This is a genomic window from Agrobacterium sp. 22117 (assembly GCF_052045735.1).
Taxonomy (GTDB): Bacteria; Pseudomonadota; Alphaproteobacteria; order Rhizobiales; family Rhizobiaceae; genus Agrobacterium; species Agrobacterium cavarae.
Window position 1 is genome coordinate 111,609 of record NZ_JBQEPP010000002.1, and the last position, 56,118, is coordinate 167,726.

The 56,118-nt window shown below is 59.9% G+C and carries 56 protein-coding genes (2 of these 56 running past the window's edge); 30 read left to right on the forward strand and 26 right to left on the reverse strand.

Going from position 1 to position 56,118, the window contains the following annotated elements; translation table 11 throughout:
- Positions 1–2,670: the 3' portion of a sarcosine oxidase subunit alpha gene (locus ACTJKV_RS04890; RefSeq protein ID WP_274103016.1), read on the forward strand. Its footprint begins 291 nt before the window's first position; 2,670 of the gene's 2,961 nt are visible here — the last part of the coding sequence; the start codon falls outside the window, past its left edge; it ends in the stop codon at positions 2,668–2,670.
- Positions 2,663–3,211 carry a sarcosine oxidase subunit gamma gene (locus tag ACTJKV_RS04895; RefSeq protein WP_111849398.1) on the forward strand — a complete coding sequence of 183 codons (549 nt, stop codon included), beginning with the start codon at positions 2,663–2,665 and terminating at the stop codon, positions 3,209–3,211. Before ACTJKV_RS04890 ends, ACTJKV_RS04895 begins: the two co-directional genes overlap by 8 nt.
- A 124-nt stretch (positions 3,212–3,335) precedes the next feature.
- On the opposite strand, the gene ACTJKV_RS04900 is transcribed toward ACTJKV_RS04895, so the two are convergent.
- Together ACTJKV_RS04900 and ACTJKV_RS04905 are read right to left on the reverse strand one after the other, a co-directional pair.
- Positions 3,336–3,968 (reverse strand): LysE family translocator, encoded by a 633-nt coding sequence (locus ACTJKV_RS04900; protein WP_111849400.1) that lies wholly within the window; start codon positions 3,966–3,968, stop codon positions 3,336–3,338.
- Between the two features lie 76 nt (positions 3,969–4,044).
- The gene (locus ACTJKV_RS04905) at positions 4,045–5,415 is read right to left on the reverse strand and encodes an APC family permease (RefSeq protein ID WP_274103017.1); all 1,371 of its coding nucleotides are present in this window, start codon (positions 5,413–5,415) and stop codon (positions 4,045–4,047) included.
- A gap of 309 nt (positions 5,416–5,724) precedes the next feature.
- On the opposite strand from ACTJKV_RS04905, the gene ACTJKV_RS04910 reads away from it, so the two are divergent.
- Both ACTJKV_RS04910 and ACTJKV_RS04915 read left to right on the forward strand, forming a co-directional pair.
- Positions 5,725–5,928 (forward strand): hypothetical protein, encoded by a 204-nt coding sequence (locus tag ACTJKV_RS04910; protein ID WP_062427972.1) that lies wholly within the window; start codon positions 5,725–5,727, stop codon positions 5,926–5,928.
- Positions 5,929–5,931: 3 nt separating this feature from the next.
- A complete protein-coding gene (locus tag ACTJKV_RS04915) occupies positions 5,932–6,651 on the forward strand; it encodes a nucleotidyl transferase AbiEii/AbiGii toxin family protein (protein ID WP_274103018.1) in 720 nt (239 codons plus the stop codon).
- A 45-nt stretch (positions 6,652–6,696) separates the two neighbouring features.
- Here the strand turns inward: ACTJKV_RS04915 and ACTJKV_RS04920 are convergent, their stop codons facing one another.
- The 12 genes from ACTJKV_RS04920 to ACTJKV_RS04975 form a co-directional block, all read right to left on the reverse strand.
- Positions 6,697–7,734, reverse strand: coding sequence for a DUF2332 domain-containing protein (locus ACTJKV_RS04920; protein ID WP_274103019.1), 1,038 nt, complete (start codon positions 7,732–7,734; stop codon positions 6,697–6,699).
- Between the two features lie 113 nt (positions 7,735–7,847).
- Positions 7,848–8,333: a MaoC family dehydratase gene (locus ACTJKV_RS04925; protein ID WP_062598907.1), complete on the reverse strand. Its 486-nt coding sequence runs from the start codon at positions 8,331–8,333 to the stop codon at positions 7,848–7,850.
- A gap of 229 nt (positions 8,334–8,562) precedes the next feature.
- Positions 8,563–10,533, reverse strand: coding sequence for a glycogen debranching protein GlgX (gene glgX / locus ACTJKV_RS04930; RefSeq protein WP_274103021.1), 1,971 nt, complete (start codon positions 10,531–10,533; stop codon positions 8,563–8,565).
- Between the two features lie 317 nt (positions 10,534–10,850).
- Positions 10,851–12,482: an alpha-D-glucose phosphate-specific phosphoglucomutase gene (locus ACTJKV_RS04935; protein ID WP_111849406.1), complete on the reverse strand. Its 1,632-nt coding sequence runs from the start codon at positions 12,480–12,482 to the stop codon at positions 10,851–10,853.
- Complete coding sequence (gene glgA / locus ACTJKV_RS04940; protein WP_274103022.1) at positions 12,483–13,925, reverse strand: glycogen synthase GlgA; 1,443 nt, start codon at positions 13,923–13,925, stop codon at positions 12,483–12,485. It lies immediately after the preceding gene.
- Positions 13,926–13,930: 5 nt separating this feature from the next.
- Positions 13,931–15,193: a glucose-1-phosphate adenylyltransferase gene (glgC, locus tag ACTJKV_RS04945; RefSeq protein ID WP_062427843.1), complete on the reverse strand. Its 1,263-nt coding sequence runs from the start codon at positions 15,191–15,193 to the stop codon at positions 13,931–13,933.
- A gap of 120 nt (positions 15,194–15,313) precedes the next feature.
- Complete coding sequence (glgB, locus tag ACTJKV_RS04950) at positions 15,314–17,521, reverse strand: 1,4-alpha-glucan branching protein GlgB (RefSeq protein ID WP_113180873.1); 2,208 nt, start codon at positions 17,519–17,521, stop codon at positions 15,314–15,316.
- Positions 17,521–19,983, reverse strand: coding sequence for a glycogen/starch/alpha-glucan phosphorylase (locus ACTJKV_RS04955; RefSeq protein ID WP_111849410.1), 2,463 nt, complete (start codon positions 19,981–19,983; stop codon positions 17,521–17,523). The genes glgB and ACTJKV_RS04955 overlap by 1 nt, the downstream gene beginning before the upstream one ends.
- Before the next feature lie 325 nt (positions 19,984–20,308).
- Positions 20,309–21,556 carry a vWA domain-containing protein gene (locus ACTJKV_RS04960; RefSeq protein WP_440598507.1) on the reverse strand — a complete coding sequence of 416 codons (1,248 nt, stop codon included), beginning with the start codon at positions 21,554–21,556 and terminating at the stop codon, positions 20,309–20,311.
- A gap of 210 nt (positions 21,557–21,766) precedes the next feature.
- Positions 21,767–22,645 (reverse strand): transglutaminase family protein, encoded by an 879-nt coding sequence (locus ACTJKV_RS04965; RefSeq protein WP_113227501.1) that lies wholly within the window; start codon positions 22,643–22,645, stop codon positions 21,767–21,769.
- 3 nt (positions 22,646–22,648) lie between these two features.
- A complete protein-coding gene (locus ACTJKV_RS04970; RefSeq protein ID WP_440598508.1) occupies positions 22,649–25,069 on the reverse strand; it encodes a circularly permuted type 2 ATP-grasp protein in 2,421 nt (806 codons plus the stop codon).
- A gap of 1 nt (position 25,070) precedes the next feature.
- The gene (locus ACTJKV_RS04975; RefSeq protein WP_440598509.1) at positions 25,071–28,421 is read right to left on the reverse strand and encodes a DUF2126 domain-containing protein; all 3,351 of its coding nucleotides are present in this window, start codon (positions 28,419–28,421) and stop codon (positions 25,071–25,073) included.
- Between the two features lie 290 nt (positions 28,422–28,711).
- Between ACTJKV_RS04975 and ACTJKV_RS04980 the strand changes: the two genes are divergently transcribed.
- Positions 28,712–30,457, forward strand: a complete 1,746-nt coding sequence (locus ACTJKV_RS04980; protein ID WP_440598510.1) for an ABC transporter ATP-binding protein/permease — start codon at positions 28,712–28,714, stop codon at positions 30,455–30,457.
- Here ACTJKV_RS04980 and ACTJKV_RS04985 read toward each other — a convergent pair.
- Complete coding sequence (locus ACTJKV_RS04985; RefSeq protein ID WP_274103027.1) at positions 30,435–30,641, reverse strand: hypothetical protein; 207 nt, start codon at positions 30,639–30,641, stop codon at positions 30,435–30,437. The genes ACTJKV_RS04980 and ACTJKV_RS04985 overlap by 23 nt on opposite strands.
- Before the next feature lie 280 nt (positions 30,642–30,921).
- On the opposite strand from ACTJKV_RS04985, the gene ACTJKV_RS04990 reads away from it, so the two are divergent.
- Positions 30,922–31,305, forward strand: a complete 384-nt coding sequence (locus tag ACTJKV_RS04990) for an acyl-CoA thioesterase (protein ID WP_062427977.1) — start codon at positions 30,922–30,924, stop codon at positions 31,303–31,305.
- 314 nt (positions 31,306–31,619) lie between these two features.
- On the opposite strand, the gene ACTJKV_RS04995 is transcribed toward ACTJKV_RS04990, so the two are convergent.
- The 4 genes from ACTJKV_RS04995 to ACTJKV_RS05010 all read right to left on the reverse strand — a co-directional run bounded on the left by ACTJKV_RS04995 (position 31,620) and on the right by ACTJKV_RS05010 (position 33,735).
- Positions 31,620–32,288: an outer membrane protein gene (locus ACTJKV_RS04995; RefSeq protein ID WP_062439540.1), complete on the reverse strand. Its 669-nt coding sequence runs from the start codon at positions 32,286–32,288 to the stop codon at positions 31,620–31,622.
- 26 nt (positions 32,289–32,314) lie between these two features.
- Positions 32,315–32,527, reverse strand: coding sequence for a hypothetical protein (locus tag ACTJKV_RS05000; RefSeq protein WP_274103028.1), 213 nt, complete (start codon positions 32,525–32,527; stop codon positions 32,315–32,317).
- 12 nt (positions 32,528–32,539) lie between these two features.
- On the reverse strand, positions 32,540–32,908 hold the full coding sequence (locus ACTJKV_RS05005) for a hypothetical protein (RefSeq protein ID WP_274103029.1): 369 nt from the start codon (positions 32,906–32,908) through the stop codon (positions 32,540–32,542).
- Positions 32,909–33,135: 227 nt separating this feature from the next.
- A complete protein-coding gene (locus tag ACTJKV_RS05010; RefSeq protein ID WP_062427854.1) occupies positions 33,136–33,735 on the reverse strand; it encodes an XRE family transcriptional regulator in 600 nt (199 codons plus the stop codon).
- A 419-nt stretch (positions 33,736–34,154) separates the two neighbouring features.
- On the opposite strand from ACTJKV_RS05010, the gene ACTJKV_RS05015 reads away from it, so the two are divergent.
- The 9 genes from ACTJKV_RS05015 (at position 34,155) to ACTJKV_RS05055 (ending at position 37,448) form a co-directional block, all read left to right on the forward strand.
- A complete protein-coding gene (locus ACTJKV_RS05015) occupies positions 34,155–34,334 on the forward strand; it encodes a hypothetical protein (protein WP_112358602.1) in 180 nt (59 codons plus the stop codon).
- On the forward strand, positions 34,327–34,557 hold the full coding sequence (locus ACTJKV_RS05020) for a hypothetical protein (protein WP_274103030.1): 231 nt from the start codon (positions 34,327–34,329) through the stop codon (positions 34,555–34,557). Before ACTJKV_RS05015 ends, ACTJKV_RS05020 begins: the two co-directional genes overlap by 8 nt.
- Complete coding sequence (locus tag ACTJKV_RS05025) at positions 34,554–34,688, forward strand: hypothetical protein (RefSeq protein ID WP_274103031.1); 135 nt, start codon at positions 34,554–34,556, stop codon at positions 34,686–34,688. The genes ACTJKV_RS05020 and ACTJKV_RS05025 overlap by 4 nt, the downstream gene beginning before the upstream one ends.
- Before the next feature lie 357 nt (positions 34,689–35,045).
- Positions 35,046–35,252 (forward strand): hypothetical protein, encoded by a 207-nt coding sequence (locus ACTJKV_RS05030; RefSeq protein ID WP_113227624.1) that lies wholly within the window; start codon positions 35,046–35,048, stop codon positions 35,250–35,252.
- Positions 35,245–35,736, forward strand: coding sequence for a DUF1376 domain-containing protein (locus tag ACTJKV_RS05035; protein WP_274103032.1), 492 nt, complete (start codon positions 35,245–35,247; stop codon positions 35,734–35,736). The genes ACTJKV_RS05030 and ACTJKV_RS05035 overlap by 8 nt, the downstream gene beginning before the upstream one ends.
- Entirely contained in the window at positions 35,729–36,367 is a 639-nt protein-coding gene (locus ACTJKV_RS05040; protein WP_274103033.1) for a hypothetical protein, read from the forward strand. The genes ACTJKV_RS05035 and ACTJKV_RS05040 overlap by 8 nt, the downstream gene beginning before the upstream one ends.
- A complete protein-coding gene (locus ACTJKV_RS05045; protein ID WP_274103034.1) occupies positions 36,364–36,708 on the forward strand; it encodes a hypothetical protein in 345 nt (114 codons plus the stop codon). The genes ACTJKV_RS05040 and ACTJKV_RS05045 overlap by 4 nt, the downstream gene beginning before the upstream one ends.
- Positions 36,705–36,866 (forward strand): hypothetical protein, encoded by a 162-nt coding sequence (locus ACTJKV_RS05050; RefSeq protein ID WP_162723148.1) that lies wholly within the window; start codon positions 36,705–36,707, stop codon positions 36,864–36,866. Before ACTJKV_RS05045 ends, ACTJKV_RS05050 begins: the two co-directional genes overlap by 4 nt.
- 21 nt (positions 36,867–36,887) lie before the next feature.
- Positions 36,888–37,448, forward strand: a complete 561-nt coding sequence (locus tag ACTJKV_RS05055) for a hypothetical protein (protein ID WP_274103035.1) — start codon at positions 36,888–36,890, stop codon at positions 37,446–37,448.
- 204 nt (positions 37,449–37,652) lie between these two features.
- On the opposite strand, the gene ACTJKV_RS05060 is transcribed toward ACTJKV_RS05055, so the two are convergent.
- A complete protein-coding gene (locus tag ACTJKV_RS05060) occupies positions 37,653–38,099 on the reverse strand; it encodes a hypothetical protein (RefSeq protein WP_112358596.1) in 447 nt (148 codons plus the stop codon).
- A 136-nt stretch (positions 38,100–38,235) separates the two neighbouring features.
- Here ACTJKV_RS05060 and ACTJKV_RS05065 point away from each other — a divergent pair, with 136 nt between their 5' ends.
- The 14 genes from ACTJKV_RS05065 to ACTJKV_RS05130 all read left to right on the forward strand — a co-directional run bounded on the left by ACTJKV_RS05065 (position 38,236) and on the right by ACTJKV_RS05130 (position 51,604).
- Positions 38,236–39,450 carry a hypothetical protein gene (locus tag ACTJKV_RS05065; protein ID WP_440598511.1) on the forward strand — a complete coding sequence of 405 codons (1,215 nt, stop codon included), beginning with the start codon at positions 38,236–38,238 and terminating at the stop codon, positions 39,448–39,450.
- A 119-nt stretch (positions 39,451–39,569) separates the two neighbouring features.
- The gene (locus tag ACTJKV_RS05070) at positions 39,570–40,115 is read left to right on the forward strand and encodes a terminase small subunit (RefSeq protein WP_274103037.1); all 546 of its coding nucleotides are present in this window, start codon (positions 39,570–39,572) and stop codon (positions 40,113–40,115) included.
- A gap of 489 nt (positions 40,116–40,604) precedes the next feature.
- On the forward strand, positions 40,605–42,116 hold the full coding sequence (locus ACTJKV_RS05075) for a terminase (protein ID WP_274103038.1): 1,512 nt from the start codon (positions 40,605–40,607) through the stop codon (positions 42,114–42,116).
- Positions 42,117–42,447: 331 nt separating this feature from the next.
- Positions 42,448–42,663, forward strand: coding sequence for a hypothetical protein (locus ACTJKV_RS05080; protein WP_062439573.1), 216 nt, complete (start codon positions 42,448–42,450; stop codon positions 42,661–42,663).
- 1 nt (position 42,664) lies between these two features.
- On the forward strand, positions 42,665–44,380 hold the full coding sequence (locus tag ACTJKV_RS05085) for a portal protein (RefSeq protein ID WP_440598512.1): 1,716 nt from the start codon (positions 42,665–42,667) through the stop codon (positions 44,378–44,380).
- Positions 44,377–44,673: a hypothetical protein gene (locus ACTJKV_RS05090; RefSeq protein ID WP_062439578.1), complete on the forward strand. Its 297-nt coding sequence runs from the start codon at positions 44,377–44,379 to the stop codon at positions 44,671–44,673. Before ACTJKV_RS05085 ends, ACTJKV_RS05090 begins: the two co-directional genes overlap by 4 nt.
- Positions 44,651–45,361, forward strand: a complete 711-nt coding sequence (locus ACTJKV_RS05095) for a hypothetical protein (protein ID WP_274103040.1) — start codon at positions 44,651–44,653, stop codon at positions 45,359–45,361. The genes ACTJKV_RS05090 and ACTJKV_RS05095 overlap by 23 nt, the downstream gene beginning before the upstream one ends.
- 3 nt (positions 45,362–45,364) lie before the next feature.
- Positions 45,365–46,360, forward strand: coding sequence for a major capsid protein (locus tag ACTJKV_RS05100; RefSeq protein ID WP_440598513.1), 996 nt, complete (start codon positions 45,365–45,367; stop codon positions 46,358–46,360).
- Between the two features lie 26 nt (positions 46,361–46,386).
- Positions 46,387–46,830, forward strand: a complete 444-nt coding sequence (locus tag ACTJKV_RS05105) for a Bbp16 family capsid cement protein (protein WP_440598514.1) — start codon at positions 46,387–46,389, stop codon at positions 46,828–46,830.
- Positions 46,823–47,272, forward strand: a complete 450-nt coding sequence (locus ACTJKV_RS05110) for a hypothetical protein (protein ID WP_274103042.1) — start codon at positions 46,823–46,825, stop codon at positions 47,270–47,272. Before ACTJKV_RS05105 ends, ACTJKV_RS05110 begins: the two co-directional genes overlap by 8 nt.
- Before the next feature lie 153 nt (positions 47,273–47,425).
- Entirely contained in the window at positions 47,426–48,007 is a 582-nt protein-coding gene (locus ACTJKV_RS05115; RefSeq protein WP_274103043.1) for a hypothetical protein, read from the forward strand.
- Between the two features lie 4 nt (positions 48,008–48,011).
- A complete protein-coding gene (locus ACTJKV_RS05120) occupies positions 48,012–50,627 on the forward strand; it encodes a ubiquitin-activating E1 FCCH domain-containing protein (RefSeq protein WP_274103045.1) in 2,616 nt (871 codons plus the stop codon).
- Entirely contained in the window at positions 50,624–51,082 is a 459-nt protein-coding gene (locus ACTJKV_RS05125; RefSeq protein WP_274103046.1) for a hypothetical protein, read from the forward strand. Before ACTJKV_RS05120 ends, ACTJKV_RS05125 begins: the two co-directional genes overlap by 4 nt.
- Positions 51,083–51,085: 3 nt before the next feature.
- Positions 51,086–51,604, forward strand: coding sequence for a virion core protein, T7 gp14 family (locus ACTJKV_RS05130; protein ID WP_274103047.1), 519 nt, complete (start codon positions 51,086–51,088; stop codon positions 51,602–51,604).
- Between the two features lie 44 nt (positions 51,605–51,648).
- Here ACTJKV_RS05130 and ACTJKV_RS05135 read toward each other — a convergent pair whose 3' ends face one another.
- The 6 genes from ACTJKV_RS05135 to ACTJKV_RS05160 form a co-directional block, all read right to left on the reverse strand.
- Complete coding sequence (locus tag ACTJKV_RS05135; RefSeq protein WP_274103049.1) at positions 51,649–52,194, reverse strand: hypothetical protein; 546 nt, start codon at positions 52,192–52,194, stop codon at positions 51,649–51,651.
- A gap of 119 nt (positions 52,195–52,313) precedes the next feature.
- The gene (locus tag ACTJKV_RS05140; protein WP_274103051.1) at positions 52,314–52,919 is read right to left on the reverse strand and encodes a hypothetical protein; all 606 of its coding nucleotides are present in this window, start codon (positions 52,917–52,919) and stop codon (positions 52,314–52,316) included.
- A gap of 269 nt (positions 52,920–53,188) precedes the next feature.
- On the reverse strand, positions 53,189–53,830 hold the full coding sequence (locus ACTJKV_RS05145) for a hypothetical protein (protein WP_440598515.1): 642 nt from the start codon (positions 53,828–53,830) through the stop codon (positions 53,189–53,191).
- 93 nt (positions 53,831–53,923) lie between these two features.
- The gene (locus ACTJKV_RS05150; RefSeq protein ID WP_274103054.1) at positions 53,924–54,730 is read right to left on the reverse strand and encodes a hypothetical protein; all 807 of its coding nucleotides are present in this window, start codon (positions 54,728–54,730) and stop codon (positions 53,924–53,926) included.
- Between the two features lie 5 nt (positions 54,731–54,735).
- Complete coding sequence (locus ACTJKV_RS05155) at positions 54,736–55,467, reverse strand: hypothetical protein (RefSeq protein ID WP_274103055.1); 732 nt, start codon at positions 55,465–55,467, stop codon at positions 54,736–54,738.
- Positions 55,468–55,635: 168 nt separating this feature from the next.
- Complete coding sequence (locus tag ACTJKV_RS05160) at positions 55,636–55,983, reverse strand: hypothetical protein (RefSeq protein WP_274103057.1); 348 nt, start codon at positions 55,981–55,983, stop codon at positions 55,636–55,638.
- A 99-nt stretch (positions 55,984–56,082) separates the two neighbouring features.
- Between ACTJKV_RS05160 and ACTJKV_RS05165 the strand changes: the two genes are divergently transcribed.
- On the forward strand, positions 56,083–56,118 hold the start of the coding sequence (locus ACTJKV_RS05165; protein ID WP_274103058.1) for a hypothetical protein. 1,968 nt of this gene lie beyond the right edge of the window; 36 of the gene's 2,004 nt are visible here — the first part of the coding sequence; it begins with the start codon at positions 56,083–56,085; its stop codon lies beyond the right edge, outside the window.

Below are 56,118 nucleotides of genomic sequence, written 5' to 3' on the forward strand. Positions count from 1 at the left end.
GTCTCGTCGCAGAACCGCTATCCGTCGCTGTCCTTCGATGTCGGCGCGATCAACGATTTCTTCTCGCCCTTCTTTGCGGCGGGCTTCTACTACAAGACCTTCATGTGGCCGAAGGCGGCATGGCACAAGCTCTATGAGCCGATCATCCGCCGCGCCGCGGGTCTCGGCAGCGCGCCGAAACAGGGCGATACCGACCAATATGCCAGCCGTTATGCCCATTGCGACGTGCTGGTGGCCGGTGGCGGTGCTGCCGGTCTGACGGCGGCGCTTTCTGCGGCCAAGACGGGTGCCAAGGTCATGCTGGTCGACGAGAACCCGACGGTTGGCGGTGCGCTGCGCTTTGAAAGCGGCACCGTGATCGACGGCAAGAACGGCTATGACTGGGCGCAGTCGGTTTTGGCCGAGCTGAAGGCGATGCCGAATGTGGAGGTGCTGACCCGCACCACCGTCTTCGGTTACTACAACCACAACTTCATCGGCCTGGCCGAGCGCGTGACCGACCACCTGGCAAGCCCGGCGCTGCATGAGCCGCGCGAGCGCCTGTGGCAGGTGCGCGCCAAGAAGGTGGTGATGGCGACCGGCGCCATCGAGCGCCACATGGTATTCGCCAATAACGACCGCCCCGGCATCATGCTGGCGTCCGCTGCCCGCACCTATCTCAACCAGTATGGCGTGGCTGTCGGCCACAATGTTGGTGTCTACACCGCCCAGGACAGCGCCTATGAGGCGGCCTTCGACCTGAAGCGCGCCGGTGTCAAGATCGCGGCGATCGTCGATTGCCGTCCTAATCCGAGCGCAAAGCTTCTGGACGAGGCGCGCGCGCTTGGTATCGAGGTTCTGGCTGGCCACAGCGTCTTCGATACGGCGGGCCGCCTTCGCGTCACCTCCATGACGGTTGGCCGCAATGGCGGTTCGGGCAAGCGCAAGATCGCTGTCGATGCGCTGATCGTCTCGGCCGGCTGGACGCCATCGGTCCATCTCTTCTCGCAGTCTCGCGGCAAACTGAAATATGACGCGCCGAACCAGCGCTTCCTGCCCGACGTGCACGTGCAGGACTGCGTTTCGATCGGCGCCTGCAACGGTACCGACGATCTCTCCGCGCTGCTTTCCGAAGCGGCTGCGGCTGGGGGCGGCGAAGTTGCCGTTTCCGGCAGCAATGCCAACACCTGGACGGGCGGCATGATCGGCGCTGCCGAAGGTGCGGGTGCAGACCAAAGCGTCAAGGCCTTCATCGACTTCCAGCACGATGTCTGCGCCAAGGATATCCGCCTTGCGGTACGCGAAGGCATGCACTCCATCGAGCACATCAAGCGCTTCACCACCAACGGCATGGCGTCCGACCAGGGCAAGATGTCCAACATGCATGGTCTTGCCATTGCATCGGAAGCGCTGGGCCGCGATCTGCCGAAGGTCGGTCTCACCACCTTCCGCGCACCTTACACGCCGGTGACCTTCGGTACGCTGGTCGGCCATTCGCGTGGCAAGCTGTTCGATCCGGCCCGCAAGACGCCGATGCATGCCTTGGAAGAAGCAGAAGGTGCGGCCTTCGAGGATGTCGGTAACTGGAAGCGCGCCTGGTACTATCCGCGTGCGGGCGAAGACATGCATGAGGCAGTCAACCGCGAGTGCAAGACGGTGCGCGAAAGCGTTGGCGTCTTCGATGCCTCCACGCTCGGCAAGATCGAGGTTGTCGGCCCGGATGCGGCGAAGTTCCTCAACCTGCTCTACACCAATGCCTGGGATACGCTGAAGCCCGGTCGCTGCCGCTACGGCATCATGACCCGCGAAGACGGTTTCGTCTATGATGACGGTGTTGTCGGTCGCATGGCGGAAGACCGCTTCCACGTGACGACGACGACGGGCGGCGCGCCACGCGTGCTGCACCACATGGAAGACTATCTGCAGACGGAATTCCCGCATCTCAACGTCTGGCTGACCTCCGCCACCGAACAATGGGCGGTGATCGCGGTGCAGGGACCGAAGGCGCGCGAGGTGATTGCGCCGCTGGTGGAAGGTATCGATCTTTCGCCCGAAGCGTTCCCGCATATGGCGGTGGCGGAAGGCAAGATCTGCGGCGTGCCGACGCGTCTTTTCCGCGTGTCGTTTACCGGCGAACTCGGCTTCGAAGTCAACGTACCTGCCGATTTCGGCCCGGCCGTTTGGCAGGCCATTGCCGAGCGGGCGAAAGCCGTCGGCGGCTGCCTTTATGGCACCGAGACAATGCACGTGCTGCGCGCCGAAAAGGGCTACATCATCGTCGGCCAGGATACCGATGGCACGGTGACGCCCGACGATGCGGGCCTTGGCTGGGCTGTCTCCAAGAAGAAGACGGACTTCGTCGGTATTCGCGGTCTGCAGCGCCCGGATCTGACCCGCAGCGGCCGCAAGCAGCTTGTCGGTCTCTTGCCGAAGAACGCGCATGAGGTGCCGGAAGAGGGCGGCCAGATCGTCGTCGATCCGAATGCACCCAAGCCGATGACAATGCTCGGTCACGTCACATCGTCCTACTGGTCCGAAAATCTCGGTCGCGCCATCGCTTTCGGTCTGGTGGCCGATGGCCGGGCGCGGATGGGTGAGACCCTCTACATTCCGCTTGCCGACAGGACGATTGCAGTCGAGGTGACGGACATGGTGTTCTTCGACAAGGAAGGAGGCCGGATCAATGGCTGATTTGGCGACAGCAAAGCGTACATTCGTTCTCGACGGCGTGCATGGCGGTTCCGCCGGTACATCCATCAAGCCTGCGGCACCGGCCTACCGGCTGGTGCTGCGCGCGCGGCCAGAGGCGGTGGAGGCCGTATCTCAGGCGCTCGAACTTGCCCTGCCGACACGCCCGAAAACCTCTGCGACCTCGGGACTGCGCTCGGCCTTGTGGATCGGCCCGGATGAGTGGCTGGTCATCGACCAGGGCGAAGCCGACCTGATGGCAGCACTTTCCAGCACGACCGGACTGTTTTCCGCAACCGACGTCTCCCACCGCAACCTCGCCATCATCGTTTCCGGCCCCGGCGCCGAAACGACGATCAATGCCGGCTGCCCGCAGGACCTCTCGCTTGCCGCCTTCCCGGTCGGCGCCTGCACCCGCACAGTCTTCGGCAAGGCGGAAGTGGTGCTGCTGCGCGTGGCCGATGACACCTTTCGCGTGGAGTGCTGGCGCTCCTTTGCGGACTATGTGTTCGGTCTGCTGGACGAGGGTTCGCGGGACGCTTGAGGCGCGCGCTTTAGTCATTCAGGCGCCCTAAGCCGTTGAAAAGATGGATCCTCGGGTCGAGCCCGAGGATGACGCAGGTTGGGTTTTGCCCCTCGTCCTGACCGGCCTCTCCGTGCCGCTCTTTCTACTGCCTTGATCCCAGCGCCAGACGGCAGGCGAGCCCGGCAAAGACCCCTGCCAGTAGATAGTGCGGCAGTTTGGGAAAGCGGCTGATGCCGGAAAGCCGCTGGCGGATGTTGCTGCCAAGAAGAATCACGGTGCCATTCACCAGAAAGCCGATGCCGTTCAGGATGGTGGCGAGGATCACCATCTGGAGGACGAGCGCATTGCCATCCGGATTGATGAACTGCGGAAAGAGCGCCAGAACGAAGAGCGCCATTTTCGGGTTGAGGATGTTGGTGGCGAGGCCTTCCAGAAAAATCCGTCTTGAGGACAGCCGTTTCAATCCGGTTGTGGGCGAAAAGCCCGCGCCCTGTGAGCGCACGGTTTTGACGGCAAGATACAAGAGATAGGCGCAACCCGCCCAGCGGACGATCTCGTAGGCGACCGGTACCGTCAGAAACAATTGCGAGAGGCCCAAGGCTGCGGCAATCGCGTGGCAATAGGTCCCGGCGGCTATTCCGGCATAGGTCAGAAAACCTGCGGACCGGCCCTGGCTGACACTGCGCGAGGCGATCAGCAGCATATCCGGACCGGGTGTAGCCGTCAGCACGAGGGCTGCGGCGGCAAAGAGCATGAGGGTGGGGAATTCCGGCATGGTATTTTCCTTTTGAAAATGAGGCCGGAATTCCGATCTATCATGGGCGACGCAGATAGCAAGCGCCGTTGTGCCGCTAAGCCGATTTCGCCTGTGCCCGCATGAAGCCCACCGTTGCTGCCCAGAGAACGACGCCGATCAGGAGCAAGACGCCCGCAATCGAATATTGCACCGGATCGCGCCCGGTCCATGGGCCGACGAGGAAGAAGCAGCTGATGGCGCCGAGCACCGGCAGGATGGTCGGTGTGCGGAAGTGCTTGTGCGCCACCTTGTCCTTGCGCAGCACCAGCACCGCGACATTGACGATGGTGAAAACGCCGAGCAGCAGGAGAGCCGTTGTACCGCCAAGCGCTGGAACACCGCCGGCAAAGGCGATGAGTCCGACGGCGATCAGCGAGGTGAAGATGATCGCCACAAAGGGCGTGCGGCGGCCGGAATGGACCTTGCCGAGGGCTGGCGGAAGCACGCCTTCGCGGCTCATGCCGTAGATCAGGCGGCTTGCCATCATCATGTTGATCAGCGCCGAATTGGCGACGGCAAACATAGTGACGACGGCGAAGATGCCGATCGGGAAGTTTGGCGCGCCGGCTTGTACCACCTTCAAGAGCGGCGTTTCGCCTTCGCCGAGTTCGGCAGCGGGCACGAGGGTGATGGCGGAAATGGCGACCAGAATATAGATGATGCCGGTGATGACGAGACCGCCGAGCAGCACTTTCGGAAAGATGCGGGCGGGCTGCTTGCATTCTTCGGCCATGTTGACCGAATCCTCAAAACCGACCATGGCGAAGAAGGCAAGTGTGGTGGCGGCCACCACCGACCAGATGACGCCGTGTTCACCCGCAGGCTGGAAGGTCCAGGCGCGCGACACATCGCCCTGACCATTGCCGATGGCCCAGAAGCCGATGCAGATGATCAACAGCAGGCCGGTCAGCTCCACCACCGTCAGCACCACATTCATCTTCACGCTTTCACCGACGCCACGGAAATTGATGAGTGCGACGGCAACGATGAAGGCAATAGCGATGCCGGTGACACCGAAGCCGCCGAAATCGAAGCCGGTGACGGTGGCGAAATTGGCGGCAAAGGCGCGCGAGGCGGTGGAGGCGGAGGTCACACCCGACGACATGACGGTGAAGGCGACGAGGAAGGTGATGAAGTGAACGCCGAAAGCCTTGTGGGTATAAAGGGCAGCGCCTGCGGCGCGCGGATATTTCGTCACCAGTTCGAGATAGCTGCAGGCGGTCAAAAGTGCCACGGCAAAAGCGATGAGGAAGGGCAGCCAGACCACGCCACCCACTTCGGCGGCGACCTGACCGGTCAGCGCGTAGATGCCGGTGCCGAGAATATCCCCGACGATGAACAGAAGAAGCAGCCCCGGCCCCATGACGCGTTTAAGCTCAGTGCTTTGCTCGCCTGCATCATCCGGTTGTGTAATGTTTTGCGCCATATAGAATTCCCCCAAATAATATCGGCTTTAACGTGAGGGCTGGATGAAGGTTCCCGCGAGAGAAGAGCAAATGGCGCCAAGTGCTTGCGCTGGAATTGGCTGGAGGAATGGCGATGGTTTCTGCTATAGAGGATACAGCTTTTGGGCGAAGGGCTGAAGCCGCGCCCGACCCGTCATGGTCGGGCTCGACTAACCACGAGCCATTGAAAGCAGGGACCCTCGTGGCCGAGCCCGAGGACGACGAGGGGAACAGGTTAGTACTTCATTGCAGCCTGGCAGCCTTGGCTGGAGCCTTCTATAGAGGATATGATGCAGATACAGGTCGGCCATTATCCGCAATTGCAGATGCTCTGCTGGAGCAGGGACGCGAACGCGTGCTTGACTGGCGAAGAAGCGTTCTCGATCTACGAGCGCAATTGGCGCTTTGTCGACACTGAGGCACTGACCACAGAAGAGAAAGCGTTGATCGACGATCTGGTTGAGCGATACGGCCCTTTGCTGATAGCATCCTGACATATGAGTACTTTCCGCCGTCCGCATCATAACGCTGTCCTGACCGTGCTGAACTCTCTCGACGGAGAGTTGCTGAAACGCGCTGAATGTTTTTTCGGCGGCGAGACCGCGATCGTCCTTAGCCTCGACGAGTATCGTGAAAGCGTCGATATCGACTTTCTCTGTTCGTCTCAGGAAGGCTACAGGATGCTCCGCGAAGCCGTGTGGAGCAGACGATTTTCGGGGCTTGCCAAATCGACTGGGAAGTCGATTGGCCGGGTTTCAACTCTGCGAGACATGCGGGCCGACCAATATGGTATTCGGACCTTTGTGCAGGTGGACGATACCCGCATCAAGTTCGAGATCGTACGCGAGGGTCGTATCGATCTTTCCGGGCAGATGGATGAGCGCTACGGCGTCCCGGTGCTGAGCAGAAGCGATATGTTCGCTGAGAAGCTTTTGGCGAATGCGGACCGCTGGCCTGATAAGGCCGTTTACAGCAGAGATATTATCGATCTGTCGATGATGATTGCTGCGTGGGGCAATGTTCCTGCTGCGGCGTGGCAGAAAGCTCGAGACGCTTACGGTGAGACGGTTACGAGCGCGTATTCCAGGGCTGTCGCGTTGATTCAGGACAGAGAATGGCTCCACACCTGTATGGACGGCATGCAGATGGACCGGCAGCTTGCGTCGCGGATATTGGGAGCGCATGCGAACCCAACGGTCGATCAGGAGCCGGATTGAGCTTCGAATAAAGGCTTGGCTTTGAGCACGCTACCTATGTGACGGTCACCGCACCCAGCCCTTCCAATCCACCCAGCGCCCGTGAAAATCCGCTCGGCCGATCTCCTGTTTTTCACCCGTGGGCCAGATTTGCAGGGTCAGTGCGGCACCGCGTGGCTGGCCATCGCCTTCCATCTGGAGGCGGGCGAGCGGGGCGTCCGGGGTGGCGCGGCTTCCGGCCTCAGTGATCAGCGCTTCGCCCTTCTGTTTGAGGCTGTCTGGAAAATACTGCCAGGCGACGGAGTGGAAGATGACATGGGTGGCGCCGGGCTTCGAGGTTTCGAGCCGTCCTGCCAGCCAGTCGATCGCGTCTGCCTTTTCCACCTGCAGGTGATTGTCGGCGGCGATGGTGAGCGCATTTTGCGTGCGCTCCAGGCGGTCCGCCTGGTCTGCCCAGATGTAGGAGAGCTGGCGCAGGCGGTCGTCGGGATTGGATGGATTCAAGGGATTGAGGTCGCAGCCGGCGCGTTCGAGGACGGTGAAGCTAAGCGGGATGGCTGGCGCTTCGCCGCGCCATTCCGGCGAGAGGAAGACGGGACTGCCCGTTCCCCATTCCGTTTCGCCAAGGCGGTAGCGATAGCGGTCGAGCTGGAGGTTGAGGCCGGCGCTTGCGCCAACCTCTGAAAGGATGAGCGGCCTGCCGGTGCGCTCGGCGACGATGAAGAGACCAGGCAGGAGGGCCGCGGAGCGGCGGACTTCGTTGGTTTGCGGCGGGAACTTCAGTCGCTCTAGGATGAAGGCCTTGTGCTCCTGAAAGGCTTGCTGGCAGGCGGTCCAGAGGTCGGTGTCATTGAGTTCGGTCAGCGGGCTGATCCGGTTTGAACGAACCAGCGCATGCAGGCACCCGGCGGTGCGCAAGGGCACGGAGTCGTCGCTGGGACCGGGCGGGCCGGGCCATGTGAGGATGGTGTGGGCAACGGTGCCTTGCGCGCTGTCCAGCTTTTCGGCAAGCAGCCGGCAGAGCCTGGCGGTGAAGGGCGAACCGAGCGCATCGCACGCTTGCGCCTGCGTCTGGAATGCTTCTCGAACGATTGCTTCCGGCATGGTGCCCTCCGTCCTCTGCCTGTTCTAAGACGTGTCGCGATCTTTTAGATACGCGTCAGACGCCTCAGGTCTTTGCGATCGTAAACCGTCGAACCGTTTGCGCCGACCATGCCTTACGCGTCCTCCGGCCTGTCCTTCGGATCGAATTGCGAGATGGTGGTCCAGCGGGCGGTGAGCGCCGGTTTGCGTTCGTCTTCGATTTCCACCGTCACGTCGTAGGTGTTGGTCAGCATCGATGCGCCGCGAAAGCGGGCTTCGGCCAGGGTGAAACGGCCGCGCACGCGCGCGCCGCTCTTGACCGGGGCGACGAAGGTGACTTTGTCGAAGCCGTAATTGATGCCCATGGTCTGTTCGCGGATTTTCGGCAGTGCGCTGTAGTTCATGGCCGACAGCAGCGAAAGCGTCAGGAAGCCATGGGCAATCGTGCCGCCGAAAGGGCTCTCGGCCTTGGCACGTTCAGGATCGGTGTGGATGAACTGGTCATCCAGCGTGGCCCCCGCAAAGGCATCGATCATTGCCTGATCGACGGTGATCCAGTCGGATACTCCCACTTCCGTGCCGACCAAACCCTTCACTTCACTAAGCGATACGTCTTTCACAGCGCGTGGTCCTTTTCATGATGGAGACTCTACCGTATCGGCCCGAAAGTCGGAATCGATTTTCGGAAAGCACGATGCGGTGAGTCTACGAGATAGAGCGTCTTTATGCGTCCAATAGGACGGCGACGCGCTATAGGGCAGGTGAATGCGTGTCATCAACGGCTACATCATCGGACGGGAAATCGGAACCGATTTCGCAAAGCCGATGCTAAAAGAATGAGGGCCTCCCCTAAAGGAGGCGGGGTGCACCCACATAAAAGACGACGGAGCGGGGTGGCAACCAGGCGGGAACGCCGAAATCGACGCCGAGCGGTTTCCAGCCTTCGCCCTTCAAGGTGAAGGGAATGGCGTTGCGGCTGCGGTTGAACAGAATGGCCAAGCGAACCGTCTTGCTGGTCTGCCTGTCCAGTGTTTTCAGCACCATGGCGAAGGTGGTGGCATCCGGGCGGTTCCAGTCCTCGTCGCGCATGGGGTCGCCCAAGGGCGAAAGCCATTCGATCTCGCCGTTGCCGGTTGAGAAGAAAGTGCTTTCGCCAAAGACTGCGAAGCGCTGGCGCAGCTTGGCCAGAAAGGCGGTGTGGTCGATCAGATCGGGGGAAAGGGCTTGCCAGTCCACCCAGGTGATCTCGTTGTCCTGGGCATAGGCGTTGTTGTTGCCGCGCTGGCTGCGCCCACCTTCATCGCCCGCCGCCAGCATCACCGTGCCGCGGGTGACGAAGAGGGTGGCGAGCAGCGCCTTGACGTCGGCGATCCGGGCAGCGTTGACCGCCGGATCGTCGGTCAGGCCCTCGATGCCATTGTTCCACGAGTGATTGTCATTGTGGCCGTCGCGGTTCTCCTCGCCATTCGCCTCATTGTGTTTGTGGGCGTGGGCGACGAGATCGAAAAGCGTGAAGCCGTCATGGGCGGCGATGAAGTTGACGCTGCGGGTTTCGGTGCGCGCGTTGCGTGAGAAGATCGGGGCAGAACCGGCAAGCGCATCGGCGAGCGCGCCGATCGTATAATCGTCGCCACGCCAGTAGCGGCGGATATCGTCACGCGCCCGGTCGTTCCATTCGAGGAACGAGGCCGGAAAATTGCCGAGTTGATAGCCGCCGGGGCCGATGTCCCAGGGTTCTGCGATCAGCACCCGGTCGGCCAAAAGCGGGTCTTCATGCATCTGGCGCAGGGTTTCGCTTTGCGGATCGAAGCCCTCCGCTGTGCGGCCGATAACGGGGGCGAGATCGAAGCGGAAGCCATCGATACCGGCATGGGCGACGAAGTGGCGGAGCGTTTCGATGACGAGATGGCGCACCTGTGGGTGATCGCAAGCAAGCGTATTGCCGGTGCCGGTGTCGTTGATCAGCGTGCCGGGATCGTCGGATGCGTGACGGTAATAGGTGAGGTTGTCGAGACCGCGCAGCGATAGCGTCGAGCCGAAGCGATCGCTCTCGCCCGTATGGTTGAAGACGAGATCGAGGATCACGCCAATGCCTGCATCATGCAGTTTGGCGACAGTGTCGCGCAGTTCGGCGATACCGCCAGGGCAGAGCCGCGGATCGAGCGCCATGAAGCCGACGGGGTTGTAACCCCAGCCATTGGTGAGATTGAGCGGCGGCAGATGCCGTTCGTCGATCCAGGCGGTGATCGGCATCAATTCCACGGCGCTGACGCCGATCTTTTTCAGATGCGCGATGATGGTGGGGTGGGCGAGCGCTGCGACCGTGCCGCGAATGGCTTCCGGTATGTCGGGGTGCAGCATGGTGAAGGGCTTGACGGCCACTTCATAGATCAGGCCGGTGCGGGTGAAGCGGGGTGGCTCGGGCGTGATCGGCGTGTCGCTGGAGACGATCGCCTTCGGCATGACGGCGCTGGTGTCTTCGCCGAAGGTGAAGAGGGAGGGGTGGTTCTGGAAAGGGCGGTCGATCGTGGTTGCGTAGGGGTCGAGGAGGAGCTTGGCCGGGTCGAACCATTGGCCGTGGTCTGGCGCGTGAGGGCCGTGGGCGCGGTAGCCGTAGCGGGTGCCTGTGGTGGCTTGCGCAACGGTGAGGCGATGGATGCCGTCCTCGTCACGCTGCATGTGCAGGCGCGCGGTTTCGGTGTTGCCGCTGGCGTCGTAGAGGCAGAGTTCGATTTTCGTGGCGTTTTGGGAGTAGACGGAAAACTGGGTGCCTGTTGGCGTGGGGACTGCACCTTGGGGGAACGCTGGGTGGGTTGGCATGGGCTGGTCCCTTTGGTGGTTTGTGAGTTGGGGCTTGCGTCTCTTTTGGTGCGAAGGCGCGGCCCGTCTGTTCTTTAGGACCCCCCTCTGTCCTGCCGGACATCTCCCCCTCAAGGGGGGAGATCGGGTTGGGGTTGGCCGCTCGCTTTTCTTGCTACCTCCGTGAGGAGGTTTCTTCAGCACCAAGCTTGATACGAAGCGGAAGCTTGCCTCTTGCCGATCTCCCCCCTTGAGGGGGAGATGCCCGGCAGGGCAGAGGGGGGTGGCCACCCGCAAAAGGGAGGCGAGCCATGACAGCCCACCCCCCCAGCCGCAGATCAGGTAATCACCGTCGGCGCATCGCGGCCTGTGTGCTTCTTGATGCCGGCAATCGTGTCTGCCGCAGCGATGAGGTCGGCCAGCGCTTCCTGGGTTTCGATAGTGTGGCGGGCCGCATCGGCCTCGTAGCGCTCGACATAGAGGCGCAGCGTGGCGCCGGAGGTGCCGGTGCCGGAGAGGCGCAACACGATGCGCGAGCCGCCTTCGAAGAGGATGCGGATGCCCTGGTTCTTGCTGACCGACTGATCGACCGGATCGTGATAGGCAAAGTCGTCGGCCTTGGCGACCTTCAGGTTGCCGTAAGTGGTGCCGGGAAGCGTCGCCAGCTTCTCGCGCAGTATGGCGACCAGCGTGTTGGCGGCGTCGCTGTCGACTTCTTCATAGTCGTGGCGCGAGTAATAGTTGCGGCCATATTCGGCCCAGTGCTTGGTGACGATGTCCTTGACGCTTTCCTTGCGGGCGGCGACGATGTTCAGCCAGAAGAGCACGGCCCAGAGACCGTCCTTTTCGCGCACATGGTTGGAGCCGGTGCCGAAGCTTTCCTCGCCGCAGACGGTGACCTTGCCGGCATCCAGCAGGTTGCCGAAGAACTTCCAGCCGGTCGGCGTTTCATACATGCCGATGCCGAGCTTTTCCGCCACGCGGTCTGCGGCGGCACTCGTCGGCATGGAGCGGGCGATGCCGGAAATGCCAGATGCGTAGCCGGGCGCCAGCTTGGCGTTGGCGGCGATGATGGCAAGCGAATCCGACGGCGTGACGAACATGCCCTTGCCGACGACCATGTTGCGGTCGCCGTCGCCATCGGAAGCGGCGCCGAAATCGGGGCCTTCCGGGCTCATCACGTCGTCATAGAGTTCCTTGGCGTGAACGAGGTTCGGGTCTGGGTGATGGCCGCCGAAATCCGGCAGCGGTACGGAGTTGCGAACCGAGCCTGCCGGTGCGCCAAGGCGCTTCTCGATGATTTCGACCGCATAGGGGCCAGTCACCGCGCTCATGGAATCGACCACGACCTTGAAGCCGCCTGCGATCAGATCGCGGATCGCACCGAAGTCGAAGAGTTCTTCCATCAGCGTGGCGTAATCGGCCACCGGATCGATGACTTCCACCTGCATGCCGGCGACGTCGCTCGTGCCGATCCGGTCGAGATCGATATCGGCAACATCGGCGATGCGGTAGGTTTCGATCGACTTGGTGCGGGCGAAGATGGCGTCGGTGATCTTTTCGGGCGCCGGGCCGCCATTGCCGATATTGTACTTGATGCCGAAGTCTTCGTTGGGGCCACCGGGATTGTGGCTGGCGGAGAGAACGATGCCGCCGAAGGCCTTGTATTTGCGGATGACGTTGGAGGCAGCAGGCGTGGAGAGAATGCCGCCCTGGCCGACCAGAACCTTGCCGAAGCCTGCGGCTGCGGCCATCTTGATCGCCTTCTGGATGACCTCACGATTGTAGTAGCGGCCATCGCCGCCGATCACCAGCGCCTCACCGGCAAAGCCCTCGAGGCTGTCGAAGATCGACTGGATGAAGTTTTCCGCGTAGTTCTCCTGCGCGAAAACCGGCACCTTCTTGCGAAGGCCGGAGGTTCCGGGCTTCTGATCCTGAAACGGCGTGGTCTGGACGGTCTTGATCGACATTCAATGGCCTTTCGACAAAAGTTGGGTGTAGAGCGCGGCATACAGCCCTGCGCTCTTTTCCCAGGAAACATCCGATTTCATCCCCTGCTTCTGCATCTGCGTCCACAGCTTCGGGTCTCGGTAATATCGCATGGTGCGGCGGAGCGCCTGGCGCAGTCCTTCCGGGGTGACGGAGGAGAACTGGACGCCGGTGGCGACCTTGGCGGAAACAGCAGCGTGATTGGCATCGATCACGGTATCGTTCAAGCCCCCGTTGCGTGCAACGACGGGCACGCAGCCATAGCGCAGCGCATAAAGCTGGGTCAGGCCACAGGGCTCGAAGCGGGAGGGAACGATGATGGCATCGCTGCCGGCCTGCATCAGGTGCGACAGCGGCTCGTTATAGCCGACGGCAACGCCGACGCGTCCGGGATGACGGGTGGCGGCGGCCATCAGCGCGCCTTCCAGCGCAATCTCGCCGGCACCCAGCACCACCAGACGACCGCCCATCTCGACGATATCGTCGGCAACCTCGGCAATCAGGTCGATGCCCTTTTGCCAGGTGAGGCGGGAGATGACGCAGAAGAGCGGACCGTTGTCGTGATCGACCCGGAAGTGGTTGGCGACGGCGGCCTTGTTGATGGCGCGCAGCTTCAGGTTTGCAGCCGTATAGTTTTCCTGGATCAGATGGTCGATTGCCGGGTTCCAGACCTCGGCATCGATGCCGTTGACGATGCCATGCAGCGCCTGGGCGCGGGCGCGGATGACGCCCTCGAGCCCCATGCCGTAATCCGGGGTCAGGATTTCCTCGGCATAGGACGGGCTCACCGTGCTGAGCGCCGTTGCCGTCTGCAGGCCGCCCTTCAGAAAGCTGATATCGTTATAATATTCAATGCTTTCGGTGGAAAAGGCATGGGCCGGCAGGCGCAGTTCGGAAAAGATATTGGCGCCGAACTGACCCTGGAAGGCAATATTGTGGATGGTCAGCAGGCTTGGAATTTCCGGCGTCTCGGCATAGCGCATATAGACCGGGGCCATTGCGGACTGCCAGTCATGCGCATGCAGGAGATCTGGCTGCCAGCCGGCAAGCTTGCCTGCGGCGATTTCGGCAGCGGCCAGCGAAAGGGCGGCATAGCGCTTCCAGTTGTCGGCGAAATCCTTGCCGGTGGAATCGAGATAGGGGCCGGCGGGGCGGTCATAGAGCGAGGGAATGTCGAGGATCAGGAGGTCCAGACCCTCATGCTCGCCTGCCAGAATATCGGCATGTTCACCCAGAAGATCGGGAAACTCCCCGACCTTGTGGGCGTCCTTGACCGCCGATTTGACGGCGGGGTAGCCGGGGATGAGCGAGCGGGTGTGAACGCCGCAGGCTTTCAGCGCGATGGGGAGCGCGCCGGAAACATCCGCAAGCCCCCCGGTCTTGATCAGCGGATAGATTTCGGATGTGACCGAAAGAACATTCATGAGGCTCACAGGTCCAGCTTGTCGATCATCGATTGGGTTATCAGGCAGATGCCGTTGTCCGTGCGGCGGAACCGCTTGGCATCGAGGATCGGGTCCTCGCCGACGATCAGCCCTTCCGGGATGACGACGCCGTGGTCGATGACGACATTGCTGAGCTGCGCGTGGCGGCCGATCTTCACGCTTGGCAGCACGACGGCATTTTCGAGGCGCGAATAGGAGTTTGCGCGCACACCGGTAAACAGCAGGCTGCGGTTCAGCGATGCGCCGGAGATGATGCAATCGCCCGAGACGACGGAGGAGACCGCCGAGCCGCGGCGGTTTTCGTCGTCATGCACGAATTTCGCCGGCGGCGTGATCTCGGCATAGGTCCAGATCGGCCAGGACTTGTCGTAGATATCCAGATCCGGAACGATATCGGTCAAATCGATATTGGCCTGCCAGTAGGCATCGATGGTGCCGACATCGCGCCAGTATGGACCGTGCTCAAAATCGGAGCGCACGCAGGAGGAGGCGAAGCGGTGCGCGACGGCCTTACCATGTTCGACGATATAGGGGATGATGTCCTTGCCGAAGTCGCGGCTGGAATTCGGGTCGCTGGCATCGCGGCGCAGGCATTCCATCAGGAACTTGGTGTGGAAGACGTAGATGCCCATGGAGGCGAGAGCGTTTTCCTCATCGCCCGGAATGCCCGGCGGGTCGGCCGGCTTTTCGATGAAGGCGATGATCTCGTCCTTGTCGTTGACATGCATGACGCCGAAACCGGTGGCTTCCATGCGCGGCACTTCCAGGCAACCGATCGTCACGTCCGCGCCGGAATCCACATGCTGCTGCAGCATGTATTCATAGTCCATCTTGTAGATATGGTCGCCGGCGAGGATGACCATATATTCGGGGCCGTGAGACTCGATGATGTCGATATTCTGGTAGACGGCGTCTGCGGTGCCTTCGTACCATTGCGTTTCGGAAACGCGCTGGGAGGCGGGCAGAATATCGAAGCTTTCGTTACGTTCCGGGCGGAAGAAGTCCCAGCCGCGCTGCAGGTGGCGGATCAGCGAATGCGCCTTGTACTGCGTGGCGACGCCAATGCGGCGGATGCCCGAGTTCAGCGCATTGGAGAGCGCGAAATCGATAATGCGTGCCTTGCCGCCGAAATAGACCGCAGGCTTTGCGCGGCGGTCGGTGAGTTCCTTGAGGCGGCTGCCGCGCCCGCCAGCCAGCACATATGCCATTGCATCACGTGCCAGAGGCTGAATTCTCTTTTCACTCATCGGTCCTGTCCTCCCATAAAATTCCACGGTTCCCTTGGTCTCAAACGTGTGGGGAGATTTTAAGGTTTCCCATCACGTGTTCATTTTCCTCTGCCTCATGTCCCTGCGACGAGAGGCGGATTAGTTTTCCAGCTCCAGCATGATGACGGCGAGCGGCGGAAGTGTGAGCGTCGCGCCGATGCTGCCGCCGGCATCCACCGCCTGCACGCGCCCGCCATTGCCCTTGCCCGTCCCGCCATAGATCTCGGCATCGGTGTTGAGAATTTCGCGCCAGCGCCCTGCGGCGGGAAGCGGCACGTAAAAATTCTCGCGATAGACCGGCGTCAGGTTGGAGATGACCGCCACCGGCTTTTCGCCCGGCGCACGGCGCAGCCATGCCAGCACGGAATTGTCGTGATCGTCGGCCATCAGCCATTCGAAGCCTTCCGGCTCGCAGTCGCGGGCATGAAGGGCGGCCTTGGAGCGGTAGGTGAAGTTCAGATCGCGCACCAGGCGGCGCATGCCTTCATGCATGTGGTACTGCAGGAGGTTCCAGTCGAGCGAGACCTTCTCGCTCCATTCGCTCCACTGCGCAAATTCCTGACCCATGAACAGCAGCTTCTTGCCCGGATAGCCCCACATGAAGGCGTAATAGGCGCGAAGATTGGCGAATTTCTGCCAGTCGTCGCCCGGCATCTTGGCAATCATCGAACCTTTGCCATGCACCACTTCGTCATGCGAGATCGGCAGCACGAAATTCTCGCTGAAGGCGTAGAGCAGACCGAAGGTCAGTTCCTGATGGTGGAACTTGCGATGCACGGGTTCGCGGGCAAAATAGCTCAGCGTGTCGTGCATGAAGCCCATGTTCCACTTGAAGCCGAAGCCGAGACCGCCCTCATGCACGGGCTGGGAGACCTTGGGCCAGGAGGTGGATTCTTCCGCAATGGTCATGACGCCCGGATGGTTGCCATAGATCAGCGTGTTCATCTTCTGCAGGAAGCGAACCGATTCCAGGTTCTCGCGCCCGCCATATTCGTTGGGGATCCACTCGCCTTCCTTGCGGGAGTAATCGAGATAGAGCATCGAGGCGACCGCATCGACGCGCAGGCCGTCGAGGTGGAATTTTTCCGCCCAGTAGAGCGCATTGTTGATGAGGTAGGACATGACCTCGACGCGACCGAAATTGTAGATCGCGGTGTTCCAGTCTGGGTGGAAGCCCTGACGCGGATCGGCATGCTCATAAAGGGCGGTACCGTCGAACCACTTCAAGCCATGCTCGTCGGTGGGGAAATGGGCCGGCACCCAGTCGAGGATGACGCCGATGCCGACCTTGTGGGCGCCGTTGACGAAGCGGGCAAAACCCTCCGGCTCGCCAAAGCGGGCGGTCGGCGCATAAAGGCCGGTCGTCTGGTAGCCCCAGGAGGGATCATAGGGGTGTTCGGTGATGGGAAGGAATTCGATATGGGTGAAGCCCATGTCGGCGCAATAGGGGATGAGCTGGGCGGCCATCTCGTCCCAGGTCAGCATGGAGCCGTCCTGATGCTTGCGCCAGGAGGCAGCGTGGACCTCATAGACGCTGATCGGCTGGCGACGCTGATCGATGCTGGCCCAATGCTTGCGGTGCGCGTCGTCTTCCCATTGCTGGACAAGCTCCGGCGTGGTGACGGAGGCATTCTTCGGGCGAAGCTCGGCGCGGCGCGCGTAAGGGTCGGCCTTCAGCGGCAAAAGCTCGCCATGGGGGCCGATGATCTCGAACTTGTAGGCGCAGCCGGCATAGACATCCGGTGCGAAGATTTCCCAGATGCCGGTGTCCTTGCGAAAGCGCATCACATGGCGGCGGCCATCCCAATTGTTGAAATCGCCGACGACGGAGACACGGCGCGCATTCGGCGCCCAGACCGCGAAATGGAAACCCTCGACGCCTTCAAGCTTCAGGGGATGTGCGCCCATCTTGTCGAAGAGACGTAAGTGCGATCCTTCGCGCACCAGATAATCGTCCATCGGGCCGAGCACGGGGCCGAAACTATAGGGGTCGGTCACCGCCCATTCGGCATCGTCGCGAAGCGCGCGGTAACGCACGGGCTGGCGCTTGGTAATCGTGATCGGACCTTCGAAGAAGCCGTCGTCGTCGACGCGGGTCAACTCTCCGGCAACGTTGCCGTCCAAGGTCATGACCGTCACTTCTTCGGCGCCCGGGATAAAACAGCGGGCGACGAGAGTGCCCGGCGTCTGGTGGACGCCGAGCACTGCAAAGGGATTGGAATGCAAACCGCTCTTGATTGCCTCGATTTCGGCCGTGGGTATGGAGTTGAAAGTCTTCTCTTCAGCCGAATTGAGCGGTTTTTTCATCAGGCTCTCCAGATTTCCGTGGCGTATTGGCGGATCGTCCGGTCGGACGAGAACCAGCCCATGCGCGCGGTATTGCGAACGGTTTTTTCAAACCAGCTGGAGGGGTTGCTCCAGATGGCATCGACATCGCGCTGGGCTTGCGCATAGGCATCGAAATCGGCGGCGACCATGAACCAGTCATTGTTGTAGAGACCGTCCATCAGTCCGGTGAAGCGCGAGCGGTCGTCAGGCGAAAACACGCCGGACGCGATCGAAGAGACGGCTTGAGCAAGCTCGGCCGAATTTTCGATGATGGCGCGCGGATTGTGGCCCTCGGAGCGCGCCTTGGCCACCTCGTCTGCGGTCTTGCCGAAGATGACGATATTGTCTTCGCCGACATGCTCAAGCATCTCGACATTGGCGCCGTCGAGCGTGCCGATGGTGAGTGCTCCATTGAGCGCGAATTTCATGTTGCCGGTGCCTGACGCTTCCATGCCCGCGGTGGAAATCTGCTCCGACAGGTCAGCGGCCGGCACCATGATTTCGGCCAGCGAGACGTTGTAATTCGGAATAAATACCACTTTCAGAAGCCCACGCACTGCCGGATCGTTGTTGATGACGCGGGCGATATCATTGGCGAGCTTAATGATAAGCTTGGCGTTGTGATAACTCGGCGCGGCCTTACCGGCAAAGAACTTAACGCGTGGAACCCAATCCAGTTCCGGGTGCGAGCGAATTTGGTCGTACAAAGCGACCGCCTCGATCAGGTTCAGCAGCTGGCGCTTATATTCGTGGATGCGCTTGATCTGGATATCGAAGAGCGCGGAGGGATCGACGCGGATGCCCATGCGCTGCGCTACCGTATTGGCAAGGCGCACCTTGTTCTGCCGCTTGATCTCGGCGAACTTGTCGCGGAAGCTGGAATCTTCGGCAAAGCGGTCGAGATCGAGAAGCTTCTCGGCATCGTCCATGAAGGCATCGCCGATGGCGTCGCGGATCAGGCTCGTCAGGCCCGGATTGCACTGCATCAGCCAGCGGCGTGGGGTAATGCCGTTGGTCTTGTTGTTGATGCGGTTTGGAAACAGCATGTGCAGGTCGGAAAAGACTGTTTCCTTCATCAGCTCGGTATGCAGCGCCGACACGCCGTTGATGGAGTGCGAGCCGATAAAGGCGAGGTTACCCATGCGCACGCGGCGCTCGCCGCCTTCGTCGATCAGCGAGATCGAGCGGATCTGGCCATCCGAGAGCTTCTTTTCCTTGCGGGCGAAGATCAGCGTGTTGGCATTGATCGCGTAGATGATCTGCATGTGGCGCGGAAGAAGCCGCTCAAGCAGCGGCACCGGCCAGCTTTCCAGCGCTTCGGGAAGAAGCGTGTGGTTGGTGTAGGAGAAGGTGCCACGGGTGATCGTCCAGGCCTCTTCGAAATCCATGCCATGCACGTCGCAGAGAAGGCGCATCATTTCGGCAATGGATATGGCCGGATGGGTATCGTTGAGCTGGATGGAGACCTTGTCCGGGAGATTGGTGAAGTCCGGATATTGCTGCAGGTGACGGCGCAGGATGTCCTGCAGCGAGGCAGACGAGAAGAAGTATTCCTGGCGCAGGCGCAGTTCCTGGCCGGCAGGGTTCGCGTCGGCCGGGTAGAGAACACGGGTGAGGGACTCGGCCTTGTTGCTTTCACGCAGCGCGCCAATGTGGTCGCCGGCATTGAAGGCATCGAGCAGGATCGGATCGATTGGCTGGGCGGACCAGAGGCGCAGCGTGTTGACGCGGGTGCCGCGCCAGCCGACCACCGGCGTATCATAGGCCATGGCGATCATGCGCTCGGCCGGTTTCCACAGGAAGCGCTGCGGATCTTCATAGCCGCCAATGGTTTCCACCGTGCCGCCGAAGCCGATTTCATAGGCGCTTTCACGCCGCTCGAATTCCCAGGGGTTGCCGTGGGCAAGCCAGGTCTCGGGCAGTTCCACCTGCCAGCCATCGGCCATCTGCTGGCGGAACAGGCCGTGGACATAGCGGATGCCGTAGCCATAGGCGGCGATATCGACGGTGGCCATGGATTCCATGAAACAGGCGGCGAGACGGCCAAGACCGCCATTGCCGAGTGCGGCATCCGGCTCCAGTCCGGCGATCACGTCGAACTCGACGCCGAGCGAGGTGAGCGCCTGGCGAATTTCCTCCATCAGTTCCAGATTGGAAATGGCGTCACGCATCAGCCGGCCAATGAGGAATTCCAGCGACAGGTAATAGACCCGCTTGGAATCGTTCTGATAGGCCTTGCGGGTGGATTCCATCCACTTGTCGATGATGCGGTCGCGAACGACGAGAATGGTGGCCGTCAACCAGTCATGCGGCTTTGCGACCTTGACGTCCTTGCCGATGCGGTAGGTGAGGCGCTCGATGATTTCAGAGGCAAGCACATCCGGTTCGGAACTGCGCGGGGCGGGGCGGGGAAGGTCGTTGGTGGCAAGTTTGTTGATCATGGGTCGGTCAGCACCTTGATGGGAGGAGAGGGCCTGAGTCTATCTGTCGATCAAAGCGCGTCGCGATCCTTGGGAGCGGCTCGTCACGCTTTCAATCCTTTCATTGTTGCATGTCACGATCGAAAATCGTCTTGCTGTTCGCAGACATGCTGCACTGCTTCGATTGCAGTTTATGCATCGATAAGCGGCTGTGGCAACAGCCCTTTTTGCAAGAGAAGCGATTGCCCAGAAAGGGGCCGAGGTAGGCGTTAAAACGCTTTCTTAAAAGGCAAAGAGCGCGTAGCTTTCGCCACGCGCTTGGCAAACTTATCGAGTGAACTGGAGGTCAGTTGATCAGGCGTGTGGGGAGGCTTGCGGCCTTTCGGGCGATCTCGCCGAAGGCGGCCACGATCTCTTCCATGTTATTCGGGTCATAGTAGTTATCCGCGCTGCTAGCGCAATATTGCAGCAGCGACTTGCCCTTTGCGGGAGCCATGAATGCGACGGTGAAGATCTGGATGCCGTCTGCCTTGATCGCAGCGCAGGTGGAGCGCACTTGGTTGTCGATCGCCGTGCTCGTCATTTCGCCGTCCGTCATCAGCACGACATAGCGTTGAAATGCGTTGTTACCGTTTTTGTCGTGCTCTTTCTTCTCGTTGGAATTGCTGCTTTTCAGCGCCGTGAAGGCTGTGTTGAGCGCGACGGCCGCATTTGTACCGCCGGTCGGATATTGCGGAATGGCATTGACATAGGAGCGGGCAGAGGAGGTTCCCCAGCTCAACTGGCGCGCCGCGAAGGGCACGTCGTTATAGGCGATGGCACCAGTGCGAACCAGCTCCGATTCCGGATTGCCGTGATCTTTATAAGATGGGTCGGACTTGTTCAGCGTGTCCATCAAATAAGACACTGCCTCTTGCAACGACTGCATCTTGCTGACGTAGCAGGGCTTGTTGGATTCGGCCCTCGGCCAGGACTTTTCCGAATAGTTGGAGCAGGTATCCTTGCTCTTGTTCACCGTGTCCGTCTTGAAGGACATGGAGCCAGAGCGGTCCAGCACCAGATAGAGAGACAGGGCTGCGCCCTTGCTGAAGGAGCTTTGGGCGGTGCTGCTGACTCTCAAGGTTATGGTCTGAAAGCCCAAGAAACCCATCAGAGGGTTGAGTTCGACTTGCCGGCTGATGGTACCGGAAATTTTGAAGGCGGTTCCCTTCTTGTTGTCGGAGCGTTCCGCGATCGCGTCGACTTCAGGTTTCTTCTTCTTCGATTTGCCCTTATCTGCCCCGTTCCCTTTTCCGTTTCCACTGGCGCTTGCGTCGTCATCGTCGTCGACCCCGTAGTTCTCCAGGCGCTGCCTTACCTCGGCGGCATATTCTGCATCGGACTTCTTGCCCTCGTCGATGCGGGCATGGGTAGCTACAGCAAGCGTTGCGCTGTCGAGCACGGTCTGCATGTCGTTTCTCACCTGCATGACGCGGGTGGTTTCCATGCCGGCGCCAACGGCACCAAAGAGGAGAGGCAGACCAAGTGCAGTCAGAATTGCGAAGTTGCCGCGCTTGTCGGCAAGTAACCTTTTAAACGTCCGTCCCATCATCATTCGGCCAACACCCAGCTATCGCCTTGTTTTATAAGGGGCAGACTTACCGACGCTTTATTGATGATTTGCTAACTCAAGCACTCCAGTTTGAGCAAAGCGGCATTTTATTTGATAATAATTATTTCTGTGACGCTTTTTACTTGCGGCTGTTCTACCGCAGGCAACTTTCGATCGGTGAAGGATGGCATAGGCGGTTGAAAAGGGTGATGATCAACTGACCGGGACGACATCGACCGCTTGTGTAATCTTCTGGTTGCCATAGCTTTTCAATACGCCGATGACGGGTGCCACATCGGCATAATCACGACCATAGCCGACGACGATGTGATCGCTGCCGGCAAGGATATCGTTGGTCGGATCCAGTTCGATATAGCCGTCCGCTTCGCCGCACCAGACGCGCACCCAGGCATGCATGGCGTCTGCGCCTTCCAGCCGCTCCTTGCCAGGTGGCGGAAGGGTGCGCAGGAAACCGCTGACATAGCCGGCGGGAATGCCGAGGCTGCGCAGTGCTGCAATCATGATGTGGGAGAAATCCTGGCAGACGCCGCGCTTCAGCTTGAAGGCCTGGCCCGGTGTCGTATCCACCGTGGTGGCCTCGCCATCATATTTGAAGTCCTTGTAGATGCGCTTGCACAGCGCAAAGGCAATTTCGCGCACCGTCATGCCAGGCTTGGCCGTTTCACGCGCGTAAGACGCAATCGCCGCATCTTCGCCGATGCGGGGGCTGGCTCCTGCCAGATGGTGGGGGGCGTCCGCATCCAGCGAGTTGATGCTGGAAAGCTCCGCCTGCAGCCTATCGAGCGGTGGCGAGAGATCTGCCGTCAGCGACGGGCTCTCCACCGACACGCGGGCCTGCATGCGGATGTCGAGCTTGTCGTGGGATGCGCGCAGATAGATCGAGGTGGCGCTCTGGTGGAAGAAGTCGTCGAAGACGGTACGCTCTTCGGGCGTCGGCGAGACGGTGAGAGCAGACGCGACCAGCCTTTGCCTGCCTTGAATGGAAAGCGGCGTGACACGGATGATGTGGCGCGCGCCGGAGGCCAGCGTGTCGTAGACATAACCCATATGCAGCGAGAGATCGTAGAGCATCGACTATCCGAGATAGGTTTGTGCGAGAATATCGGAAAGCCGTTCGAGATCCTTCTCCAGCTGACGGAAGACGTCGCCGGAGAGATTTTCCGACGTCATGACCGCTAGCGTGGACTGAATGCGCATCGCCTCTCGGCAGAAGGGCGACATCTGGCCGTTGATGGAGGCGTTGGGCAACTGCTCTACCTCGGCATGGATCTCGTTCAGCTGGAAGAGGATCGAGCGCGGGTTGAGCGGGTCGAGCGCCAGAAGATCCATGACCGTCAGCGCTGCGGTATTCACATTGTAGCGGCGGCGATGGGTCATGACGCTGTCGCCGATTTCGAGCAGCATGTCATAGGAGCCGTCGGGTGCTTCCGGCCCGCCCATATGCGCAAGCAGCCGCGTCATGTGCAGGCCACGTTCGAGATAGCGCCCGATCGCCAGGAAGCGCCAGCCGGTGAAGCGATACATGTTTTCATGCACCAGACCGGCAAAGCCCGCGACCTTGCGCAACAGAATAGTCATGGCATGGGTGGCATCGTCGCCTGCATGGATCTTGCTGTGAAAGCGGCGTGCGGTCTTCGCCAGATCGTTGAGTGCCAGCCAGCCATCCGGTGAGAAGCGGTCGCGGATGTTGCTGGCGGAATAGATGGCGCTGTTGATGTTGGCGATCAGGCTGGAGGGGACGGGCTCCTCCACATCGATATCGACGGTTTCCAGATAGTCGGTGACATGGGCAAGCAGCGGCTGCTTCGGATCGGCGGATTCGGCATAGCGTGCATGCCAGGCGCGCAGAATGCGCAGCGCGCCTTCGGAGCGTTCGATATAGCGGCCGAGCCAGAAGAGATTATCGGCCGCACGGCTCGGCAGGCTGCCGGGTATGTTGCGGATGAAGTTTTCTTCCGGGGGCAGCAGCGTTGTGCGCTCCACCGGCTTGTCGCTGACGATCCAGACGTCGGCCGCGCGGCCTCCGGCCTGCATGGCAATGGCCGCGACATCGTTGCTGCGGCCGATGCGGGCGAAGCCACCCGGCATCACCTGCCAGCCATCCTGGGTGCGGGCAACGAAGACGCGGAGGCTCATGGGCCGTGGCACGAGCTTGCCATCGACGAAGGCGGGCGTGGTGGACAGCGTGACGACTTCCTGGCCGACGAGCTTGTGGCCGTCGGTTGCGAGCCAATCGCTGATCGAATCCCTGGCGGTTTCGCGCAGGCTCGAACCCAGCACCGACTGCCCGTTGTCGTCGAAGAAGGGCAGGCGCGAGTAAGCGGGGCCGATGACCATGCGCTCGATATTGCTGGCCACCTGCTGACGCTCCGTCGGCTGGCCGCACCACCATGTGGCAATCGACGGCATGGCGAGATCTTCGCCCAGGATATGGCGACAGATGGCGGGCATGAAGGCAAGCAGTGCGCGGGTTTCCAAGATGCCGCTGCCGAGCGCATTGACCATGTTGAGCGAACCGGCGCGCAGCGCCTGCACCATGCCGGGCGTGCCGATATGGGAGTTCTGGTCGAGCTCCAGCGGATCGGCATAGGATGCATCGAGACGCCGCCACAACACGCCGACGGGCTTGAGGCCTGCGACGGTGCGCACCATGACGCGGTTGTTGACGACCGTCAGGTCTTCGCCTTCCAGGAGCATGAAGCCGAGATAACGCGCGATATAGGCATGCTCGAAATAGGTTTCGCTGGCCGGACCGGGGGTCAGGACCGCGATACGCTCATCCATATGCTGGCGGTGCGATTGCAGCGTATCGCGAAACGCGCCGAAGAAGGAGGCAAGGCGATGGACATGCGCCTCCGCATAGATATCGGAAAAGGCGCGGGTGGTGGCGACACGGTTTTCGAGCGCAAAGCCCGCGCCGGAGGGTGCCTGGGCGCGATCGGCCAGAACCCACCAGTTGCCGTCCGGGCCACGGCCGATCTCGAAGGAGCAGAAGTGCAGGTAATGGCCGTTGGCGGGTTTCACCCCGACCATGGGGCGCAGAAATTCCGGATTGGAGGCAATGAGGGCTGGCGGCACGTAGCCCTGCTGCACCAGCTTGTTCTCGCCATAAATATCGGCCACCACGGCTTCGAGCAGATTGGCGCGTTGGACGAGGCCTTTGGTGACGACCTGCCATTCGGCATCGTCGATCAGAACCGGGACATGGGAGATCGGCCAGTTGCGTTCGCTGCCGCCACCGCCGACGCCTTGAGCGCTATAATCGCGATAGAAGACGCCGGCATCGCGCAGATAGCGGTCGGTACGCGAGAAGCGGTCGTGCAACTCACGCTCGTCCATGCGCGAAAGAGCATTGACGAAGGGCTGCCAGACGGGGCGGATGCGCCCGTCTATATCCAGCATTTCATCGGCAACGCCCGGCAACGCGCGATAGCCCAGCATGGATCCCATGCCGGTTTCTCCGGTCTTGCGTTCCGTTGCAGGTGCCTTCGCCACCTTATACTCCTTGCGGGCGTCGCAGATCGAGTGTCAGCGGAAATTCCGGCGACACCGCTTCCGGCCAGACGGTATATTGACCGGCCGTGTGGCCCCATGGCTCGAATCGCGCCAGGCGACGCGCTTCCGCCTCGTTTCCATTGACCGGAAAGGTGTCATAGTTGCGCCCGCCCGGATGGGCAACATGATAGATGCAGCCACCGATCGAACGGTTCGACCATGTATCATAAATATCGAATGTTAAGGGCGAGTTGACCGGCAGCACCGGGTGCAGGCCAGCTGCCGGCTGCCACGCCTTGAAGCGCACGCCCGCGACCGAAACGCCGGATTCGCCCGTTGGCTTCAAGGGCACGGCGCGGCCATTGCAGGACACGGTGTAGCGGGCCGGATTGGTGGTTTCGAGGCATACCTGAAGGCGCTCGACGGAGGAATCCACATAGCGCACCGTGCCGCCGATGGCACCCTGTTCGCCCATGACATGCCAGGGTTCCAGCGCCTGGCGCAGTTCCAGCTTCGAGCCCTCATATTCCACCTCGCCGAAGAAGGGGAAGCGGAATTCAAGCTGGGCGACGAACCACTCCGGCTTCAGGTCGAAACCGTTTTCTCTCAGATCGGCGAGAACGTCGAGGAAATCCGTCCAGATGTAATGCGGCAGCATGAAGCGGTCAGCAAGCGCCGTACCCCAGCGGACGAACTTTCCGCCGATCGGGTTCTTCCAGAAGCGGGCGATCAGCGCACGCACCAGCAATTGCTGGGCAAGCGACATGCGGGCATTCGGCGGCATTTCAAAACCGCGAAATTCCACAAGGCCAAGACGACCCGTCGGGCCATCGGGCGAAAACAGCTTGTCGATGCAGATTTCCGAGCGGTGGGTGTTGCCGGTGACATCCACCAGAAGATTGCGGAACAGACGGTCGACCAGCCACGGCAGGGGCGGCACGCCTTCGCCGGGCGCCGGAACCTGGGCCATGGCGATTTCCAGCTCGTACATGCTGTCATGGCGCGCTTCATCGATGCGCGGTGCCTGGCTGGTGGGGCCGATGAAGAGGCCGGAGAAGAGGTAGGAGAGCGAGGGGTGGCGCTGCCAGTGCAGCACGAGGCTCTTCAACAGATCGGGACGGCGCAGGAACGGGCTGTCATTGGGGTTTGCGCCACCGACGACCACATGGTTGCCGCCGCCGGTGCCGGTGTGGCGACCGTCGATCATGAACTTGTCGGCGCCAAGGCGCGATTGGCGTGCGTCTTCATAAATCGCGGTTGTGATATCGACGCACTCTTTCCAGCTTGCCGCCGGATGGATGTTAACCTCGATGACGCCGGGATCGGGTGCGACGCGAATAACGTTCATGCGCTCGTCATGCGGGGGCGCGTAGCCCTCGATATGGACGGGCAGGCCAAGATCGGTAGCGGCAGCCTCGGCGGATGCGATGAGGTCGAGATAATCCTCGATGCGTTCGACCGGCGGCATGAAGACGCAGAGCCTGCCATCGCGCGCTTCGACGGATAGTGCGGTGCGCACCGTTCCGGCGATATCGCTGATAACCTGCTCGTTGCGGCCGAGGTTTGGGGCATCGCCCGCCTGGAAAGAAGCTTCCGGCATGCTGCGTGCCGAAGGCGATGGGGCATGCGCCGAAGGCGGCAAGGCATCCGGCAGAGGGCCGCGTGGAATCGAGGGATCAGCCTCGTGAATGTAGGGGAAGGCGGACGGCGGAACGTAAGGCAGGGTTCCAAGTGGCAGGCGGTAGCCGACGGCGCTATCGCCGGGCACCAGGAAGATCTTGCCACGCCGTGTCTTCCACCGCTCGCTGACCCAGCGCTTGTGGCCGGAGCTTTGCGCATTCCACGCCTGCACGGGCAGAATATAGCCGGTCGGCTCCGTCAGGCCGCGTTCGAAGACGCGCGCCAAGCGGCTGCGCTCTTCCGGGTCCTTGAGCTTGGAGTTGGAGGGATCGACATTGTCGGGAAGGTTGGCTTCCTTGATCAGCCATTCCGCCGTGTCTTCATAGGCGGGCAGTACCAGATCGGGCTCGATGCCGAGATGGCCGGCAATCGAGGTGAGAAGACGTTCGGCATCGGTGGAGGTGACGCCGGTATCCTGACCTTCCTGAGCGACGAGATCGGGATTGCGCCAGACGGACTTGCCGTCCTTGCGCCAATAGAGCGAGAAGGTCCAGCGTGGCAGGGTTTCGCCCGGATACCACTTGCCCTGGCCATAATGCAGGAAGCCGTTGGGGGCAAAGCGCTCGCGCAGTTTGCGGATGAGGATATCCGCCTTTTGCCGCTTGGTCGGGCCGACGGCGCCGGTGTTCCATTCCTCGGATTCGAAATCGTCGATGGAGACAAAGGTCGGCTCGCCGCCCATGGTGAGGCGCACATCCTGCGCGATGAGCGCGCGATCGACCGTTTCGCCAAGCGCATTCAGCTCTTCCCAGCTTTCATCCGAAAAGGGCTTGGTGATACGCGGATGTTCGGCAACGCGCGTGACCCTCATGTCGAAGGCGAATTCGGTATTGGCCTCGCCGAAATAGCCGCCGGAAATGGGCGCTGCGTTGCGATAATGCGGGGTGGCCGACAAGGGAATATGGCTTTCGCCGGTCAGAAGCCCCGATGTCGGGTCAAAACCGACCCAGCCAGCACCTGGCAGATACACTTCAGCCCAGGCATGCAGATCGGTGAAATCCACTTCCGTACCGGACGGTCCATCGAGCGCCTTCAGATCCGGCGCGAGCTGAATGAGATAGCCGGAGACGAAGCGGGCGGCCAGTCCGAGGCGGCGCAGCACCTGCACCAGAAGCCAGCTGGTATCGCGGCAGGAGCCCTTGCCCGACAGAAGTGTTTCTTCCGGGGTCTGCACGCCGGGTTCCATGCGGATGACGTAACCGATGGCCTGCTGAAGCTTGGCATTGATGCCGACGATCATATCGACGGTCGTCTGACCGGGCGTCTTGTCGATGGTGGCCATCAGCGCATCGAAGAGCGGACCGGTCTCTTCCGGCTTGCGGTAGATCGACAGATCGTCCTTCAGCGTTTCCGGATAGTCGAAGGGCCATTTGGTGGCGCTTTCTTCGACGAAGAAATCGAAGGGGTTATAGACCGTCATATCCGCGACGAGATCGACCTCGATCTTGAACTCGGTGACCGGATCGGGAAAGACGAAGCGGGCCTGGAAGTTGCCGTAAGGGTCCTGCTGCAGATTGACGAAATGATTGGAGGGCGTGACCTTCAGCGAATGGCTGATGACCTTGGTGCGTGAATGCGGCGCCGGTTTCAACCTTATGATCTGGGGTCCGAGGCGGACTGGCCGGTCATATTTATAATGCGTCAGATGATAGATGCTCGCCTTGATCGACATGTATTACCTTATATTTCCGGCATTTGCGGATTGTTCCGCCCCCTCTATTGCCCTGACTTTGTGCAATGCACGCGCATAATGCAAGGAACATTTCGGTCCCGTCGTGCATTCGTCGCCGCGGTATTTCAAAGGGCGCGTCAGGGGTGTTCTTGAGGTCGTGTAGACAAGTACCAGCTTAGTGATATTGCTGTCATCGCTAGGGCACAGACTTGGTCTTTGTCAGTCAGCGCGATTCTGTGATTTGAGAAAGTGGTAATGAATTGAAAACGCAAGGAAATTCTCCTGAGGAGATGGCTGCCTACGCGCGATTCGATCTCAATTTCAGAGCGCAGATGCGGATGATGGGCAGTGCCTTCTGGACATCTCCGGTGCGATCCCGGCTGATCCTTCTGGCCTGCGGTCTGCTGACCATCATTCTCGTGACCGCCTATGGGCAGGTGAGGCTGAACGAATGGAACGCGCCCTTCTACAATTCGCTGGAGCGGCGCGACCTCAACGCCTTCATTCACCAGCTGGAAGTCTTCACCATCATTGCCGGGTGCCTGCTGCTTCTCAACGTCTTCCAGACATGGCTGAACCAGATGACCGCGCTGAACATGCGCGAGGGGCTGGCGAAAGACATGGTGGAGCAGTGGCTGAAGCCCGGCCGCGCCGCCAAGCTTGCAAGCTTCGGCACCATTTCCATCAACCCCGACCAGCGCCTGCATGAAGATGTGCGCAACCTTGCCGAAAGCAGCACCGCACTTGCCATTGGCCTCGTCAACGCCACCATTATTCTCGTCAGCTTCATTGGCGTGCTCTGGGGCCTTTCTGCGGGCTTTGCCATCGAGATCGGCGGCAAGATGGTGGCGATCCCGGGCTATATGGTCTGGGCGGCACTTCTTTATGCGGGATCGGCCTCGCTGCTTTCCAACATTGTCGGGTACCGGCTGGTGCCGCTGAATGCCGAGCGCTATTCCAAAGAGGCGGAGCTGCGCTTCTCTTTGATGCGGGCGAGCGAAAATCTGACGGCCATCACGCTCTCGCGCGGCGAGAAGAACGAGCGTCACCGCATTCGCCAGGATATCGATGCGGTGCTGGTCGTCATTCGCGGGCTCGCCATGGGGCTGACGCATCTGACATGGGTGTCTGCCGGTTATGGCTGGCTTGCCATCGTCGCGCCGATCCTGATTGCCGCGCCCGTCTACTTCTCCGGCAACCTGACGTTTGGCGGGCTGATGATGGCGGTGGGCGCCTTCAACCAGGTGAATGTGGCGCTGCGCTGGTACATCGACAATTTCGGCCCGATCGCCAGCTGGAAGGCGACGCTGCAACGCGTGTCGATCTTCCGCAATGCGCTGATCCAGATGGACAGCGTCGAGAGGCACGAAAACGCCATCGACCTCGAACGTTCCGCGACCGATGTCGTGCGGTTTTTATCCGTCGAAATCAGTCCTGAAGCGGGAGGCAAGGAGATGGTGCGCAGCTTCAGGCTGCGCGAAGCTCCTGTCGAGATCGCCATTGGCGACCGTGTGGTGATCGACGGAGACCAGGGCGTGAACCGACGGCTGTTCTTTGCGGCGATTGCCGGGCTCTGGCCCTGGGGGCGCGGCAAGATCACCATGCCGCCGCGCGACGAGACGCTGTTCATTGCTCAGCACGGCTACATGCCGGCGGCGCCATTGCGCGAAATTCTCTCCTATCCGCGTGCGCCGCAGAAGTTCACGGAAGAAGAATTTCTGGCCGCCATGGAAGCCTGCGGCCTTGGCCACATCATTCCGCGGATGAACGACAATATTCGCTGGGACCAGAAGTTCGATTCCGACGAGCAGGCCTGTATTCGGGTGGCCAACGCGCTTCTGTTAAAGCCGCGCTGGCTGTTCATCGACGATCTGCTGGAAGGTCTGGAGAAGCACACGATCGACCGGCTGGTGGAGGTGCTGAGCGGAATGAAGGACACCGCCGTGGTCTATATCGGCCGCTCGGATGCGGTGATGCAGGTCCTGTCACCACGTGTTCTGCATCTCGATCTGGTTACGACCGCGCAAGCTGGATAGAGTGCGTGTCTTCCATGACCACTGGCGAGCGGATTTCGAGCCGCTCTCCTTTTGTCGTCTGTGTTTCGAAACGAAGCATAAAGGGCGCCGTCACCGCAATCGAGACGATGGCCAGCAGAGCGACCACGATCAGGCGGTCGTAATGCCTCTGTTTGATGTCATTCCCACTCCAGTCATATGCCATTTTCGAGCCTCGCCCTGCATCTGGAAGTATATGAAATTAACCTAATAAATTAAGAGACTGAGCCGTTATAGTTAACGAAGCATTACCGAAGCTTGGTAATTTGTTGTATTGTGGTTTTTTGACTGTGTTTGATGCGACTTGTTGTTGATTCAAGAATCAGCTTTCTCATTTCAAGCGACATGCTGGAAATGAAGACCAGCCAAGACGAAATCGCTCTTTTCCAATCAATGGTGAATAGGCTATCGCGACACCGGGAGGTGCGCGATCAAGAGGTATGCTGATGGACAACCAACCACCCTCCGATATGGAACTGACCCTTCGCACGCTGGCCATGCCGGCTGACGCCAATCCCGCTGGTGATATTTTTGGCGGCTGGGTGATGTCGCAGATGGACCTTGCCGCCTTCGTGCGCGCCAATGACGTGGCGGGCGGCCGCACGGTCACCGTTGCCGTCAACGAGATCGTCTTCAAGAAGCCGGTGAAGATCGGCGACACGCTGTGCGTCTACACCCGCATCGAGAAGGTGGGGCGCACTTCGATCACGCTGAAGATCGAAGCCTGGACGCGCCACTATTCGCAACATTCCCGCGACAAGGTGACGGAGGCCGTGTTCATCATGGTGGCGGTGGACGATGCGGGCAACCCGCGGCCGGTGAAGGGGTGAGGGGTTTGGTGGTGCGGGTGGGCTGATTGGCTTGATGAGCGGCACTCACCTCTCTTCCGTCATTCTCGGCCTTGAGCCGAGAATCCACGTCTTTCAGAGTTCGTTGCGCGTGGTGGCCTGCGCTGATTGCCTGTTAAGCCCTTGAGGTTGTGGATCCTCGGGTCAAGCCCGAGGAAGACGGCAGTGGGTGGGGCAGAGACGGCGCACTTCAGCCCGGCCCATGGATGAGCCACATCCGTCTCGCGTCTCGTGGTATGCTGCGGTTCTACTGGAGCACCCGCTACCCGGCCCACGTCACCGGATAACCGATTGGTTTAGAACTTTACGCCGAGGCCGAGGCGGACACCGTGCTGGTCGATATCGGAGTTGAGCAGCGGGCCGGCATCGTAGTCGAAATTCTGATCGCCGAAATTGGTGTAGCGATATTCGACGCGGCCGAAGATCATGTCGGTGAAGGCGTAATCGACGCCGGCGCCGACGGTGAAGCCGTAGAAGTTTTCTTTCTGGGTACCGGCACCTGGCACCGTCAGATAGCCACGGCCGATGGCCCAGCCGGCCGTGCCGTAGACCAAGGCGCGATCAACCGCGTAGCCGACCTTGGCGCGGACCGAGCCCTGCCAATCGAAGCCGTATTCGTAGAAATCCGGTGCGAGAACCGTGAGCTTGCCGCCGCCCAGGTTGCCTTCGAAATCGCCTTCGACGCCTGCGACCCAGTTGTTGGAGAACTGATAATTATAGCCGGCAAAACCGCCGATCAGGCCGTCGTCGAAATTGGCATTCACCGTGCCGACCGGGGCGATGCCCAGAATATCGTTCTTGTTCCAGCCATATCCAACCTGAATACCCGCGTTAAAGCCGCTCCAGGAGAAGGAAGAGTTGTCGATCGCGACCGGTGCTGCGGGAACGTCCGAGACGGCGTCCGCGGCAATTGCGGACGTTGCGGCAAGAATAAAAGCGGCGGCGGCAAAGACAGTGGTTTTCATCGGAAGCACTCTAAGGTTCAATGGCGCTATCGATAGCCTATTGGCGGCAAAATGCTGTAACTCCGCAGCAACAACAGAAACATCTTGCGGCCTGCAGCTTGGAGCGCGGTGGCGTGCCACTCGGCTCTTTTCAGGGCTACAGCACCGGCGCGAAAATCGGGCTCGATTTTCGCAAAGACACGATGCGTCGATTTAAAAAGGGAAAGCGTCCCGGCGATACCGGGCGTCTGGCCCTTCATGGCCCATGGACTTCACGCTCGCGACTGGATGCCCTGCTGGGTATGGTTTAGCGTGTTGTAGAGACCAGTGCCGTGTCGCAGCCGGCGTTGCTCGGCCATCTCGTCGCGCGCGTCCTTTTCCTTTCGGTCTTCCTCGCGCTCAGCAAAAGGGCGGATATCGAAATCATCAGCGATGGACATGCCCTTTTTGGCGGTGACGTCGTAGAGATCGACGCTGATCACCGTGCAGTTTTGCGAGGTGGTCTCATCGATCAGGGCCTGGATCTCCTCCGCCTTATAGAGGCGCACCGGCATTTCCAGAAGAACCGTATCGCCATCGCGCCAGCGGGTGGCAATCAGTAGCATTTCGTCTTTTCCGATGATGTAGCCAGGCGTGGTCATAGAAGATGATCCTCATCGTCGCTGTCTTCTCAAATGCCGGGTTACTCCGCGTGAAGCGGCGTTCATCTGTTCGGGCACAGATCCGTTTCTACTATTATACTAGTAATTATGTCAACAAGAAAACTAGTAACAAGGGGAACAAAGAGAGAATCAGTTTTTCGATGGCTGACTGGTCAAATAGATTGTTGCTGTGATGATGGGAGGCGAGGTGACGCTTGCCAGCAGGCTTACATGTTGATGATCGAGCGGCGGACGCGGCCGACGATGATGGGGTCGTTGTCGGGGAAGATCGGTTCGTGCTGCGGATTGGTGGAGACGGGCTCGAAGCGCATGGGGCCGGAGCGGTAGCGCTTATAGGTGGCGTTGCCTTCCACGTCCGAGATGACGTAGCAGCCATTGGGAACGAGGTTGCGATCGTTGCGATCGACGAAGATGATGGAGTCGGGCGGAGAAATCCTGTCCATGGAATCACCGCTGACTTTCAAGGCAATCCAGTCTCCCGAGGCCGGTAAATCCGCCACGCGGATGAGGCCAAGGGCTTCGTCGGCGATGTCATCACGGATCATGGCGCCGGCGCTGACCCAGGCGAGATAGGGCACGATCAGGGTGGGAACGCCTTCGGCATCCGGCGTGTAGGATGGGTCGAGTTCATGGACGCTGACGCCGAGCGCTTGGGCAAGGGCGGGAAGTTCGGTGGTCTTTTCAGTCAAGCCGGTCTCGAGTTGCGAGATGAGCTGCTGGCTCACACCCGACAGTTCCGCAACTTTCGCCTGCGAAAGATTTTTGATCTTCCTGATCGATTTCAGATTTTCGCCAATAATTCCCATGGCTTAGTTTCTACCAGAACACTTGTGGAAACGCACACAAGGAAACTAGTTGACGGATGTCCCGATTTTTACTAGTTTCCTTGTATGAACAGATTTCGTCATCACATCGCACCGGGCGCTGAGGCCGATGGCTTCCGGGTCGGACCCGGCTCGGCAGGGAGCGGCTTCAGGCCGTTCGTTTGCCGGTCAAGGGTGGCGGCCCGAGAGGTCTGCGCCAGAGGGGCGGTCGCGGTTGAGACGGTGCCTGTCTTGCGAATGGCGAGGGGTGGGTTTGTCCCTCGTCTGGACCTGCGCCCCGATGTCTTTGGTGAGCGGCAGGCAGCGAAGCGGAGGACCGATGCGTCCTTCGCCGCGCTGGCCGCTCCCGGCATCGGGGCGGGGCGAAGGCGGGCTTTGACCTTTATGGAGGATCGGCGCGCATGAGTTCTGTCCGTATCGAAGCATCCGCGCAGGCGCGCCGCGCTGCGTTTCAGACACGCTATATCGGCTGCCGCGAATGCCGGCGCCCGCTTTCTATCGAACACCAGATCGAGCGGTTCTGCGACAGGTGCGGAACGGTGACGCCGGTCGAAATCCGGGAAGGAAAGAATGATGACTGATGTTCTGGACAGACCCGGCTTCGGCGTGGCGCGCTGGAAGGCGGTTGCCGAATATCGAAGCCAGGCCGGTATCGTCGATGTCGAACACGCGATCGAGGAACTGGACGAGCTGCACGACCTGATCGAGCGCGGGCCGGATTGGAATACGCTGGTCAAGATCACCGTGACCTTTGCCCGCCCGGTTTGCGGGTTGCTGACCATCGAGGAGGCCGCGCGGCTATGACCCAATGCAACAGCAACATGCAGGCCGTGGCGACGAATGATGATGAGGATGCAAGCTTCGATTTCGAGGCTTTCGAGGCCGAGCTTCTTTGCGAGGTCAACCGCATCAATGGCGAGCGACTGGCGGCCTGATGGCTGCAGTGTTTGCCCCATGACTGAGTTCGAGATCTCGGCGGGTCTGCCGCTGGATCGAAGGTTTTGATCGCGTCTCCTCCCTGGCGATCAAAAACGGGCTGACGGCTTGTCCTCCCGGGCCGTCAGCCCAACCCTCCAATCCTTGAAGCCTTTGCCGTCTCGAGAAGACGGTTCGAGGCGCTTGTCGGGAAGATCCTGCGCGGGGACGCCGGCCTTTTGGCCCGAAAACTCTCAGCCGTACCCTGAAGGTGCGGCCGATATCACCATTGCCAATACCACGCGCCCTAAGTCTGCGCCTGCGGTTCAGACGACAGGCGAACTTTGCCGCCTGATGGCGAGGAAGCGGGAACACGCATGAGCAAGGCACTGACACTTTTTCGCTCCGGCTATGACACGGCCGAGATCGCCTACATTCTGGGGCGCACGGAAGCGGATGTTTACAACGAGCTTGCACGGCTTCGCGAAGAAAGCCGGGCGGCGAATGTGGCGGTGATCAAGTATCACCCGGCCAAGGATGCTTGGGGCACGCCGCCGATGCGCGCGGAGAATGCCAATGGCTAACCTGCCTTTCATGCCGTTCTGGACCGATGCCTATCTGGCCGACACGGTGCATCTGACCACCGAGCAGCATGGCGCCTATCTGCTGCTGCTCTTCCAGGCGTGGCGCTCCCCCGATTGTTCGCTGGCCGACGATGATGAACTTCTGGCGCTGCAGGCCAAGGTTTCTCCGGCCAGATGGCGGGCGATGAAGCCGGTGGTGATGGCATTCTGGAAGCTCGACAAGCGGCGGAAGAAATGGGTGCAGAAGCGGCTGCGGATCGAGCGCGAAAAGGCCATGGAGCGCAAGGCGAAAGCCAGAGATAGCGCCGTAACCCGCTGGAAAGGCGAGAAAAACAGCGATGCGAAGGCATTGCGGTCGCACAGCGAAGGCTCTGCTTCCAGAGTCACACCCATAGAAGAAAAATCTGGCGATTTTTCCAGACGCGCTCGCGCGCCGAAAAAATCATCCCGCGATTTGTTGATGGAGGCGTTTCAGGATGTTTGACCTCATTGCCAAGGATCAGTTCGACCGGCTGCCGGAGCGGTATCGTGAGCGTGCGCGGCAGATTGCCCTACGGGTGCAGGAGATCGACCGGCTGCTTGCGCCCGCCGCGCCGGAGACCATTCGCGATACGGCGCTTCGGCTGATCGGCCAGTTTCGTCCGCAGCCGGGCGTGGATGTGGCGGCGTTTGGCCGCGAGTTTCGCGGTGTCTGCGCCGATCTGCCGGAATGGGCGGTGTGCGAGGCGGCCAATGATTTCATTGCCGGGCGCGTTGCCAACCACACCGGCCAGTTCGTGCCGACCTGTGCGGAGTTCGGCAAGCAGGCCAGAGCCATCATCGCGCCTTTTCACGCCGAACGCTGTGCGCTGCGCATCGAAGCCTCGCGACTGTTCGACCGTGCGGCGGATGAGAAGCGGCGGGCAATGATTGCCATCGAGCGGGCTGATCCCGCGGTGAAAGCGCGGGTGAGGGCGATTGTGGCGGAGGCGCGCGCAGGGGCGCCGGTGAGCGTCGGGTTCCTGCATGGGTCTCTCGACCCGCAGGTGCAGGCGACACTGGATGCGATGAAGAAGACGCCGCAGCACCCATCGAAAATTTCAAAGACACGTATCGGCAAGGACGACAGACGATGAGCCTCTATCCTCAGACACAGCTGAATCTCACCCTGATCCAGACCAACCGCGTGGACGGCTTCATGCGGCTTGTCAGCCCGCTGGAATACCGCGCGCGTGACAGCATGGCGGATGCGGCGCGTCACCTTCTTCAGAAATATCCCGAGGCTACGCTGCATCTGGTGCGCAGCGATGTGCGGGCGCGCTGGCTGGTCAGGATCCGGATGGAGATGGTGGTGCATTTTCGCGATGCGCTGGGCAAGACCTACCCGCAGATCGCCCGCTTCATGCGCCGCGACCACACCTCCATTCTGCATCTCTACCGAAAGGCGAAGGCACAAGATTTGGAGGGCGGGGCGTGACCGGCACAATTCCAGAGGCAATCCACCAGGCAAAGGCGGCGGCATCGGAACGCAAGAAGCGGGAAACGGCGATCCACCGCATTCTCGACCAGTATCAGCAAGGCCGCGGTGCATCGGCCTGCATGGACGACATCAAGCGCATCCTGGCGCGCGATTAACAACGGAAAAGGACAAGCATCATGACCAGCAAGGCCGAAAAACTGAAGCAGAAGCGCGGACGGCGCAAGGTGATCAATGTGGCGCGCGAGCCGAATGGGCGCATCTCAAGATCCGGCCGCGCCCACGCGCCGGCAGACAGCGTGGCGCTGAAGGCGCGAGCAAGCCGCATAGGCGTGACGGTCGAAGAAGCGCGTGATCCGCGGGCCGCAACCTATATCGGCACGCTGAACATGCTCGGCAAACGCGATGGCCTAAGCGACGACCAGTATGAGGGCGCGGTGCGGTTTCTGGAACTGCGCCAATCCTATATGATGGCGATCAAGGCGCCGGATGGCGAGCGCGACAAAAGCGAGCGCAGCACGCCTTCCCAGACGATCAGCGAGGATTACGAGAAATGGTGCAAGGCGGTGATTGCCCGCTATGACGGATGCCGCAAGACCATCCAGACCGCACAGAACGAGCTTCGCCAGAACCTTTGGGCAGCGCTGGATTTCTGCGTGATCAAGGGCGAGCGGCAGCACCATATGCTGGGGGACTTGCGCGTGGTGTGCAATGTGTTGGCGCGGTTTTTTGGGGTGTGACGGCGGGGGAGACTCGGCGTTCGCGGCGGGTACGCCGCCGCGATATTTGCAGACCTTATGCTCCTGGATTAGGCCTGAAACTTCATGGCGTAAGTGATAGAGGGATGGTCGGGTCAAGCCCGACCATAATGGCGGCGGAGTTTTGACCACGGCGAGGTCGTCCGTGGCCTTACTGGCTCACGCTGCCTTCGCGACTGGCTGCGATCATTCATCGCTGACCAAGGGCCACGACTCAATCGGAGCCTCCGCAGTTCGGACATCTTTATAGGTCGAGCTGATCTTGTTCAGCACCGCCTCATCATCCGAATCGATCTCATAGAAAGTGCTGTCGACGGCCCGGATGATCACCCACCGTTTGTCTGAACGGGTGGGTTCCAAGCCGACAAACTCTCCCCAGATAACTTGCAGGGTCTTCTCAGCTAAGGCGGCCAAATCAAAGCCCGAAAGCTGGACATCGTCCTGCGCCAAACGCTCAAGCTGTTCGCCCCCTTCACCGGTAGCCTCAAACCACTCGTGCCCCGATATGGACGACTTGACTGTCGAGACGACCCAGCGTCCTTCCAAAGAACGGGGTGCTAAGAGCCGCAGCAAGTCTCTGAGATCAAGGGCAAGAACGTGTTGGTTGAGGTCATAGACCCTGAGTGTCGTCATGGTATCCCCCCGCGCCCCAAGGTCGCATTAGTAGAAATACTCTGTCAACCGGGCCAAAGCGGCGCGGCGTGCGGGCGGCTCTTCGCGCGATTGAACAAGTCGCTTCGCTCTTCGGGCCTTTGATCAAGGACCGCCAATGGCGGGCAGGACAGGACGAAAATTGGCTTTTATATTTTTTTGCCCGGAGCGATTTTATCGTTTGACTTTTCTTCCCGAAACAGCGATAAGTGACATGTCTTCATATTCGAAGAATTGTATTTGGGAGCGGCCTTTGGGTCGCTTTTTGCGTTTTTGGCTTCAGGTTCATGGAAGCTTACTTGGGTTGCTCTGGAACCCTTCTCGCTCTGTCCGCACGCGGAGCTACCGCTTAAAGTACAGGGTTTTTTTAGCGAGTAAAAAAAGCTCGACTCTCGTATTGATTGATTCCATGTTTGCCCAGGGGGCAAGTATGCAGATCTCAATACCTTTCAAGATAGAATACAAAACCGAGCATTCGGTCCCGATACCTGAAATAGTCGATAGTCTTTTGTCGTTGCAGCTTCTCCTGGAGGAAGCTGCTCAAAATCTTGAGACATTTATCCCGGGCCTTTCAATTCAAAAGGTGGACGTTCGTGTCCAAGAAATTTCTCATGGTAGTCTTAGAGAATTGCTGCTCGTTGCTATCTTTGCGGCTTTTCAAGAAGAGCTTGAGAAAGGCGTCCCCGCTATAATTAATGAGTTCTTGGGGATTGAGGTGCCTGAAAGCACTCACACGCTCCTGACCGTTTTGGTCTTGGTGGCTGTCGTTTACGGGGTGGACTACATAAAAGAGTTGGTTTCACCGGAAAACGACGCTTCTCTTACCAAGCAATGGAAAGCCAGTCTTATAGCTGACGTTGCGGCGGAGACTGGGAAGTCTCCAGACGACGTCAAAAAAATTCTCGATAAGCGATACGGGAAAAAGGGTCGGGTGAAGCAACTGGCTGATGCGTCTGTCAAATTCTTTAAACCAAGCAAGGATCAAGGGAACGCTCCTATCTTGGTGGGCAATCGGCGGATTGAACCGCAGTTTGTCGAGGATACTGAAGCGAATTATGTGTATGAAGAAGCCAGCAAGGTGGAGAAGACAAAAAAGTACTACGGTGTGGTTTTGCAAATCCATCAGAAGGATTTAGATCGGGAAACCAGCGGGTGGGCAGCAATTCCCGTCGGTATCCATCCCAAACGGTTGCCTATGAAGTTAGTCGATGGCGTGACCCCAGATATGATATGGGACAACGACGAAATCACAGCTGATATTATCCTGAAATCCCGGAGGATCGGCCTGGGCTTCACACCATCAGAAATACATGTTGTCCGGCTGAAGTCTTAAGCGGACGCATCCTAGTATTCTCGTGGCTGAATACACAGCGATTTATTAGTCGCGATCCAAGATCCGCTACTCATGGCTCGACAGACGATGCGCCACTTCCGTGCACGGAATAACCTCCTATGAAAACACCACGGCCATTAAATCCAAGGCAACGCCTTTTCGTTGAGGAGTACCTGGTCGATCTGAACGCCGCCCACGCTGCAATCCGGGCGGGGTATAGCCGTTCGTTTTCCGACAAAGGAGCTTGGAAGCTGTTGCAGAATGCCGAGATCAGGGCTGCGATCGACAAGGCGAAGCTCGAGCGCTCGAAGCGCACGCAGATTCACGCGGACTGGTTGCTGTCGCGGCTGGCCGAAGAGGCGCTGGCTGATATTGCCGATCTTTATGATGAGAATGGCGGGCTGAAGCCGGTCGATCAGTGGCCGTTGATCTGGCGGCAGGGGCTGGTTGCGGCGGTTGAGGTCAAGGAATTGTTCGAAGGGCGCGGCGAGAGCCGTGAGGCGATCGGGCGGGTGTCGCAGGTGAAGCTCAGCGACCGGATCAAGCGGCTGGAGCTGATCGGCAAGCATATCGATGTGCAGGCGTTTCGAGAGAAAGTCGAGGTCGAGGTCAGCGGGTCGCTCGCCGAGCGGTTGGCGCGGGCCAAGGCGCGGGTTCTGGGCTGACGGGGTGTTGGCGGGGAGGATACTTCAAGCTGCTTCGTGTGTGACTTCGATACGTGATGCATCTGATTTTCTGGCGCCGTGACGCCAGGTCGGAACTGGGAACGACAGCCCTTTGGTCAAAGGCGGAAAACGGAGCCATCCTCGCCCTTGAGGCGAGGATCCATCTTTTCACGCGCTTAAGAGTGCGGCTCATGGATCCTCGGGTCGAGCCCGAGGATGACGGAGGAGGAGTGGTTTGACCTCATCGCAACGTCGTGCGGAAGTGATAAGTGACAGAGTGTCCGGCTGAATGACTGTGTATCCAGCTAAACCGCCGGGCGTCCTATTGGACGCACAAAGGACGCTTTGCCGTTTTTGAATCTATGCGATGCTGTAGCGGATTATTTGGGCCGTTTGATCTGAAAGATCGTGACTCGCTTCAATCGGGCGAGTGCGCGCCGATTACGACATTCAATTCCAGACAGTGCAGGCTTTGCCGGGAGATCGTTCATGGGCAATGCCAAGCAGGGGAGCAAGGGCCGTGTGGATACCGATCTCGATGCGGAGATTATCGAGGCGGCGGCTCGGTTTCAGTATGATCCGCAAGGCTGGGCGCGGTTTGCGTGGGATTGGGGTGAGGGCGAGCTTGACGGAATCGCGGGGCCGCGGGATTGGCAGGCGGATATCAATGATGAGATCCGTCAGCATCTGAACAGCGAGAACCGCTACCAGCCTTTGCAGATTGCGGTGGCGAGCGGCCACGGGATCGGCAAATCGGCGCAGATGGGGATGATGGCCAATTGGGCCATGTCCTGTTTTGCCGATTGCAAGATCGTCGTGACCGCCAATACCGAGACGCAGCTGCGCACCAAGACATCACCGGAAGTGGGCAAGTGGTTCCGCTCCTCGATCACCAGCCACTGGTTCGAGACGCAGGCCATGTCGATCAAGTCTCGCGATCGGGGACATGCGGATCTCTGGCGGCTGGATTTCGTCGCCTGGTCTGCCAACAATACCGAGGCTTTTGCCGGTCTGCACAACAAGGACCGCATCATTGTGCTGATGTTCGACGAGGCGTCGAAGATTACCGACAGTGTCTGGGAAGTGGCCGAAGGCGCGCTGACCGACGAAAACACCATCATCATCTGGATCGTGTTCGGCAATCCGACGCAGAATACCGGGCGGTTTCGCGAGTGTTTTCGTCGGCATCGCCGGCGCTGGATCAGGCGGCAGATCGACAGCCGCACGGTGCCCGGCACCAACAAGAAGAAACTTGCCGAATGGGTCAGCGACTACGGCGAGGACAGCGATTTCGTCAAAGTGCGAGTGCGCGGCATGTTTCCATCGACATCGGCAAAGCAGTTCATCTCCACCGAGGATGTGGACGCTGCCCAGAAGGTGCATCTGCGCAAGGAGCAATATGATTTTGCGCCGAAGATCATCGGCGTCGATCCGGCCTGGACCGGTGACGACGAGCTGGTGATCTATCTGCGCCAGGGGCTTTATGCCCGGCTTTTGATGACCATGCCGAAGAACGACAACGACATTCTGGTGGCGAACCATGTGGCGCGCTTCGAGGATGAGTTGCAGGCCGATGCGGTGTTCATCGATCTTGGCCATGGCACCGGCATCTATTCCGCCGGCGTGACGCTGGGGCGCACATGGCAGCTCGTGAGCTTTGCCGAAAAGAGCATCGATCGCGGCTGTCTCAACAAGCGTGCCGAAATGTGGAAGGGCATGCGCGACTGGCTGAAACAGGGCGGTGCGCTCGATGCGCGCGACGACATTCTCTACCACGACCTGATCGGGCCAGAGCTTGTGGCCCGCGTGGATGGCAAGCTGCAGATCGAGAGCAAGGAAGACATGAAGGCGCGGGGGCTTCCTTCTCCCAACCGTGCGGATGCGCTTGGACTGACCTTTGCCCGGCCTGTCGTGCCTAAGGGGCGAGGGGATGAGCGGTATAATCATAGCCGGGAGACCGGGTATGGTGATGGTGGGGATGGGTATAATCCGTTTGGGTGAGGGGTGTGCGCCATCTGATGCGCTGTGATGTCCGGCGGTAGGAATGATGGAGGCGACCCCTTTTACGTTCTGGATCTGCCGTTCACCCCCCTCTGCCCTGCCGGGCATCTCCCCCTCAAGGGTGGAGATCGGCAAAAGGCGCTCTTCGCGTGTCACATCTGACCGTAGTTTGGGCCAAGACGGTGCAACACTCCGATCTCCCCACTTGAGGGGGAGACGCCCGGCAGGGCAGAGGGGGGTTCTTCTACCCAACTCATTGTTTCCATGAAATTTAAGCCGAACGGCCCGAAGCGCGGGCTGGCTCTGTCTGTCTTCAATTCGAGGTTTTGCGATGTGTGTTTTCAAGTCTCCCAAGGTGGCGAAGCCGGAGGATCCGAAGTTGCCGATCGAGTATGCGGCGCAGCGCGAGCCGGATACCCAAACGGTGAATGGGGCCGGGCGCCGCACGCGGGATCGGTTGCGGGCGGCGACGTCGACGATGTTGACCGGGGTTCAGGGCGTGGGCGCGCTGGATACGAGCGGCAAGAAAAACCTATTGGGAGGCTGATATGGCCGATACGATCCGCGAACGGCATGAGCGGCGCCTGAAGGCGTTGCAGAAGGAGCGCAACCCCTATGAGGCGCAGTGGCAGGAGCTGAACGATTTCATCGTTCCCGGCCGCTACCGCAAGGGGGATGCCCGTGACCCGAAGGGGATCAACGGCAACAAGAAGATCATCGACAACTCGCCGAAGCTTGCCCACCGCGTGGCGCAATCGGGCATGCAGGCGGGGCTGACGTCTCCCACGCGGCCCTGGATGCGCTACAGCATTACCGACAAGGATCTGCGTGAGTTCGGGCCTGTCAAAGACTATCTTTATGAGGCGACACGCCGGGCGCGTGAGCGGCTGGCCGTCTCGAATATATATAATTGTCTTCATTCCGGTTATGGCGACGAGCTTCTGTTCGGGCAATTCTGCCTGATCCTGACGCGCGCCGGGCGGCGCCTGCACGGCATCTTGCCGCCGGTCGGGCAATATTGGCTGGCGCAGAGCCAGTATGGCATGCGGGTCGATACCTGTTATCGCCGCGTGTGGATGACGGTGGAGCAGATTGTCGGGCGCTGGGTGGCAAAGCCCAATTCCCGCGATATGGACTGGTCGAACGTGTCCTCCACCATCAAGAACCTGTGGTACCGGGGCAATTACGACGAGGTGGTGGAGGTGTTTAACGCCATCGAGCCGCGTTCCGCCCGCGATCCCGCACGCCCGACGAAGGCCAACAAGCCCTTCATGTCCAACTATTGGGAAGCAGGCCAGGACCGCGACAAGATGCTGGAAGTGAGCGGCTTCGACCGCAATCCGCTGATTGCGCCGCGTTGGGATGTGGTGGGCGAAGATGTCTATGCCGCCACATGCCCCGGCATGGATGCACTGCCGGATGTGAAGATGCTGCAGACCGAGCAGCGCTGGAAGGGCATGGGCATCGAGCATCAGGTGCGCCCACCACTGGTGGCGCCGACCTCGCTTCGCAACAAGCGCAATTCCTCGCTGCCCGGCACCGTGACTTTCGTCGACGAGCAGAGTGTTGGCACGGCCGCCTATCGCCGTGCCTTCGAGGTCAATGTGCCGCTGGGCGATCTCGCCGCCGATATCGATGAGGCCAAGCGTCGGGTGGACCGGGCCTTTTACGCCGATCTCTTCATGGCGATCAGCACGATGGAAGGGGTGCAGCCGCGCAACCAGTTCGAGCTGACGCAGCGCAAGGAAGAGCAGCTTCAGCAGCTGGGGCCGACGGTGGAGCGACAGCATCACGAACTGATCCAGCCCTTGGCGGACTGGGTGTTCTACCAGCTGGACGATGACGACGAGTTGCCGGAGGCGCCGCAGGATCTGCAGGGCGAGGAGCTGAATGTTGACAATATCTCGACGCTCTACCAGGCGCAGCTTGCGGTTTCGACCGGCTCTATCGAGCGCATGGTGAGTTTCGTCGGCAATCTTGCCGGTGCGCGACCTGACGCGGTGGACAAGCTCGATGTCGACCAGGCGATCGACGAATATGGCGATGCGATCGGTGTGGTGTCCACCATCGTGCGCTCCGACGACAAGGTGAAGGCGATCCGCGACGAGCGGATGCAACAGCAACAGGCGGCGCAGGCGACGGAAGCCGCCGCCAAGCTGGCGCCTGCACTGCGCGATGGTGCGCAAGCCGCACAGGCGCTTTCCGCCACCGACGATCATGGCGGGCCGGTGGAACTGCTGCGCAAGCTTGGAATTGCCGGATGACAGCCAAAACAATGCAGGAACAGGCGCTCGATCTCGCAACCGAGTTCGTGCTGGCGGAGCCGCGTGCGCGCGAATTTCTCTGGTGGGTGCTTTGCCAGTGCAACGTCTATGGCGCGCCGCATGTGGTGAATGGCGAGACCGGCATTCACATCGGCCGGCGCATCATCGGCGTCACCATCATCGACCAGCTGAACCAGATCAAACCCACCGCCTATGCCGAGATGATGATCGAGGCCCACAGACGCGCGGAAAAGCGCAAGAGGGAAGAGCATGCTGAGACAGTGGATGAATAGTGCCACCTTTGCGCCGGAAGGCCATACCGATTGGGGCGTGAGCCCGGATAGCGGCGGCAGCGACAATGCCAACGCCAATGACGATGCGCCGCTTCTGAACGGGGCGGCAGAGCCGCTTGTCGCCGGCCAGAATGGGGCCGGGCGAGAGGGTGGCGAAGGGGAGGGTGGGAACCTTTCTCCCGAGCCTGGCGATGCCGCCGATCTGGTGCCTGAAAATGGCGAATACGACATCAAGCTCGATTGCGGCATCGAACTCGACCGGGCGCTCTTGGACCGCGCCTCTCCGGTGATGAAGGAGCTTGGCCTGACGAATGGCCAGGCGAGCCGTCTGGCCGGCGTGATCGCCGAGCAGCGCAAGCTTGAATATGACGCGCTGAGCGAGCGCCACCAGAAGATTACCTCCGACTGGCAGCAGGAAATCCGCGCCGACCGGGACTTTGGCGGCGACAATCTTTCGACCAGCCTCAACAACGCAAACCGCGTGATCGCGACGTTCGGAGACGATGCTCTCCGCCGCGATCTCGTCGAAATCGGGATTGGCAACCATCCCGGACTTTTCCGGCTATTGGCCCGTGTCGGCAACGCTCTCAGTGATGACAAGCCCGCATCGTCGGAAACCGCAGCAGCCCCTCCGACCTCGCCCGAACAGGCGATGTATGGAGCGACAACATCAACGACACGAGGTTAACACATGGCCACTATCGGCAATATGTATCCCACCCTTTCCGACCTGAAGAAACAGGGCTGGGGCGACGACATTTCCACCATCATCGACATGCTGGTGCAGTTCAACGCGATGTATGAAGACGCGCCGATCTTCGAATGCAACATGGGCTCGTCGCATCTGACGACGGTGCGCACCGGCCTTCCCGTTCCCACCTGGCGCAAGCTCTACAAGGGCGTTTTGCCGACCAAGGGCACGACGGCGCAGGTGAAGGACGCGACCGGCATGCTGGAAGACTGGTCCGAAGTCGACGCCAAGCTGGTCGAAATCGCCAAGAACCCGGCGCGCTTTCGTCTCAATGAAGCCAAGGCCCATATTGCGGGCATGGCGAACATGCTGGGCTCCACCGTCTATTACGGCGATATCGACGTGAACCCGGAGCGTTTTACCGGCCTGCATGCCCGCTTCAATTCCAAATCCGCCGCCAATGGCCGCCAGATCGTTGACGCCGGTGGTACGGGCTCGGACAACACCTCCATCTGGTTCGTGACCTGGGGTGAGGATTCCGTTCACCTGCTTTATCCGGAAGGATCGAAGGCCGGCCTGCAGCGCGAGGACAAGGGCAAGACCACCAAGGAACTGCCCGACGGCTCTCTCTATGATGTGTACCGCGAGAAGTTCCAGCAGGATATCGGCCTTTCGGTGCGCGACTGGCGCGGTGTGGCGCGTATTGCCAATATCGATATTTCCGATCTGCGCGCCAACCCGACAGCCGGCGGTGCCGATCTCATCAACCTGATGATCGACGGTTATTACGCGTTGCAGAACCCGAACCAGCCGAACGGCAAGACGGTGATCTATGCCAGCAAGACGGTGCAGACCTTCCTGCACAAGCAGGCAATGAACCGCACCAATGTGAACCTGACGCTCGACCAGAGCCACGGCAAGCCGATCGTCTCCTTCCTTGGGCATCCGATCCGCCGCGACGACAATATTCTCGAAACAGAAGGGCAGATCGTCTGAGGACGGTCTGGAACAGGTGACACTCCATGATTTTTGACGCACAGAATCTCTTCTCGGATGCGCAGGCGATCACCGCCTCGACCGTATCCACCAATGTCATCGACTTCGGCGCATCGGGCAAACCCGTGGGTGCAGCTGCTGCGATCCGCAAGGATCTTGGCCGCGGCAAGAAGGTCGATCTTCGCCTGCAGATGGTGGAGACGGCGCTTGCCGCCGGTGCGGCGACGCTGACCGTCGATCTGCAGACCGACGACAATGAGGCATTCTCTTTGCCGCGTGTGGCCTGGACCTCCGGCGCGATCCCCAAGGCGGCCCTCGTGGCCGGCTATGTGTTTCCGCTGGAGTTCTTTCCGCGCGGTGCCGACGAGCGCTTTGCCCGTCTTGCCTATACGGTCGCCACCGGTCCGCTGACGGCGGGCAGGATCACCGCCGGTGTGGTGGCCGCCTCGGAGGACAATAATTATGACTAAGACCGTGATGGCGACCCGCGCCGGTGTCTACGGGCATTTTCGCGAAGAGGGCGAGGTTTTCGAGATTGCGACCGAGAACCATTTCTCCGCTTTCTGGATGACCGAGATTTCGCCGGAAGAAGCGCTGGCGCGTCAGGCGGCGGCGCGCAAACGGGCGGAAGCACAGCGCCACGGGACCGAGGCGTCCCGTGTCGACAATGTCGAGATCGAGGCTCTGCGCGCCGAGATTGCCGAAAAGAATGCCGAGATCGAGCGGCTGATGCGCAATGCGCCCGTTCCTTCTGCCGAGAAGACCGCGGCGGATGTGGTGAAGATGGCGAGCGATCCGGGCGTCGAGTTCATGACCTTCAAGGCGGCGGCGCGCAAGCTTCTGGGCGAGGCGACGCCTTCGACCAAGGCGGAGATTATCGCGGCACTTGAGGACAAGGTGAGCCAGGGGTGATGGTCGCGGTCAGTTGAAGGACTGGCCTGCCTCCGTAAGCCCTTGAAAGATGGGTCCTCGGGTCAAGCCCGAGGATGACCCAAAGTGAGTGCTGCATACCGCATCCTGAACCCGGCTCAATCCAGAGTCGGGTTTTCTATTTTGGAGAAGCGAATGTCATCCGTTACCAGCATCTGCAACATTGCGCTGTCCAATATCGGCAAGAAGACCATTTCCGACATAGACGAGCCATCGACCGAGGCGCGCACCTGCAAGCTTCACTATGCGCTGACGCGCGACCGGTTGCTGCAATCCTATGAATGGGAATTTGCCAAGACCATGGTCGATCTGGCGGAGGTTGCCAATCCGCGCCCTGAGCGCTGGCGCCATGCCTATGCGCGGCCGCAGAATTGTTTGAAGCCGCTGCGCATCGTGCCGGCCGTGCTTTTGCCAGGCGATGCAGACGATGTGGCCTATCATGCGACCGAAGGGCTGATCTTTTGCGATCAGTCTCCGGCGAAGCTGGAATTCGTGCGGCAGTTCGATGACCCGGCGCGCTATCCGCCGCTTTTCGAAGAGGCGTTGAGCTGGGCGCTGTCGGCCAAGATCGCCATTTCGCTGACCTCCGACCAGTCCACCCGCAAGGATGCCTACCAGATTGCGGCCTCGTCTTTCGAGGCGGCGAAGGAGGCGGATGCGGATGAAAATCGATCGAGCTGGACCGACAGTTCCACGCTGATGACGGCACGGGGTTGAGGCGATGGCGATTTTGCGCGTGATGCAGCCGGCTTTTACCTCCGGCGAGTTGAGCCCGGCGCTGTGGGCCCGGGTCGATGTGGATAAATATCGGTCCGGTCTCAAGGTGGCGAAGAACATTTTCATTCACCCGCATGGCGGTGCTTCCAACCGCAGCGGGCTGGAATTCATCGGCCGGACGCGGGGTTCGGGCTTTGCCATTCTGCTCCCCTTCATCTTCGATGCGGAGACGGACCAGACCTATAATCTGGAGTTCTCCCATCTGAAGATGCGCGTCTATCGCGCCGGGAGCCCGGTGCTGGAGGCGGCAAGGGCGATCACTGGTATCTCCATTGCCGCAAATGGCGTGGTGACGTCCGCAGCGCATGGCTTTGCGAATGGCGATGAGGTGTTCCTGTCCGGTGTGGCCGGCATGAGCGCGCTGAACAATCGCAATTTCATCATCCGCAATGTCACGGCCAATACGTATCAGCTGGAGGACCTGCTGGGTGTCGCTCTCTCCACCCTCGGCATGCCGGCCTATGCGGGTGGCGGCACGGCGCGGCGCGTCTACGAGATTGCCTCGCCCTATACGGCGGACGAGTTGCGGCGCGTGGTTTTTGCCCAGGAGAACGATGTGATGTATCTGACGCATCAGGCACATCCGCCGATGAAGCTTTCCAGGCTTGGCGACGCCAACTGGCTGTTTTCGCCGCTGACCTTCGTGCCGCAGATCGCCAAGCCGACGGGGGTGAAGGGGACCGTGTACTTCAAGCGCAAGACCGGCTCGGTTGCCAATATCGGCTACCGCGTGTCGGCAGTCAGTGCATCGGGCGCGGAAAGTGCGGCGTCTGCCGGCGTCACCGTCGGGGTTCAATATGAGAATGAGGACGGGCGCCGGGTGCGACTGACCTGGAATGCTTCGACGGGCGCTGCTCTTTATCGCATCTATCGTTCCGATGGCAGTACCGGCATTCTGGCCGAAACGCCGATTGCGGAAATCGAGATCGACCAGACGCAGTATCAGGGGGATGGAACGGCCATCCCCTCAGCCTCCGCAACCGGCGCGCCGCCGGTGCCGACGGGCGTGACGGGTGCGATCGTCTACGGCAAGGAGATGAAATATGTGGTGGCGGCCATCTCCGATGAGACGGGAGAAGAAAGCCTGCCCTCCGAGCCTGCGACGCTGCGCAATGACATGGTCTATCGCGGCAACCGCAATGCGCTGTTCTGGACAGCGACGCCTGGGGCAGGAAGCTATGTGGTCTATCGGCTGGACAATGGCCGCTATGGCTATGTGGGCAAGACGGAGACGACGAGCTTTACCGACGAGAACATCACGCCGGATCTGGCGAGCGGCCCGCAGGAGGGATACAATCCGTTTGACAGTGCCGGCAATTATCCCGCTTGCGTGAATTTCTACGAGCAGCGGCTGGCCATGGGCGGCACGGCGAATGTGCCGGCGGGGCTTTGGCTCGGGCAATCCGCCAATTATGAGAATTTCGGCGCGGCCTCGCCGGTGAAGGCAAGCGACGCCATCACCTTGCGCATCCGCTCCAAGGAGAAGAACCAGATCCGCGCGATCAGCGAGTCTCGCGGCATGGCGGTCTTCACCACCGCCAACGAGTTCAACGTGGCCGGTAGCGGTGAAGAGATCATGACACCGACCAATATGGTGGTGAAGAAGCAGAGCAACCGTGGCTCATCCTGGTTGCAGCCGATTGCGGTGGGCGACGTGATGCTGTTTGCACTGGCGCGGGGCGGGGTTATTCGCGACTATTCCTATGAATTTTCCAACGACAATTTCACTGGCCAGGATCTGACGATCATGTCGCGCCATCTGTTCGAAGGCCGGCAGGTTGTGTCCTGGGCCTTTGCGCAGTCGCCCTATTCGATCGTCTGGGTGGTGCTGGACAATGGCCAATGCGTGAGCCTGACCTATATGCGCGAGCATGAGGTGTGGGCCTGGACGCGGCATGAGACGGACGGTCAGTTCGAGGCGGTGAATGTGGTGGCCGAGGGCGACGAGGACGCGGTCTATTTCGTCATTCGCCGCACGGTGGATGGCAAGTCGCAGCGTTACATCGAGCGCATGCATTCTCGCCTCTTTGCGATGTCCGAAGATGCGTTCTTCGTCGATAGCGGGCTTTCCTATGAGGGCGCGCCGACGAAGACGATGCGCGGGCTTCACCACCTGGAGGGCAAGGTGCTGGTGGCGCTGGCGGATGGCAATGTGGTGCGGGATCTGGTGGTGACGAATGGCACGGTGACGCTGCCGATTGCCGCCTCAAAAGTGCATGTCGGCCTGCCTTACGAGGCGGAGCTGAGGACGCTCGATGTCGATCTTGGCAACGTGGGCGAGCTTGGCACGGTGCAGGCGAGGAACAAGGCGATCGCCAATATCACGCTCAGGGTGGAAAAGACCCGCGGCATCTGGGCCGGGCCTGCCGAGGATGCGCTGGTGGAGCTGAAGCAGCGTGAGTTCGAGAACTGGAGCGAGGCGATCCGCCTTGCGACTGGCGATGTGGAACTGACGCCGACGGCAGACTGGACGAAGGGTGGGACGATGATCATCAAGCAGTTCGATCCGCTGCCGATGACGGTTCTGGCCATCATGCCGGATCTCAGGGTGGCAGCGTGACGGTTCGGGTGATCGAGGCGAGCACCGACCATGTCGATGTGATTGCGCCGCGGATGCGTGAGGCCGACCGCGAGGAGGTGTTCGCCGCCGTGGGACGCGGACCGGCCTCTGCGCTTTTGCACTCGCTGGAGCGGTCCGACTTTGCCCATACCGTGTTGTTTGATGATGTGCCGGAGCTGATGTTCGGCTGCGGCACGACGAATATTCTGGCCCGGACCGGTGCGCCGTGGCTGCTGGGCACCGATGCGCTGGAGCGGCATGCGCGCGATTTTCTGCGTGGCTCTCTCCACTGGGTGGCCGAGATGCGGCAGCGCTACACGCTGCTGCAGAATGTCGTTGATGACCGGAATGCGGTTTCCAAACGGTGGCTGCAATGGCTGGGCTTTACGCTTTCCGATCCGCAGCCTTTTGGCTATGAGCAGCGCCCTTTTCGTATTTTTGAGATGAAGGCTTGAGGCATGTGTGATTTTGGTCTGATCCTTGGCGCCGCCTCGACCGTGATTGGTGCGGCCGGCGCAAAACAGGAGGCGGAGGCAAGTGCCGCCGCATCCGAATATAACGCGAAAGTCACGGACATGAATGTGCGGCTTTCCGAGAGGCGGGCGCGTGACGCACTGGACCGCGGCAAGCTGGAAGAGCAGAAGAAGCGCCAGGAGACCGCGCAGATTACCGGCCAGCAAAGGGCAGCCATGGCCGCCAATGGCGTGGACCTGACATTCGGCTCTCCGCTTGATCTGTTGGTCGATACCGCAACGCTTGGCGAGATCGACGCGCTGACCATTCGCCGCAACGCCGCAAACGAGGCCTATGACTTCGACGTGGCGGCGGCCAATGGCCGGGCGGAGGCCAGCCTTGCGCGGGCGAATGCCAAGAACACCCGCAAGGGCGGCAACCTGAAAGCGCTCGGCACGCTGCTGACCGGAGCGAGCAAGACGTTTGGCGATAGTCCATTGTTCAAGGCGAAATCGGGGACGTGATGAGCGCCCATTGTTGGTCGGGGCTTTTCGAAGCCCTTCAGCCGTCAAGGCGTCTTGGCGAAGGGGTCTTGCTGCTTTGCATCTTCGGCGCTGTTGCGGAGCATTTTTTCAGTCTCGTCCTGGCAGGCGCGCATTTGTGAGAAGGCCGTCTTCGCTCCGTCGAGCCGAAGGTCCGCAACCTCCTTTCCGTCATAGGTCACAAGCAATTGGCTGCTCGTTTCAAACTGGGCCATGAGCTTCGCCATTTTTGTGACGATGCTCAATCCGTGCGATGAGCTTGAGCCAGTTGCTTCTAGCTCCAAGGCTTTCTTGGAATCAAAGGAAAGATGGAGCGCATAGGCCTTGTCGTCTTTCAGGGACTTCCACTTGTCGTTTCTGAGAAGGACGTAAAATCCGGCGTTGCCAGGAAGCATAGCGAAACCGACGTGCAGGATCGTGCGGTCTTCATAAAGGCGCGACACGTAGCAGCCGAAGCCGAGATCTGGCTCAACATTGACCGACCACTTGCCAAAGGTTCCCCACTCGACCGGATCGGCGTAGGCGCTGAACGGCATGCAGGAAAGGCAAGCGGCGAGGAGGGTGTGTTTCAAGAGCCTGTCCATGTCGTTTGCCTGATCATGCTGGATGGTTATTGTGCCGGATGCGGTTGTGACGGCTCTGTTCGACCATCGCTCTTATCGACTGCACATCGACGCTACTGCTATCTCAATCACGGTTTGAAGGGGTCGTCCGAGGCTTGCGTGGAAGATTTCCTGGCGAAGGGATCGGACGTGTCGGGCTCCATTCTGGAGATTTTGAAGAATTCGTCGGTCGTCTTCTGACAGGCATCCATTTCTTCTATAGCCTCTTCGACGCCACTTAGGGAAAGGTGGGCTATCTCCTTCTTCTCATAGAACATCTTGACGATTTTGCTGGACTTGAACCCGTCGAGAAAGTCCTGCAAACTCGATTTCATCATAAGTCTACGGTTGGATCCTTGAACGTAGGCTGTAGTCTCTACATCCCAGTTTATGCCCTCATCGAATTCGAAGTTGACGGAATAGACTTTCTTGTGGACCAGCGATTTCCATTTTTCATTCCCAACAGAGAGAAAAAAGCCTGGCTTTCCCTTTTTGAAATAGCGCCAAAACATCAGTTCATGACCGGTTTCAAACACAGACATGACGACACAAGTATTGTCGAGGTTCGGTTGCATCTGAACCCTCCAAGTGCCGAATTTGCCCCAAAGGACCGGGTCTTTTATCTCCGGTGCGTTCTGCGCGGCGGCGGCGAAAGGCATGCAGGCCAGGAGGAGGGCGGCGATTGCCTGTTTCATGTGAAGGCCTGCTTTATGTTGGCTATCGGCAAGGTGGTGAGACTTGCGCATTTGTGCATGAGTCGAAATGCGTGTCGAGTGGTTTTGCCTTGGAAACGGGGTGCGCCCGATGGGTTGCAGAGAGGATACTTTCGTCCGTTAGATCAATGTCCATCGGGCTAATTGGCCGGTCAGATTGTGTTGAGGCCAGCGTCGAGGGGCTGACCTCCCGACCCCGGGGTCGTCCGCAGGTGCATCAGACCTCGACATAAGGGCAAAGACAGCAAGTGTTACAATTTTTGGGGATCGTCTGATGGTTCTACGGAGGGGTCCTTGGCGAAGGGATCGGCTTCCTGTGACTTTGGTTTTCGGGCTTTCAAAATCTCGTCAGTCTTTTTCTGGCAGGCGTTCATCTCGGCTATCGCCTTGGCGACGCCTCTCAAAGAGAGGTTAGCGATCTGTCTGCCGTCGTAGAAGAGCGTGGCGGTGTCGCTAGTCTGGAAGTGTTCGAGGAACATCTCATTATCTGTGGCGATCAAGAGACTGCGGTTGAAATCATCCTCCACTGTTGCCGATGCGTTCGTCTTCCAGATTCCATAATCGCCAAGCTGAACTTCCAAGGCATATCTCTCATCATCCTTCAGAGATTTCCATCTTGGGTTATTGACGGACAAGTATAGTCCAGAGCCGTCCTTTTGACGAAAGCGTCCAAATCGCATTACGACGCCCTCACCGTAAATGTGGGCCACGTAACAAGCATTTCCGCGAGTAGGGTCCATAAAGACGTGCCAGCCACCGAAGGTGCCCCAGACGGTGGAGTCTTTCGGGGGCGCGTCCTCTGCGACAGCAACAAATGGCGCGAGGACGACAAGAAAAGCGGCAATTGTCTGTTTCATGCGGGACTTGTTGATCAGAACCAGGTTGAAGGTCATTCATTTGCACACGGGTTGAAATGTCTGTCCAGGCGTTTCGCCGTGTCGGTGAGATCGTGCTCGGTGCACCGCCGCTATTGACGCTAAGCTGGTTCATGGTTTGGGCGCGAATGGGTCATCCGTTGCGCTTGTTGCCGGCGGCTTGGCAAAAGGATCCTCCGTGGTGCTCTCCGCTGGCGTCTTGGCGAATGGATCATCCGGTGTCGCAGTCTCTGGCGTCTTGGCGAATGGATCACCAAACTCTTCCGGCGAGCTTTTAAGGTCTTCCGTAACCATTGCCAAGCAGTCAAGCATTGCAGAAATCGCCTCGGCAGCGCGATCGAACTTCAATGCAATGGCCGCTCCGCTTACGGGTTTGACGTGAAGCACCTTATTCTTTGCGAACTCTTCGAAAAGTTGAGTATCCTGCGGCACCACAATAAATAGCATCTGGCTATCGTCCATGAAATCGGCTTTCGCCTTTATAGGCGCCGATGAACCGAACTGAAGACGCACATCGAGGTTCTTGCTGGGTTTAAGTACAGTCCATTTGTTGTGTGTCACCGAGAAGTAAACGCCTCGCGCTTCTGCCAGGGGTAAGACGCCGAGGGTGATGGAGGCGTCTGTGCCAAACGACCTGTACATCGAGCAACCGTGCGTCGCTCGACGATCATTGAAAACGGACCATTCGCCGACCTGTCCCCACAATTCGGTCTCTGCACGTGTGGTGGTTGGCAAGCATGCGAGGAATGCGAGTGCAATGGCCGTTTGTGCGGTCCCGAGCAAAACCGCTTTCCCAGACAATATCGATTGAAAAATCACTGGTTTCTCATTGGTGGCGGCATTTGTCTGCCTAGTCTGCGTTGCTTCTATCATCGAGTTCGAAAGCTGCCGCTTGTCCTCAGCGGTGGCGCAGTCCATCGCCGTTACAGCTCGCGCGGATGGTCCACTGCTCCGACAGGAGATTTTTTGGCGAAAGGTTCAGCCTCTTCAGGCTTCGGGTTTAGTTTCTTCAAAACCTCGTCGGTCTTCTTCTGGCAGGCGTTCATCTCGCTCACGGCCTTGGTGACGCCCTTGAGCGACAGGTTGATGATTTCCTTGTCATCATAGTAAACTTTGGCTGTGTCGCTTGTCTCGAACTCTTCGAGGAACTTTTCATCTGCACCGGAGACCAAGAGCGAGCGTGTTACATCGTCGTCCTCCACGACTCCCATAGCGCTTGCGGACCAAGGATCATTATCCCCAAACTGAAGGTCGATGAGATACTCTTGCCCATGCTTGAGCGACTTCCACTTTGGATTGTTGACCGAAAAATACAGGCCGGAGTTGCCCTGCTTGCTGTAGCGCCCAAACCGAAGCACGACGTCCGCGTCGTACACACGACCCAAATAACAAGCATTGCCGGCGGTCGTATCGACACGAACGCCCCATTCACCGAATGTGCCCCACAGGATGGTATCCTTCGAGAAGGCGTCCTCTGCTGAAGCTGCAAAAGGCATGCAGGCCAGAAGAAGGGCGGCGATTGCCAGTTTCATGAGCGGGCCTGCTGTTCGAATGCGATATTGGTTTGAGACCTGGATATTTGCGCAGGAGTTGAAAAGGCTGTCGAGTCGTTTCTTCGAGCCAAACGTGCGTCGCGATCTTTCAGATTCGCTCATACGCTTTAGATCTTTGTCTTGTCGCATGTCGTTATCGCAAAACCGGTGACCACTTTTGCGCGACATGCTTAGGCGTGTGTTCTCACAGGTGAGGACGCGCAGACCTGCCGCGGGTGAGGGCTAGGCCATTGGCTGCAGCCTGCTCTGACAAAATAACGAGATTAGATGTTACCAGGCGTTCTTCGGGGCGCCTTTTTTATGGAGTGAGCCATGGCTGAGGTTCCGGTCAGACAATATTTTCGCCAGGCTGCCGTGCCTGTTTATCAGGGCAGCGTTGCCCCGCGGCCAATCCTCCAACAGCCACTGACGGTGAAGGCCTCGGAGAATGATTTTGGTGCGCAGGTGGGTAGGGGCATGCAGTCTCTTGGCGAAGGACTTGGCAAAATGGCCGAGGCTGCCAGCAAGCTGCGCGACCTTCAGGCCGACACGACCGCCAAGGACAGCAAGACTGCCTTCGAGCGGGCAAAGCTTGCGCTGGAGCATGGCGAAAACGGTTATCTCAACACGAGTGGCCAAAGCGCTGTCGAAGGCTATCCCGGCTATGAAGAGGCGCTTGCCAAGCTTCAAAAGACCTTTGAGCCGAAAGATCCGCTGGCGGCGGGAAGATATGAGGCGATGGTCGCTCCTGTGGTGACGACCGGCCTGGAAGCT

What these genes read in the sequence shown, in the direction of transcription:
- ACTJKV_RS04895 (WP_111849398.1), top strand. Translation starts at nt 2,663, where the DNA reads ATGGCTGATTTGGCGACAGCAAAGCGTACATTCGTTCTCGACGGCGTG.
- ACTJKV_RS04900 (WP_111849400.1), bottom strand. Translation starts at nt 3,968, where the DNA reads ATGCCGGAATTCCCCACCCTCATGCTCTTTGCCGCCGCAGCCCTCGTG.
- ACTJKV_RS04905 (WP_274103017.1), bottom strand. Translation starts at nt 5,415, where the DNA reads ATGGCGCAAAACATTACACAACCGGATGATGCAGGCGAGCAAAGCACT.
- ACTJKV_RS04910 (WP_062427972.1), top strand. Translation starts at nt 5,725, where the DNA reads ATGCAGATACAGGTCGGCCATTATCCGCAATTGCAGATGCTCTGCTGG.
- ACTJKV_RS04915 (WP_274103018.1), top strand. Translation starts at nt 5,932, where the DNA reads ATGAGTACTTTCCGCCGTCCGCATCATAACGCTGTCCTGACCGTGCTG.
- ACTJKV_RS04920 (WP_274103019.1), bottom strand. Translation starts at nt 7,734, where the DNA reads ATGCCGGAAGCAATCGTTCGAGAAGCATTCCAGACGCAGGCGCAAGCG.
- glgX (WP_274103021.1), bottom strand. Translation starts at nt 10,533, where the DNA reads ATGCCAACCCACCCAGCGTTCCCCCAAGGTGCAGTCCCCACGCCAACA.
- ACTJKV_RS04935 (WP_111849406.1), bottom strand. Translation starts at nt 12,482, where the DNA reads ATGTCGATCAAGACCGTCCAGACCACGCCGTTTCAGGATCAGAAGCCC.
- glgA (WP_274103022.1), bottom strand. Translation starts at nt 13,925, where the DNA reads ATGAATGTTCTTTCGGTCACATCCGAAATCTATCCGCTGATCAAGACC.
- glgC (WP_062427843.1), bottom strand. Translation starts at nt 15,193, where the DNA reads ATGAGTGAAAAGAGAATTCAGCCTCTGGCACGTGATGCAATGGCATAT.
- glgB (WP_113180873.1), bottom strand. Translation starts at nt 17,521, where the DNA reads ATGAAAAAACCGCTCAATTCGGCTGAAGAGAAGACTTTCAACTCCATA.
- ACTJKV_RS04955 (WP_111849410.1), bottom strand. Translation starts at nt 19,983, where the DNA reads ATGATCAACAAACTTGCCACCAACGACCTTCCCCGCCCCGCCCCGCGC.
- ACTJKV_RS04960 (WP_440598507.1), bottom strand. Translation starts at nt 21,556, where the DNA reads ATGATGATGGGACGGACGTTTAAAAGGTTACTTGCCGACAAGCGCGGC.
- ACTJKV_RS04965 (WP_113227501.1), bottom strand. Translation starts at nt 22,645, where the DNA reads ATGCTCTACGATCTCTCGCTGCATATGGGTTATGTCTACGACACGCTG.
- ACTJKV_RS04975 (WP_440598509.1), bottom strand. Translation starts at nt 28,421, where the DNA reads ATGTCGATCAAGGCGAGCATCTATCATCTGACGCATTATAAATATGAC.
- ACTJKV_RS04980 (WP_440598510.1), top strand. Translation starts at nt 28,712, where the DNA reads ATGGCTGCCTACGCGCGATTCGATCTCAATTTCAGAGCGCAGATGCGG.
- ACTJKV_RS04985 (WP_274103027.1), bottom strand. Translation starts at nt 30,641, where the DNA reads ATGGCATATGACTGGAGTGGGAATGACATCAAACAGAGGCATTACGAC.
- ACTJKV_RS04990 (WP_062427977.1), top strand. Translation starts at nt 30,922, where the DNA reads ATGGACAACCAACCACCCTCCGATATGGAACTGACCCTTCGCACGCTG.
- ACTJKV_RS04995 (WP_062439540.1), bottom strand. Translation starts at nt 32,288, where the DNA reads ATGAAAACCACTGTCTTTGCCGCCGCCGCTTTTATTCTTGCCGCAACG.
- ACTJKV_RS05000 (WP_274103028.1), bottom strand. Translation starts at nt 32,527, where the DNA reads ATGAAGGGCCAGACGCCCGGTATCGCCGGGACGCTTTCCCTTTTTAAA.
- ACTJKV_RS05005 (WP_274103029.1), bottom strand. Translation starts at nt 32,908, where the DNA reads ATGACCACGCCTGGCTACATCATCGGAAAAGACGAAATGCTACTGATT.
- ACTJKV_RS05010 (WP_062427854.1), bottom strand. Translation starts at nt 33,735, where the DNA reads ATGGGAATTATTGGCGAAAATCTGAAATCGATCAGGAAGATCAAAAAT.
- ACTJKV_RS05015 (WP_112358602.1), top strand. Translation starts at nt 34,155, where the DNA reads ATGAGTTCTGTCCGTATCGAAGCATCCGCGCAGGCGCGCCGCGCTGCG.
- ACTJKV_RS05020 (WP_274103030.1), top strand. Translation starts at nt 34,327, where the DNA reads ATGACTGATGTTCTGGACAGACCCGGCTTCGGCGTGGCGCGCTGGAAG.
- ACTJKV_RS05025 (WP_274103031.1), top strand. Translation starts at nt 34,554, where the DNA reads ATGACCCAATGCAACAGCAACATGCAGGCCGTGGCGACGAATGATGAT.
- ACTJKV_RS05030 (WP_113227624.1), top strand. Translation starts at nt 35,046, where the DNA reads ATGAGCAAGGCACTGACACTTTTTCGCTCCGGCTATGACACGGCCGAG.
- ACTJKV_RS05035 (WP_274103032.1), top strand. Translation starts at nt 35,245, where the DNA reads ATGGCTAACCTGCCTTTCATGCCGTTCTGGACCGATGCCTATCTGGCC.
- ACTJKV_RS05040 (WP_274103033.1), top strand. Translation starts at nt 35,729, where the DNA reads ATGTTTGACCTCATTGCCAAGGATCAGTTCGACCGGCTGCCGGAGCGG.
- ACTJKV_RS05045 (WP_274103034.1), top strand. Translation starts at nt 36,364, where the DNA reads ATGAGCCTCTATCCTCAGACACAGCTGAATCTCACCCTGATCCAGACC.
- ACTJKV_RS05055 (WP_274103035.1), top strand. Translation starts at nt 36,888, where the DNA reads ATGACCAGCAAGGCCGAAAAACTGAAGCAGAAGCGCGGACGGCGCAAG.
- ACTJKV_RS05060 (WP_112358596.1), bottom strand. Translation starts at nt 38,099, where the DNA reads ATGACGACACTCAGGGTCTATGACCTCAACCAACACGTTCTTGCCCTT.
- ACTJKV_RS05065 (WP_440598511.1), top strand. Translation starts at nt 38,236, where the DNA reads ATGGCGGGCAGGACAGGACGAAAATTGGCTTTTATATTTTTTTGCCCG.
- ACTJKV_RS05070 (WP_274103037.1), top strand. Translation starts at nt 39,570, where the DNA reads ATGAAAACACCACGGCCATTAAATCCAAGGCAACGCCTTTTCGTTGAG.
- ACTJKV_RS05075 (WP_274103038.1), top strand. Translation starts at nt 40,605, where the DNA reads ATGGGCAATGCCAAGCAGGGGAGCAAGGGCCGTGTGGATACCGATCTC.
- ACTJKV_RS05080 (WP_062439573.1), top strand. Translation starts at nt 42,448, where the DNA reads ATGTGTGTTTTCAAGTCTCCCAAGGTGGCGAAGCCGGAGGATCCGAAG.
- ACTJKV_RS05085 (WP_440598512.1), top strand. Translation starts at nt 42,665, where the DNA reads ATGGCCGATACGATCCGCGAACGGCATGAGCGGCGCCTGAAGGCGTTG.
- ACTJKV_RS05090 (WP_062439578.1), top strand. Translation starts at nt 44,377, where the DNA reads ATGACAGCCAAAACAATGCAGGAACAGGCGCTCGATCTCGCAACCGAG.
- ACTJKV_RS05095 (WP_274103040.1), top strand. Translation starts at nt 44,651, where the DNA reads ATGCTGAGACAGTGGATGAATAGTGCCACCTTTGCGCCGGAAGGCCAT.
- ACTJKV_RS05100 (WP_440598513.1), top strand. Translation starts at nt 45,365, where the DNA reads ATGGCCACTATCGGCAATATGTATCCCACCCTTTCCGACCTGAAGAAA.
- ACTJKV_RS05105 (WP_440598514.1), top strand. Translation starts at nt 46,387, where the DNA reads ATGATTTTTGACGCACAGAATCTCTTCTCGGATGCGCAGGCGATCACC.
- ACTJKV_RS05110 (WP_274103042.1), top strand. Translation starts at nt 46,823, where the DNA reads ATGACTAAGACCGTGATGGCGACCCGCGCCGGTGTCTACGGGCATTTT.
- ACTJKV_RS05115 (WP_274103043.1), top strand. Translation starts at nt 47,426, where the DNA reads ATGTCATCCGTTACCAGCATCTGCAACATTGCGCTGTCCAATATCGGC.
- ACTJKV_RS05120 (WP_274103045.1), top strand. Translation starts at nt 48,012, where the DNA reads ATGGCGATTTTGCGCGTGATGCAGCCGGCTTTTACCTCCGGCGAGTTG.
- ACTJKV_RS05130 (WP_274103047.1), top strand. Translation starts at nt 51,086, where the DNA reads ATGTGTGATTTTGGTCTGATCCTTGGCGCCGCCTCGACCGTGATTGGT.
- ACTJKV_RS05140 (WP_274103051.1), bottom strand. Translation starts at nt 52,919, where the DNA reads ATGAAACAGGCAATCGCCGCCCTCCTCCTGGCCTGCATGCCTTTCGCC.
- ACTJKV_RS05145 (WP_440598515.1), bottom strand. Translation starts at nt 53,830, where the DNA reads ATGACCTTCAACCTGGTTCTGATCAACAAGTCCCGCATGAAACAGACA.
- ACTJKV_RS05150 (WP_274103054.1), bottom strand. Translation starts at nt 54,730, where the DNA reads ATGGACTGCGCCACCGCTGAGGACAAGCGGCAGCTTTCGAACTCGATG.
- ACTJKV_RS05155 (WP_274103055.1), bottom strand. Translation starts at nt 55,467, where the DNA reads ATGAGCGAATCTGAAAGATCGCGACGCACGTTTGGCTCGAAGAAACGA.